General features: G+C 39.7%; 47 protein-coding genes, 8 tRNA genes and 1 other RNA gene. 42 read left to right on the top strand and 14 right to left on the bottom strand.

The window, feature by feature from the left end; translation table 11 throughout:
• On the bottom strand, positions 1-633 hold a 633-nt coding region (locus AB1721_02320; GenBank protein MEW5805532.1), incomplete at its 3' end, for a hypothetical protein.
• Between the two features lie 632 nt (positions 634-1,265).
• On the opposite strand from AB1721_02320, the gene AB1721_02315 reads away from it, so the two are divergent.
• The 12 genes from AB1721_02315 (at position 1,266) to AB1721_02260 (ending at position 14,126) form a co-directional block, all read left to right on the top strand.
• Positions 1,266-1,850 carry a hypothetical protein gene (locus AB1721_02315; protein MEW5805531.1) on the top strand — a complete coding sequence of 195 codons (585 nt, stop codon included), beginning with the start codon at positions 1,266-1,268 and terminating at the stop codon, positions 1,848-1,850.
• Between the two features lie 317 nt (positions 1,851-2,167).
• On the top strand, positions 2,168-2,623 hold the full coding sequence (locus tag AB1721_02310) for a PrgI family mobile element protein (protein MEW5805530.1): 456 nt from the start codon (positions 2,168-2,170) through the stop codon (positions 2,621-2,623).
• A gap of 117 nt (positions 2,624-2,740) precedes the next feature.
• Complete coding sequence (locus AB1721_02305; protein MEW5805529.1) at positions 2,741-3,379, top strand: hypothetical protein; 639 nt, start codon at positions 2,741-2,743, stop codon at positions 3,377-3,379.
• Positions 3,380-3,418: 39 nt separating this feature from the next.
• Positions 3,419-3,724 carry a four helix bundle protein gene (locus tag AB1721_02300; protein ID MEW5805528.1) on the top strand — a complete coding sequence of 102 codons (306 nt, stop codon included), beginning with the start codon at positions 3,419-3,421 and terminating at the stop codon, positions 3,722-3,724.
• Between the two features lie 128 nt (positions 3,725-3,852).
• Positions 3,853-5,661, top strand: coding sequence for a VirB4-like conjugal transfer ATPase, CD1110 family (locus AB1721_02295; GenBank protein ID MEW5805527.1), 1,809 nt, complete (start codon positions 3,853-3,855; stop codon positions 5,659-5,661).
• Between the two features lie 79 nt (positions 5,662-5,740).
• Positions 5,741-6,274 (top strand): hypothetical protein, encoded by a 534-nt coding sequence (locus AB1721_02290; GenBank protein ID MEW5805526.1) that lies wholly within the window; start codon positions 5,741-5,743, stop codon positions 6,272-6,274.
• A 103-nt stretch (positions 6,275-6,377) separates the two neighbouring features.
• Positions 6,378-7,112 carry a hypothetical protein gene (locus tag AB1721_02285; GenBank protein MEW5805525.1) on the top strand — a complete coding sequence of 245 codons (735 nt, stop codon included), beginning with the start codon at positions 6,378-6,380 and terminating at the stop codon, positions 7,110-7,112.
• Between the two features lie 3 nt (positions 7,113-7,115).
• Positions 7,116-8,822, top strand: a complete 1,707-nt coding sequence (locus AB1721_02280; protein MEW5805524.1) for a pilin — start codon at positions 7,116-7,118, stop codon at positions 8,820-8,822.
• Between the two features lie 7 nt (positions 8,823-8,829).
• Positions 8,830-9,873: a pilin gene (locus AB1721_02275; GenBank protein ID MEW5805523.1), complete on the top strand. Its 1,044-nt coding sequence runs from the start codon at positions 8,830-8,832 to the stop codon at positions 9,871-9,873.
• 4 nt (positions 9,874-9,877) lie between these two features.
• Positions 9,878-11,038, top strand: a complete 1,161-nt coding sequence (locus AB1721_02270; GenBank protein ID MEW5805522.1) for a hypothetical protein — start codon at positions 9,878-9,880, stop codon at positions 11,036-11,038.
• A 241-nt stretch (positions 11,039-11,279) separates the two neighbouring features.
• Positions 11,280-13,106, top strand: a complete 1,827-nt coding sequence (gene thrS / locus AB1721_02265; protein MEW5805521.1) for a threonine--tRNA ligase — start codon at positions 11,280-11,282, stop codon at positions 13,104-13,106.
• Between the two features lie 132 nt (positions 13,107-13,238).
• Positions 13,239-14,126, top strand: coding sequence for an ROK family protein (locus tag AB1721_02260; GenBank protein ID MEW5805520.1), 888 nt, complete (start codon positions 13,239-13,241; stop codon positions 14,124-14,126).
• A gap of 65 nt (positions 14,127-14,191) precedes the next feature.
• Here the strand turns inward: AB1721_02260 and AB1721_02255 are convergent.
• Positions 14,192-14,264, bottom strand: a tRNA-Lys gene (locus AB1721_02255).
• 62 nt (positions 14,265-14,326) lie between these two features.
• On the opposite strand from AB1721_02255, the gene AB1721_02250 reads away from it, so the two are divergent.
• A complete protein-coding gene (locus AB1721_02250; protein ID MEW5805519.1) occupies positions 14,327-14,845 on the top strand; it encodes a 50S ribosomal protein L11 methyltransferase in 519 nt (172 codons plus the stop codon).
• 204 nt (positions 14,846-15,049) lie between these two features.
• On the opposite strand, the gene AB1721_02245 is transcribed toward AB1721_02250, so the two are convergent.
• The 3 genes from AB1721_02245 to AB1721_02235 form a co-directional block, all read right to left on the bottom strand.
• Positions 15,050-15,134, bottom strand: a tRNA-Leu gene (locus AB1721_02245).
• 81 nt (positions 15,135-15,215) lie between these two features.
• Complete coding sequence (locus AB1721_02240) at positions 15,216-15,536, bottom strand: hypothetical protein (GenBank protein MEW5805518.1); 321 nt, start codon at positions 15,534-15,536, stop codon at positions 15,216-15,218.
• Between the two features lie 83 nt (positions 15,537-15,619).
• A tRNA-Val gene (locus AB1721_02235) sits at positions 15,620-15,691 on the bottom strand.
• Between the two features lie 271 nt (positions 15,692-15,962).
• Here AB1721_02235 and AB1721_02230 point away from each other — a divergent pair.
• Positions 15,963-16,625 carry a diadenylate cyclase gene (locus AB1721_02230; GenBank protein ID MEW5805517.1) on the top strand — a complete coding sequence of 221 codons (663 nt, stop codon included), beginning with the start codon at positions 15,963-15,965 and terminating at the stop codon, positions 16,623-16,625.
• 23 nt (positions 16,626-16,648) lie between these two features.
• Here AB1721_02230 and AB1721_02225 read toward each other — a convergent pair whose 3' ends face one another.
• Complete coding sequence (locus AB1721_02225; GenBank protein MEW5805516.1) at positions 16,649-18,217, bottom strand: glycosyltransferase family 2 protein; 1,569 nt, start codon at positions 18,215-18,217, stop codon at positions 16,649-16,651.
• Between the two features lie 6 nt (positions 18,218-18,223).
• Positions 18,224-18,298: transfer RNA gene (locus AB1721_02220), tRNA-Glu, on the bottom strand.
• 159 nt (positions 18,299-18,457) lie between these two features.
• On the opposite strand from AB1721_02220, the gene tsaD reads away from it, so the two are divergent.
• From tsaD to AB1721_02200, 4 genes are all read left to right on the top strand, one after another.
• Positions 18,458-19,525, top strand: a complete 1,068-nt coding sequence (tsaD, locus tag AB1721_02215) for a tRNA (adenosine(37)-N6)-threonylcarbamoyltransferase complex transferase subunit TsaD (protein MEW5805515.1) — start codon at positions 18,458-18,460, stop codon at positions 19,523-19,525.
• Positions 19,526-19,537: 12 nt separating this feature from the next.
• Complete coding sequence (locus AB1721_02210; protein MEW5805514.1) at positions 19,538-21,784, top strand: valine--tRNA ligase; 2,247 nt, start codon at positions 19,538-19,540, stop codon at positions 21,782-21,784.
• Between the two features lie 113 nt (positions 21,785-21,897).
• Entirely contained in the window at positions 21,898-22,695 is a 798-nt protein-coding gene (locus tag AB1721_02205; GenBank protein MEW5805513.1) for a PrsW family intramembrane metalloprotease, read from the top strand.
• 27 nt (positions 22,696-22,722) lie between these two features.
• A complete protein-coding gene (locus tag AB1721_02200; GenBank protein MEW5805512.1) occupies positions 22,723-23,148 on the top strand; it encodes an Hsp20/alpha crystallin family protein in 426 nt (141 codons plus the stop codon).
• A 38-nt stretch (positions 23,149-23,186) separates the two neighbouring features.
• Here the strand turns inward: AB1721_02200 and AB1721_02195 are convergent, their stop codons facing one another.
• Positions 23,187-23,447, bottom strand: a complete 261-nt coding sequence (locus AB1721_02195) for a hypothetical protein (protein ID MEW5805511.1) — start codon at positions 23,445-23,447, stop codon at positions 23,187-23,189.
• A tRNA-Arg gene (locus AB1721_02190) sits at positions 23,447-23,521 on the bottom strand. The genes AB1721_02195 and AB1721_02190 overlap by 1 nt, the downstream gene beginning before the upstream one ends.
• A gap of 60 nt (positions 23,522-23,581) precedes the next feature.
• Here AB1721_02190 and AB1721_02185 point away from each other — a divergent pair.
• Together AB1721_02185 and AB1721_02180 are read left to right on the top strand one after the other, a co-directional pair.
• Complete coding sequence (locus AB1721_02185) at positions 23,582-25,111, top strand: HD domain-containing protein (GenBank protein ID MEW5805510.1); 1,530 nt, start codon at positions 23,582-23,584, stop codon at positions 25,109-25,111.
• A gap of 97 nt (positions 25,112-25,208) precedes the next feature.
• A tRNA-Pro gene (locus AB1721_02180) sits at positions 25,209-25,279 on the top strand.
• Positions 25,280-25,518: 239 nt separating this feature from the next.
• Here AB1721_02180 and rplT read toward each other — a convergent pair.
• From rplT to infC, 3 genes are read right to left on the bottom strand one after another with little or no spacing between them, the layout of a single operon-like run.
• Complete coding sequence (gene rplT, locus AB1721_02175) at positions 25,519-25,866, bottom strand: 50S ribosomal protein L20 (protein ID MEW5805509.1); 348 nt, start codon at positions 25,864-25,866, stop codon at positions 25,519-25,521.
• Positions 25,867-25,883: 17 nt separating this feature from the next.
• Complete coding sequence (locus tag AB1721_02170) at positions 25,884-26,078, bottom strand: hypothetical protein (GenBank protein ID MEW5805508.1); 195 nt, start codon at positions 26,076-26,078, stop codon at positions 25,884-25,886.
• A 2-nt stretch (positions 26,079-26,080) separates the two neighbouring features.
• Complete coding sequence (infC, locus tag AB1721_02165; GenBank protein ID MEW5805507.1) at positions 26,081-26,617, bottom strand: translation initiation factor IF-3; 537 nt, start codon at positions 26,615-26,617, stop codon at positions 26,081-26,083.
• 201 nt (positions 26,618-26,818) lie between these two features.
• Here infC and smpB point away from each other — a divergent pair, with 201 nt between their 5' ends.
• The 7 genes from smpB to metG all read left to right on the top strand — a co-directional run bounded on the left by smpB (position 26,819) and on the right by metG (position 34,843).
• Positions 26,819-27,271, top strand: coding sequence for an SsrA-binding protein SmpB (gene smpB / locus AB1721_02160; protein ID MEW5805506.1), 453 nt, complete (start codon positions 26,819-26,821; stop codon positions 27,269-27,271).
• Between the two features lie 178 nt (positions 27,272-27,449).
• Positions 27,450-27,832: a transfer-messenger RNA gene (ssrA, locus tag AB1721_02155) on the top strand.
• A gap of 64 nt (positions 27,833-27,896) precedes the next feature.
• Positions 27,897-28,460 (top strand): YgjV family protein, encoded by a 564-nt coding sequence (locus AB1721_02150; protein MEW5805505.1) that lies wholly within the window; start codon positions 27,897-27,899, stop codon positions 28,458-28,460.
• A gap of 181 nt (positions 28,461-28,641) precedes the next feature.
• Positions 28,642-30,345: an arginine--tRNA ligase gene (gene argS / locus AB1721_02145; GenBank protein ID MEW5805504.1), complete on the top strand. Its 1,704-nt coding sequence runs from the start codon at positions 28,642-28,644 to the stop codon at positions 30,343-30,345.
• Between the two features lie 83 nt (positions 30,346-30,428).
• Positions 30,429-33,974, top strand: a complete 3,546-nt coding sequence (locus AB1721_02140) for a class I tRNA ligase family protein (protein ID MEW5805503.1) — start codon at positions 30,429-30,431, stop codon at positions 33,972-33,974.
• A 34-nt stretch (positions 33,975-34,008) separates the two neighbouring features.
• Positions 34,009-34,506 (top strand): YbaK/EbsC family protein, encoded by a 498-nt coding sequence (locus AB1721_02135; protein MEW5805502.1) that lies wholly within the window; start codon positions 34,009-34,011, stop codon positions 34,504-34,506.
• 4 nt (positions 34,507-34,510) lie between these two features.
• Positions 34,511-34,843: a methionine--tRNA ligase subunit beta gene (metG, locus tag AB1721_02130; GenBank protein MEW5805501.1), complete on the top strand. Its 333-nt coding sequence runs from the start codon at positions 34,511-34,513 to the stop codon at positions 34,841-34,843.
• On the opposite strand, the gene trpS is transcribed toward metG, so the two are convergent.
• Positions 34,840-35,823, bottom strand: coding sequence for a tryptophan--tRNA ligase (gene trpS / locus AB1721_02125; protein MEW5805500.1), 984 nt, complete (start codon positions 35,821-35,823; stop codon positions 34,840-34,842). The two genes, metG and trpS, sit on opposite strands and share 4 nt — an antisense overlap.
• A gap of 407 nt (positions 35,824-36,230) precedes the next feature.
• On the opposite strand from trpS, the gene AB1721_02120 reads away from it, so the two are divergent.
• The 6 genes from AB1721_02120 (at position 36,231) to AB1721_02095 (ending at position 41,555) form a co-directional block, all read left to right on the top strand.
• Complete coding sequence (locus AB1721_02120; GenBank protein MEW5805499.1) at positions 36,231-36,590, top strand: phage holin family protein; 360 nt, start codon at positions 36,231-36,233, stop codon at positions 36,588-36,590.
• A 91-nt stretch (positions 36,591-36,681) separates the two neighbouring features.
• On the top strand, positions 36,682-36,906 hold the full coding sequence (gene secG, locus AB1721_02115) for a preprotein translocase subunit SecG (protein ID MEW5805498.1): 225 nt from the start codon (positions 36,682-36,684) through the stop codon (positions 36,904-36,906).
• Positions 36,907-36,926: 20 nt separating this feature from the next.
• Complete coding sequence (locus tag AB1721_02110) at positions 36,927-38,669, top strand: ABC transporter substrate-binding protein (protein MEW5805497.1); 1,743 nt, start codon at positions 36,927-36,929, stop codon at positions 38,667-38,669.
• Positions 38,660-39,607 (top strand): SIS domain-containing protein, encoded by a 948-nt coding sequence (locus AB1721_02105; protein MEW5805496.1) that lies wholly within the window; start codon positions 38,660-38,662, stop codon positions 39,605-39,607. The genes AB1721_02110 and AB1721_02105 overlap by 10 nt, the downstream gene beginning before the upstream one ends.
• 66 nt (positions 39,608-39,673) lie before the next feature.
• Positions 39,674-39,756: transfer RNA gene (locus tag AB1721_02100), tRNA-Leu, on the top strand.
• A 71-nt stretch (positions 39,757-39,827) separates the two neighbouring features.
• Positions 39,828-41,555 (top strand): ribonuclease J, encoded by a 1,728-nt coding sequence (locus AB1721_02095; protein MEW5805495.1) that lies wholly within the window; start codon positions 39,828-39,830, stop codon positions 41,553-41,555.
• Between the two features lie 16 nt (positions 41,556-41,571).
• On the opposite strand, the gene gpmI is transcribed toward AB1721_02095, so the two are convergent.
• Positions 41,572-43,128, bottom strand: coding sequence for a 2,3-bisphosphoglycerate-independent phosphoglycerate mutase (gene gpmI, locus AB1721_02090; GenBank protein MEW5805494.1), 1,557 nt, complete (start codon positions 43,126-43,128; stop codon positions 41,572-41,574).
• A 100-nt stretch (positions 43,129-43,228) separates the two neighbouring features.
• Between gpmI and AB1721_02085 the strand changes: the two genes are divergently transcribed.
• The 9 genes from AB1721_02085 to AB1721_02045 all read left to right on the top strand — a co-directional run.
• On the top strand, positions 43,229-43,903 hold the full coding sequence (locus AB1721_02085; GenBank protein ID MEW5805493.1) for a hypothetical protein: 675 nt from the start codon (positions 43,229-43,231) through the stop codon (positions 43,901-43,903).
• Between the two features lie 10 nt (positions 43,904-43,913).
• Positions 43,914-43,990: transfer RNA gene (locus AB1721_02080), tRNA-Gly, on the top strand.
• Positions 43,991-43,992: 2 nt separating this feature from the next.
• Positions 43,993-44,367, top strand: a complete 375-nt coding sequence (locus AB1721_02075) for a VOC family protein (GenBank protein MEW5805492.1) — start codon at positions 43,993-43,995, stop codon at positions 44,365-44,367.
• A gap of 55 nt (positions 44,368-44,422) precedes the next feature.
• Positions 44,423-45,178 (top strand): DNA repair protein RecO C-terminal domain-containing protein, encoded by a 756-nt coding sequence (locus AB1721_02070; GenBank protein MEW5805491.1) that lies wholly within the window; start codon positions 44,423-44,425, stop codon positions 45,176-45,178.
• An 11-nt stretch (positions 45,179-45,189) separates the two neighbouring features.
• Positions 45,190-47,028: a hypothetical protein gene (locus tag AB1721_02065; protein ID MEW5805490.1), complete on the top strand. Its 1,839-nt coding sequence runs from the start codon at positions 45,190-45,192 to the stop codon at positions 47,026-47,028.
• A 123-nt stretch (positions 47,029-47,151) separates the two neighbouring features.
• A complete protein-coding gene (locus AB1721_02060) occupies positions 47,152-48,504 on the top strand; it encodes a glycine--tRNA ligase (protein MEW5805489.1) in 1,353 nt (450 codons plus the stop codon).
• A 57-nt stretch (positions 48,505-48,561) separates the two neighbouring features.
• A complete protein-coding gene (locus tag AB1721_02055) occupies positions 48,562-48,666 on the top strand; it encodes a class I tRNA ligase family protein (protein ID MEW5805488.1) in 105 nt (34 codons plus the stop codon).
• A 48-nt stretch (positions 48,667-48,714) separates the two neighbouring features.
• Positions 48,715-49,770, top strand: coding sequence for a Fic family protein (locus AB1721_02050; protein ID MEW5805487.1), 1,056 nt, complete (start codon positions 48,715-48,717; stop codon positions 49,768-49,770).
• Positions 49,727-49,943 (top strand): class I tRNA ligase family protein (locus AB1721_02045; protein MEW5805486.1); only part of this gene is annotated, 217 nt, incomplete at its 3' end. The genes AB1721_02050 and AB1721_02045, both read left to right, overlap by 44 nt.

Here is a 49,943-nt window from a genome sequence, read left to right as displayed (position 1 = left end):
ATACGGCGCCCAACCCCCTAGTTTTCCCGCGCCTACAACGTAGGCGAGGAAAACTGATGATTTTTGTTCGCGGGCCCCGTATGAATCCCGGGGTCCTGACCAACCAATCCAGCTCGAGATTTGCTCGAACTGAATCGGCTGGTCGAACAGAGCCAGCGGGCCAATGGTCAATTTTTTTTGATCCTTATCCCATGAAAATGGGATAAGAACCATGTCGTGCGCCCCGTCGGCTGGGCACACGACTTTCCACTCGTCGTCCGAAGACGACGGCGGGAAGACAGCGCAATCTTGGGCGTCTCCGCCCTCGATTGCAAAAACTTTAATGGGGGAAACGTTCTCCCCCACCATTGAGGCGCATGTGGCGCCTGAAGGCGCCACCACCTCAATGATAAATGGCGTTGGCCCATCGGCCAGGTAAACCTGGCCGATACCAAGGTTTTCCCCTGCCCCCACCGGCGTGCCGGCAGGGCAGGTGGTCGCGGGGGCCGTGGAGGGGATGACAGTGGCGGTCGGCACTGGCGTGCCGCCGCCTTTAACCGGGGCAGGTGCCCCGGTGGCGCCAGCTAGGCCGGCGCCAAAAACCAGAATGGCCGCAAGGACCATCCCGGTCACCAACGGAAAAAGCTTCTTCATTTTCTCTCCTTTTTTAAATTTCCCCCTTTCGGGGGTTTTTTGTTTTTCTGCGATGTTAGCTTCAGCGCGTTAAGGATAAATATATTGCTTTATTGTTTTATTGCTATATTGTTAAATTATTTATTTTTAACAATTAACAATGAAGCAATGCGGCAATTTAGCAATAATTTATCTGCTAACGTACTGAAGCTAACTAAAAAAAGGAGATTAACCCTCTGCCGGATGAACAGCGCTTAAAAGCGCTGCAGATTTTAAAAGAACAATTGCTTTATATTATAGCACACTGGTATCCTCCTGTCAATCTTGTTGAAAAGTCAATCTTATTATTTAGTTTAGTTTGTTATTTATAAATTACAGCTTTATTTTAAGACAACAAAACAAAAAACAATGCAGAAATGCAGTAATGGGGCAATTTAGATTTACCTCTTAGACATTTTTTCACTTTTTTGCTTAAAATACATCTATTCCCGTTCCTGTATTATTTATTTCTATCTAAATTCCGCGATCGCGGATTTTACATAGAAATAAAATGGGCTTATAATTGTAATAATAATAAAAGGCAATAAAATGAGCTTATAATTATTATAATTATTAAATGACTTGCGGAAAATAAATTCATAAATTTGGCGAGTATGACAAAACCCTCTCCTAAAATGAGGCTCCGAAAAAACACTCAAGAATGGCGGGTGTTGAAATTTTTGGACGAACTTACATTTTTAACTTTAGACACTGTGTTTCTTAAAGGTTATTCTCGAGCCCGATTGGGACGTTTGTTATTTGGTTTGGATAAGCCGAGAAGCGAAATGAACGAGAGTGATTATGAGAAATATAAAAGAATTTTTTCTGCCACATTAACAAGGCTAAAGCTGAAAGGATATGTTTCAAAAGAAGGGAGAACAAAAATGGCTGTCTGGAAAGTGAGTCAAGCCGGAGAAGCTCTTTTGAGGCGCGCCGCTGATGACTTGCCGCAAGAGGATGGGGTTTTAAGACTATTTATTTTTGACATTCCGGAAAACTTGAAGCAATATCGAGACTGGATAAGATTTGAATTGGTTTCTTCTGGATACCGACTTTTGCAAAAAAGTGTTTGGTTGGGAGAAAGGCCGCTATCCAAAGGGTTTTTACAAGAGCTTGTTGATAAGGATTTGTTTCAATTTATTCATTTTTTTGAGATAAAAGACGAAGGGACCCTTAAGAATTTAGAAAAAGCTGGCTGAGCTTGCGGATCTGAGCTTGTTGGTTTGAGTTTGCGGGCTTGGATTTGCGGGTCTGGATTTACAGATCTGAACTTGCGGACTCGGGTATTTCTATCTAAAATCCGCGATCGCGGATTTTAGATAGAAATAATATAAATAATATAATAATATAAAAGGAATATAAAAGTAGTGAAAAATTTTAGAGGCATTTTTTTGTTTATAAACATTTTTATAAAGAAGAGTTTTAAAGAGGCTTATTGCGGCTGCTGTTTGAAACTGGGCCCAAGAAATTGCTGTATTTGTTGTTTCTTTAATGATAAAATTTAATAACAAAGACTATGCAGTACGAACTTCCCCGCTACATTGAAGAAGAAGCCAAGATCTTAGGGCCGTTGAGCTTAAAGCAGTTTATGATTGCTTTTGCCGGGATTATTATTAGCGCTTTGTTTTTTTTCTTTTTTCAGGCTTGGCTGGCAATGACTTTGAGTCTGATTTTAATGTCCGGCATAGTTTTTTTAATGTTTGGCAAAATTGAGGGCCGGTCGGCAACAACCGTAGTTTTGGGAATGATTAAGTATGTTTGGCTGCCAAAAGTTTTTGTCTGGCAAAAGCCGGCTTTAAAATCAAAACAGATTTATGTTGAGACTTTAAGAAAACAGGAACCTAAGCCAACAGAACCAGAGCCAGAAGCGCCAAAGATTGTTTCAGAAGAAGAGATAAAAGAATTAGCCAGACAGCTGGATCAGCGCGAACCAGAACCCGAACTAGAACCTGAAATAAAAGACCAAACCTGATAAAATTATTCATAATTCATTCATTAGATTTTAGAGCATTATTTTTTCTGTAATTTATAATTTGCAATCTAAAATTCATCTTGATTCATTATTCACAATTCATAATTTACAAAATAAATGGCAGACTTAGGCGTTTCACAGCAAATTATCTCGGTTGATACAATCAGGGAGAATATTGTTGTTCTGAAAAACAAAAGTTTAAAAGCGATTATTGAAGCCGAAGGGCTTAATTTTGAGCTGAAATCTCCAGAAGAACAGCAGGGTTTGATTAGCGCTTTTCAGGAGTTTTTAGTCGGCTTGGATTTTCCGCTTCAGCTTTTTGTTTATTCCCGCCGGGTTAATATTGATGATTATCTAAAAAGAATTTTGTCTTTTCAGGAACAGGAAGAAAACGAGCTGATAAAAAATTACATTCCCGACTACACCGGATTTTTGGAGGGATTGTTGGAACAGTATAATATTATGACAAAGAAGTTTTTTTTGGTGGTTTCTTATTTTCCGGCCGCATCTGCTTCTGGTCTAGCCGGTGTTTTGCCGAACCAGGTTCTTTCTCGGCAGAGCCAAACTTCAGCTGGTTCGGATTCAGAAGAAGAGTTCTCCCGGGGCAAATCCCAGCTGGAAACCAGGATTAATTTGGTTGTCAATGGTTTGTCCAGAATGGGGATCCAAGCCAAAGTTTTAAATACCGAAGAGTTGGTGGATTTGTTTTACAACCTTTATAATCCAATGGAAAAAGAAGAGAAGAGATATCTTTAATTTCTAAATTTTCAATTTCAAATTTTCAATGAATTTTCAATGACAAAATCAACAAATAGCAAAAATTACGATTTAGAAGAAAGAACCGCCAGATTTGCAGAAAATATTATAGATTTTGTCAAAAGCATTAAGATTAATTCACTGAATAAGTCAATAATTGAACAGCTTGTTAAATCTGTCGGATCTGTAGGGGCGAATTATTGTGAAGCCAATGAAGCAGAGAGTAGAAAAGACTTTATTCATAAAATAGGGATCTGCCGGAAAGAATTAAGAGAAACGAAATACTGGTTAAGGTTTTTAATTAGAACTAATCCCGAAAAAAAAATATTATTAAAGATTTTTTAAGAGAATCGCACGAGCTTTTGTTAATTTTTTCAAAAATTAGCCGAACTGCAAAAGGTAAAAAAATTAGTAAATTAGAGAATTAAGAAATTGATTTTTCGTTGAAAATTGAAAATTGAGAATTGAGAATTATGTTTGAACTTCCTTTTTTAAAAAACAAACAACCGCAGACGGTCAGGACGATTGAAGAGATCAGCCAGGAAGAGCTGTATGAAAAAACCAAAGCCAGTTTGCGGGACTTGATTACTCCGGTGGGCCTGGAGATTAAACCATCGCTTTTAAAGTTCTCTGACAAAGTGGTTAAAACCCTGTTTATTCTTGGTTATCCTAAATTTTTGACGGTTGGCTGGCTTTCGCCAATAATCAATCTGAACAAATCTGTTAATGTTTCCATTTTTTTTCATCCGATGGAAACCGAAGAGGTGTTAAAAAACTTGCGGAAACGGGCAACCCAGTTAGAAGCCCAGCTTTTAGAGGAGCAGGAAAAAGGCTTAATCAGAAACCCGATGTTAGAAACCGCAATTCAGGACATTGAGGGCTTGCGCGATTCTTTAATCCAGGGACGGGACAAGATGTTTTATGTCAGTCTCTACCTGACTATTGTTGCCAATTCTGAAGAAGAGCTGAATAAAATTGAATCAGATTTAGTTGGTTTGATGGGACAGAAAATGATTGATGTTAAGCCGGCTGCTTTTCATCAGTTTGAAGCCTACGAAGCCAATATGCCTTTAGGCCAGGATAACTTAGATGTCCGGACACCGCTGAACATTGGACCAGCTTCAACTTTTTTCCCGTTTATTTCCTCAACTTTGCTCCAGCAAGAAGGCATTTTTTACGGCGTTAATATGCAGAATAACACCCCGGTAATCTTTGACCGATTTTCTCTGGAAAACTCTAATTGTGTGATTTTTGCTAAATCCGGCGCCGGCAAATCATACTTTACTAAACTGGACATTATTCGTTCGTTAATGACCGGCACCGATATTTTAGTAATTGACCCGGAAAACGAATACGAGCAGTTGGCCAAAGCTTTTGGCGGCAGTTTTTTCAAGATCTCAATTCAGAGCGATGATCATCTAAACCCTTTTGATATCACCACTATTGGCGAAGATGAAGACCCGTTAACTGCTTTTCGCCAGCACATTTTAGATTTAATTGGCTTAATCAAAGTGATGACCGGCGAGCTTAGCCCGGAACAAGAAGCGGTTTTGGATCAGGCAATTAAACAGACTTATGCTTCCCGGGATATTACCCCAGAAACCCCGTTCTTTGGCAAAGAACCGCCGATTTTAGAAGATTTGGAATCGGTTTTGCGAACCATGGAAGGTGGCAAGGAGCTGGCAGACAAGCTTTATAAATACACCAAAGGCACCTTTGCCGGATTTATTAACCAGTCAACCACAATTGATACTTCAAATCGCTTGTCCGTGTTTTCTATCCGCGATCTTGATGAAGAGTTAAGGCCAGTGGCAATGTATATTATTCTCGGTCATATCTGGAACTTAATCCGAAGAGACAAGAAAAGGCGGCTGCTGATTATTGATGAGGCCTGGTGGCTGATGAAAAACAATGATGGCGCCAATTTTTTGCTCTCAATGGCAAAGCGGGCAAGAAAGTATTTCTTGGGCGTGACCACAATCACTCAAGACGTGGATGACTTTTTAAAATCTCCTTATGGCAAGCCGATTATTACCAATTCCTCAATGCAGTTTTTAATGAAACAAGCCAGCGCGGCAATCAGTTCTTTGGCCCAGGCGTTTGTTTTGACTCCGGCAGAAGTTGATGTTTTAACCAATCTATCAGTTGGCGAGGGCCTGCTTTTTGCCGGGCCAAAGCACTTAATCTTAAGAGTAATGGCTTCTTATACCGAAGACCAGATTATCACCACCAATCCGGAACAGCTGGCAAAAATTAAGCAAGCAAAAGAACAAGGAAATTAATTTTCAATTACCAATTTCTAATTTCCAAGTTTTAAAAAATAATTAATAATTGGTAATTAGGCATTAGGAATTATCCTCTATGGTTTCTCCAGTAATAACCCAAACGCAAATCCCGTCTTCATCAACTCCCAGAATAAAAAGAGCAGTCAAGGTGCAGGAATCTCCTTCGCTTGCCAGGGTCAAAGAGCAGTTGCCCGGGTATTTAGAAGAAAGGCCTGAAAAGGGTATGAGTGTTTTAGCGGCGTTGGTTTTATTGGGTATTGCGATTTTGTTAGATTTAATTGATTTATTAGACCTGACCGGAGTTGGCGCGGTAATTACTGTGGTTGTTAGTCTTATTTTGGGCGCAGCGATGTTTATTGCTTTATATTTTTTGGATAAAGGCGATTATAACTTTGCCCGTCAGGTTATTGCTTGGTTAATAGAGGTTATTCCGGCTCTGGGTATTTTGCCGGTTAATAGCGCTGCAGTAGTTTTGTCTTATTTTATGTCTAAGCCAAAGGTTAAAGAAAAAGTTGGCCAAGCAATGCAAGCAACTGAAACCGGCAAGGCGGTAATGGAAACAGTGAAAAAAGCAGAAAGGGTTAGCAAAATCACTCGGGCTGGAAAATAATCATTTTTCAAGCTAAAATTTAACAAAGTAATCGCGAATAACACTAATTTACTAAAGTGATAACGCGAACCCACCTTGTATGTTAGATCATATGTTTCAAATTATGAACCATAAACGATTTTTCCGCGCCATTTTTTTGCTTTTTACTTTTTGCTATTCGCTATTTGCTAAGAATGTTTTTGCGGCTGATTTTCTTTTGGTTGACTGGCAGGCAAATAATTACGCGCCTGAAGAATATCGTTTGAATGCTAAAAATCCGGCCTTGCCCGGTTCAACAGTCAATTTGAGAGTTAATCTTTTTCAAGACAAAGGCAAAGGCGTTTATCAGCCGGTTGATTTAAGCGGCTATACAATTCGTTGGCTTAGCCAGGGCTATAAAATCAGCGAGCTTAAGGGGATTAACCGGTTAAGCTATACGATTAATAAGTTTACTAATGATTCATTTTTAAATTTAACTGCCCAGATTGTTGATCCTGTTCTTGGTTCAGTGGCCCAAAAGCAGGTTTTGGTGCCGATTTTCCAAGCCCCAGAAGCATTGTTGCACTTGGTCGAAAATGATCGGGTTTCTCCTTACAGCCAGGAAACTTTTTTCGGCTCGCCCGAACAAGAATTAGTTTTGGCAGTCAGGCCGTATTTTTTCAATGTCGCCAATGTTTTTGGGCTTAATCTTCAGTGGTATTATCGCTTGGATAAAATTGACAATTCGGAAAAAGACAAATTAACTTTTAGAGCTAAACTGCCGAAAAATCCGGTCAAAGATTTGTTTTCGGTTTTTGTCCAGAACTCAAAATCAGAGCTAGAGTTTGTTAAGCAGAATTTTTATTTAACTAACAAATAGCAAATGGCAAATAGCAAATGGCAGATAGCACCTAGCAGATGGTTTTTCTACTTTATTTTTTTTCTATTTGCTATTAGCAACTGGCTATTTGCTAGTTCTGCTCTTGCCGCTTTTGAATGGGAAGTGCCCTTGCCTCCAGCTCCGGGTGGAGCAACTTTAGACGAAACCAGCCTTGACTCTCTATTCACTTATATCTACAACTTTGGTTTAGGCTTAGGTGGCTTTTTTGCTTTTATCAGATTAATCATTGCCGGAATCAAATGGGGTTCAGAAGGAGCGGGTATTCCCCAGAAATCCGCTGCCTTAGATGATATTAAGAACACGATCTTTGGCCTTTTGCTTTTGCTCTTTTCTTGGGTAATCTTAAACACGATTAATCCCCAGATCTTAAATCTAAATCTTCAGATCTCTAAAGCAGAAACTAACCAAACCGAATCCAGCCAAGGTCTGGCTGGCGTATTTGATTCTTTGACCAGATCAGCCCAAAGAAAGAGTCTTGATGAGGTGCTTCAGAATGTCTCTAAGCAGTATTTAATTCAGGTCCAACCGGATAAAATTAGACAGTTGTCATTAGGTAACTACCAATTAGAACCAGTTAAGTTTTGCCCGCCGACTTCTAGTTCAGATTCTGTTTGCGCAATGGATTGCACTCAAGCCAACGACCCTTGTGATTTTTACCGTGACAAATGCGCTGGGAAAACTCCTGAAGGCTGGGATCCAGGATGCCCCTTGCCAGCAGATCCAGATTGTTCAGCTGGAGGAGTTGGCAGTGTCTGTGAGCTGGTTGGTGACTGGAAACCGGATTTTAAAAACAAAAATTGCGGCTATGACGAGTCTGGTTTGCCTCCGCCTCGTCGAGGCAGCGGCGGCTTTGGCGCGCCGGACGATTATCGGACTTATTTAGTTGAGGCGGCGAACTTTTTTGGGATTCCGCCAAAAGTTTTATTTGCGATTCAAGTGGCAGAAAGCGAAGGTTTGCTTTTTGACAGTTATGAAGGTATTACCCCAGAATACATTGCTGCGGCTGCTTCTCCTGGCGGCTATATTGGTTTAGCTAATCCCCAGAACCCAGAGCTAGCTAATAATGAAAATTGGTGTCTGCCAAACTCATCAGGCGCAGTTGGGCCCATGCAGCAGCCAATTAAATCCTGTGCTATTTCTGGAGCGGCTAAGACTCGCTGTATCTGGGATACCTATTGCAAATTTAGAAATGCAGCCAATCAGATTCGAAACAGTCGTGGCTATAAGCCCAATCCCTCTAATATTCGTGACGCTTATGCAATTGCAGCAAAAAGACTGAAGTTTTTAATGGATGACGGTAAAGGAGGGGAATTTGATGGTTGGTTGAACGATTTTCTTGGTTATGGTTATGGTTTTTCTGCTTGTCCGAAAAGAGGCGAGATGCTCAAATGGGATCCGCCAACGATTAATCCAATTGTTTTTTATGTGATGGGTCATTGGTATTATGGCGATTGCGTTTCACCTTATACTGGTATTGCCCGGTTAAGAAACGGCGAAGAGCTAACCATTAACACAAACAGCTATCTGCCCTGGGCAGCGCAAAATGCCGAAAAAATACGAAAGGTTAGAGATGTATTTGTGGCTTATGCCCAATCAGCTGGATTGTTGCCGGATAATTTTGAGATAGTTGAAGAAGTTACCACTCCGACTTATTGCGATTTTATTTGGTGGTATTATGACACACACTAAAATACAAATGGCAAATAGCAAATGGCAGATAGCACCTAGCAGATGGTTTTTCTACTTTATTTTTTTTCTATTTGCTATTAGCAACTGGCTATTTGCTAGTTCTGCTCTTGCCGCTTTTGAATGGGAAGTGCCCTTGCCTCCAGCTCCGGGTGGAGCAACTTTAGACGAAACCAGCCTTGACTCTCTATTCACTTATATCTACAACTTTGGTTTAGGCTTAGGTGGCTTTTTTGCTTTTATCAGATTAATCATTGCCGGAATCAAATGGGGTTCAGAAGGAGCGGGTATTCCCCAGAAATCCGCTGCCTTAGATGATATTAAGAACACGATCTTTGGCCTTTTGCTTTTGCTCTTTTCTTGGGTAATCTTAAACACGATTAATCCCCAGATCTTAAATCTAAATCTTCAGATCTCTAAAGCAGAAACTAACCAAACCGAATCCAGCCAAGGTCTGGCTGGCGTATTTGATTCTTTGACCAGATCAGCCCAAAGAAAGAGTCTTGATGAGGTGCTTCAGAATGTCTCTAAGCAGTATTTAGTTCAATCGAAATCAGTAGAAACAAGATTAATTCCTGATCCGCAGTTAAGCTATTTTTGGAGCATAGCCAAAATTACTCCGATGCCAGTCACCGGGCCTTGTCTTTCTGGGGACAAAAGGTCTTTAAATCAAGCCGGAATCATTTGTTATGAATCTCTTTCTAGCACTTTTAATTGCGACACTCCTTTATCTTGTGACTTAATTAATGATTTGCTTGATCTCCAACTTTATTTTGAGCCAATTGCCTTAACCGGTAGCAGTTATGGTTCGCACCAAGAACAGCGGGCTGTTGACCTTCTGCTTTATGACTCTGATCCGAATAATCTTGACCCCCGAGATCAGTTTATGATGGAATTTCTGAACTCTAAAAAGGATCAGTGCGGCGACGAGCTTTTTGCTCCAGCAAAGTTTGGCGATTTATGTTATTTTATGAGTAATAATCAAGCGACCTCCACTTGCGATTTTTATCCGGACCAAATTCATTATTCAGTTCTAAAAAACTGCCAGAAATAAAGCCATGAGAAAACAAACCCTAATTCTTTCAATTATTGTTTTGCTGGCGATTTTAATTATTGGCGGCTGGCTGTTTTTCTTTTTTAGGCAAAAAAGGCAAACATCAGAGCCAGGACTGACAATCGCCTTTTCTCCAGTGATTGCTGAAGCTTCCCCAACAGCAAGCCCCGGCTCAAGCCAGTTTGAGTTGGTTTCTGACCATCAAGTTCTTGCCCCGGTTTTTTCTGAAAAGATGATCTATCTTTTTGACCAGACTGAAAAAACCCTAATCTCAATTGTTCCGGTTCTGGACATTTATAAAGTCAAGAATCTTTCTGAAACCAAACTTGACAATGTTTTTTCTATTGTTTGGTCTTCTGACAGAAAGCAGGTTTTAATCGGGTTTTACCAAAACCAATTAGTGAGAAGATATGCGGTTTTTGATTTGGAACAAAACCTGACTTTTCTCTTGCCTGATTATGTCCAAGAAGCGGTTTGGTCGCCGGACGGCAAAAAACTGGCGGTTCAGCATTATTCTGCATCAAAAAAAGAAGCTTACCTTTCTTTGCTTAATTCTGACGGCACCAAAGAAGAAAAAATTCTCAACCTGAATCTGTCAGACCTGAAACTTTTCTGGCCGGGAAACAATTATTTGGTTTTTTATCAAAAGCCGGCGCCCTTCTACGCTTTGGAAACAATCTTTGCTTATGATTTTTCTAATAAGCAACTAAAAACAATTTCTTTGCCGATTCGGGAAAAATACCGGAAAGGATTTTATGGTTTTGATTTATTGCCTTCCCCGGACGGCAAAACAATAATCATTTCTTTAACTAATGAGTCTGGCGCCGGACTGGAAACTTATCTTTATTCTTTGGAAACCGGACAGCTGACCGATTTTCCGGTTAAAACTTTGGTTCAGAAATGCGCTTTTGCTCAAAGCAACGAAGCAGTTTATTGCGCTTATTCAAATCAAGTCGCCGGAGCTAACAATCTGCCGTTTTCTTATTGGCAGGGCAAAATCAGGCCGAACGACTCTTTTGCTAAGTTTAATTTTAAAACCGGCGAGCTTAAAGTTTATTCTGAAAACACGATTTTTGACGCCAAGGATTTAGCAGTTGCCCCGGAAGAAGATTATCTTTTGTTTATCAACCGAGCCGATAGCAAGCTTTATCGATTAAAACTTTAAGTCACCAATATACAAATAAGTACGAATTTACAAATTTAAATAGAACATTAAACTGCCAGAAAACTTGATTTTTTTGGGAACCGAGCTATTATATAAATATGAAAACTTTAATCACTACCACTACGGCTATTGTTTAATCCTTGGTTCAAGGCAGTGGTTTTAGTTTTCAAACCTAATAATAAGAACAACGCAATGCCCTGAACCGGGGCATTTTTAAATTAAGTATAGTAGAATAAAAATTATGGCAAACAAAAAACCAAACATAGAGCATATCCGCCATTCTTTGGCTCATCTTTTGGCAATGGCAGTTTTAGAAAAATGGCCCAAAGCTAGACTTGGAGTTGGGCCGGTAATTGAAAACGGGTTTTATTATGATTTTCTTTTGCCCAAGAACGCTAAGCCCGGTTTAGAAGATCTAAAAGAGCTGGAACAGAAAATGGTTAAGCTGATTAAGCAAAACCTTGACTTTAAGGGTAAAAGATTAAGTTTTGTTGAGGCGAAAAAGCTTTTTAAGGACCTGAATCAAGATTTTAAACTGGAACTTTTAGCTGATCTGAAAAAATACGGCACAACTGATGATTCGGCTATTAATAATCAGTTATCAGGAGCGGTTTCGAAAGGGAAAGCCAATCGTCAATCACCGATTGCTATCTCTGTTTATCAAACCGGGGATTTTGTTGATCTTTGCCGCGGCGGCCACGTAAAAAATACCCGGGAAATTAACCCTAAAGCTTTTCAGTTAACTAAGATCGCCGGGGCTTATTGGCGGGGCAACGAGAAAAATCCAATGCTGATTCGGTTTTACGGCGTGGCTTTTGAAACCGAGAAAGAATTAAAAGATTATTTAAAAAACTTAGAAGAAGCGGAAAAACGAGACCATCGAAAGATTAGCAAAGCGCAAGAGCTTTTTCTTTTGACCGAAGAGGTTGGCCCGGGATTAGCGCTTTGGCTGCCAAACGGTGCGGTGATTAGACGCGAGATAGAGAATTTTCAGATTCAAGAACAGATTAAGCTTGATTATCAGCATGTTTATAGCCCGCATATTGGCCAAAAATCTCTTTGGGTCAAAAGCGGGCACTGGGAGCTTTATCGGGACAAGATGTATTCTCCAATGGACGTTGAGGGAGAAGAATATTTAGTTAAACCGATGACCTGTCCAATGCATATCCAAAGCTACAAAATTCACCCTCGTTCTTATAAAGAACTGCCCTTGCGGATTGCTGAAGTCGCCGCGGTTTACCGTTACGAACAGTCAGGAGAGCTGAATGGCTTGCTTCGGGTCAGGGCTTTTACTCAAGATGATGCTCATATTTTTTGCACTCCGGACCAGGCAGTAGACGAGTTTTTAGGGGTTTTTCGTTTTATCCAAAAGCTTTATAAAACTTTTGGGTTTTCTGATTATCGAGTTAGGGCCGGATTCCGCTCGGCAAAAGAAAAATATCTGGGCCAAACTAAAGTTTGGAAAGAAGCAGAAAAAAAATTGGCCCAAGCGTTAGAGCAAAGCGGAGCAGATTTTTTTATTGCTAAAGGCGAAGCGGCCTTTTACGGGCCTAAAGCGGATTTTCTCATCAAAGACGCTTTGGGGAGGGAGTGGCAATGCGGCACAGTCCAGATTGATTTTATGCTGCCTGAACGTTTTGATTTAAGATATATTGACAGAGATGGCAAAGAAAAGGTGCCGGTAATGATTCATCGGGCGCCGCTCGGTTCTTTGGAGCGGTTCTTGGCAATCTTAATTGAACATTATGCCGGCGCTTTTCCTTTGTGGTTGGCGCCGGTTCAAGCAGTGGTAATGCCTTTGGGTTTAAAGCATTTAAGTTTTGCTAAAAAAGTTTTCCAGCAGTTAAAAGATCTAGAAATCCGGGTTGAGCTTTGGGATGAAGACACCATCTCAAAAAGAATTAGAAATGCGGAGCTGAAAAAAATTCCTTATGCTTTAGTAATTGGCGACAAAGAGGTTAAAGCCAAAGCGGTGGCAGTCCGCCAGCGGGGCAAAGGCGATTTGGGCGCGATCAAGATAGAGAAGTTTGTTAAACAAGTTCAAAAAGAGATAGAGAAGAAGAAATAAGTTAAATCCCGTCGCCCTCTATTTGACGACATCGCAAGTCGTAAATTTACGACTTGCGATGTCGTTAGAAGACGTGTTAAGCCCAAGAGATTTTGGTTTACGAAATCAGATTTTTGATTTAAGATAATAAGAATGAGAAAAAACTCAAAATCTAAAATTCAAAATCAAAAATCAGCTCTGGTTATCGGCGTTGACGCTGGCGGAACTAAAATTCGCGGGGTTTTAATGCAAAATAATAAAATTTTTAAAAAAGCTGAAGTTTTGCATGATGTAAAAAGGGTGACCCAAAAGGTTTTTCTTAATTCTTTATTTATAGTTCTTAATTCTTTATTCACGCCCGGAGTGCAAAAAATTGGCATTGGTGTACCCGGAATTGTTAAAAACAATAAGGTGATTAACGCCGGCGTAGTTAAGGATCTGGTTGATTTAGAGATTAAAAAAGCTGTTGAGCAAAAATATAAGGCCAAGACAATGCTTGACAATGATGTTAATGTGGCCCTGCGGGCCGAGATGAAAAATCTAAGTCGCGCCGAATCAGTTTTTATGCTAACTTTAGGCACTGATATTGGCGGCGCTTATTGGGAAAATGGCCGGATTGACCCAGGCGCTTTTGACACTGCTTATGAATTGAACCAGATGATTATTGATTACAAATCAAAAAAGAAGCTGAAAAATTTTTGCGCCAGCGAATTCTTTTTGGCCAAAGGATTTAAGCCGCTTGAGTCAGAAAACAAAGCCCGCCAGGGCAATAAAACACATCAAAAGCTTTGGCAGGAGTTCGGCAGTAATTTGGGGATTGCTTTGGCTAATGTAGTTAATTTGATTGAGCCGGATATTATTTTGATTGGCGGAGGTTTAGCTCATGCTTGGCCGTTATTCATTAAACAAGCCGGGAGGACAATGAAACATTTAATTTTGTCTCCTCTGGCAAGAAAAAAAATAAAAATTTTAAAAGCGAAAAACGTAAAGTGGTCCGGGGCGATTGGCGCCGCTTACCTAGCTCAAGAGATTGAAAGTTAAGTGGACTATCTTGTCCGTATTTTAAAAAGTTGGGCAAGAGAGAATGTAAGATGGTTTATATATTGTCCCCCCACCAGGGCTCGAACCTGGAACCGTTTGCTTAAGAGGCAACTGCTCTGCCAATTGAGCTATGGGGGGAATAAAGTTATAATTTTTCAAATAATACCGCTTACCCCTAACTTAGTCAATTGAATTGATTTATGTTCATAGTTTTTCTTAATCTCGTTTTTTCTTTAATTGCCATTCTTATTCTTATTGGCGTGATTATTTTTTTAATTCCAGCAGTTAGATGGCTGCCTTTTGTTCCGTCTGAAAAAGATAGAGTTGGGACAATGGTTGAATTAGCCCGGATTAAGCCCGGAGAAAAAGCAGTTGACCTTGGTTCTGGAGACGGCAGAATTGTGATTGCTTTGGCTCAGACTGGAGCCGAGGCTCATGGTTATGAGATTAACCCTCTGTTGGTTTGGTGGAGCCGTTACCGAATAAAAAGAGCCGGCTTAACTGACAAAGCTTTTATTCATCAAAAAGATTTTTGGCAAGAGGATTTATCCCAATATCAATTGGTGGTTATTTACGGAATTAGTTTTATTATGTCCCGACTGGAGAAAAAATTGACAAAAGAACTGAAGTCCGGCGCCAGAGTTGTTATTAATGACGCTGTTTTCCCTAACTTAAAATATTCTCAAAAGCAAGATAAGGTTTATCTTTACCGGATTTAGTTGCGATTGGTGGGCAGGGCGGGATTTGTCATGCCAGAGGCAGATCCGCCTTTGGCGGAAACTCGCGCCTCTTACGGTATTTCGTAAAATTTTGGTGTATCTTTACACCAACAATAAAACTTTCTGATTTTTGAGGGGTCATTTCATTGGTGGCGCATAACGCCGCCCACAATTCGGTCTCCGAAAAACCTTTGAGTTCTATTCTGGTGCCCCTGGCAGGATTTGAACCTGCACCTCTTTAGAGACAGCGGCCTAAACGCTGCGCGTCTGCCAATTCCGCCACAGGGGCGCCATAAAGATGATTTTAGCACAAAATAAACTAATCCTGGCTTTGGCCAGGATTAGTTTTCTATAACTTATAACCTGTAATCTACTGTAGAATATTGGCCACCACAGTTGGAATTGCTTTAGCAAAGATAGCGATTAATACGCCAACCGCGGCATAAATAATCATTTTGTTGGCTTTATCTGTTTTGTCCTTATCTCCCGCAGCAGTAACATAAGTAAATCCGGCATAAAGAATAAAACCAACAGCAAAAATAATTAAAATGGTAAAAACTACATCCATTACCCGGTAAATTTTTTCAATCAGTTGGTCAATGGTGCTGACGCCTGGGTCAGGCAGGGGCTGGAGAGCAAAAACCGGTAGAGCCAAAACGCTTAAAAGCGCAAAAACAATGATTTTTTTCATAATTTTTTATTTTAAATTACCTTTATTTAATTTTAGCCATTATTACAATCTTGTCAAGATAAACAATTTGTCGAGAAAATCCGTGGGCACTGGAGGGATTGAACCCCCGACCTACTGTGTGTAAAACAGTTGCTCTGCCACTGAGCTAAGTGCCCAGCTTCATTGCTATATCCTACCAATTGGTAAATTGGTAGGATATAGCATAAGAATGATTGGTAGATATTAGTAATGATTGGTAAATTAGTAGACCCCTATTGGAAATTGAACTAATTTTGAGTATGTTATACTTTTAAAAGTTTGACGTCTATTATAACATGAAAAACCACGCTAAAGTTGGCAATAAACCGGGTCGGCCAACTTACCGAACCCAGGATAGCTTTAAGTTTAGAAAATATTTGAAAATTAAAGTCTTCAAATCAAGATCTAATGTTAAAAACAGGTTATCAGACAATAAAAAAGGTCTTTAAACTGCCCCAAATCTTAAATTTCTTTGGCCATTGGCTTTCGGACAGGGAAAAACAGGAAATAATCAAAATCTTTAAAAAATCTGACGCTAATGACCAAGAGCTTTATTTAAAACTAAAGATTTATTCGCTTCTAAAAGCTCTGCAAAAGCGCCGCCGCAAAGAATTTGGCTTTTTGGTTGTATTTGGCTGGGAAAAGCAATGGCTTGAAGATTATGCCTCTTTCCCCGATGCCAGCCAAAACTTGTTTTCAGAAAAGCAGGTTTCTTTAATTAAGCTTTCTTTTGATAAGGCTTTGGAAATTTTTTCTAAACTGTCTTATTTTGACGGTGCGGTGCTGATTGGCAGAAAGGGCAATCTTGTTGCCAGCGGGGTTTATCTGGAGAATATGCAGCCCAAAGCAGTGGCAGAAAAAATGAAGCTGAAAAAAACCATTGACCTTTCCCAGGCTTTTGGTTTTGCCAAAAAAGTTCACACCCGGCATCTGGCCGGAATTGCTTGTTCTTACAAACTGCCCAAGACCACTGTTTTTGTTGTTTCGGAAGAGAGTAAGGTTTTGAGAATTTTTGAAAAAGGAAAAATTGTTTTTTCTTCTTTAAGGCAGGAATCGGCGACTGAAGATTAGTTAAAATGCCCGGCACCAGAAACTTAAGTTTTGTTTCTGGATTTAAGAGTAACATGAAAACCCATATATTTACCCAACATTAATCGGGTGACAGCGTCAATTGCCGGCAGAGTTGAGAGAAAGATTGACACCGGGCCTAAAAGCCACTGGAAAAAGAGCCAGATTTTCTCAGCTCTTGAGATCGAGCCGGGCTTTTTGGGCATTAAAACCATGGCAAAATAAGCGGTTAAGAACAAACCAATCATAGAAAACCTCATAAAAAATCCGGCAATCTGGGGCAGGTTATAAGACAAAATCGTGAATTTAAAGTTGTGTGAGCCGAGCCAAAGAGGCAGCCAGCCAAGGAAAAATAAAATAACCGAGTGGGTAGTCCAAGAATGGAATCCTTCAATAATAATAAAAGCGTGCTTGATTTTTTCTTTAAGAGAAATTTTTTTATTTTTTCTGTAGCCGTATAAAAGATAAGGAATGTTTTCTGCCCCGTAAGCCCAGCGCCGTTGTTGGACATAAAGCCGCTTAATTGTTTGCCAAAAACTGCTGCCAAAATTAGCGTCCATTCTGACCGAAAAATATAAAGGCACTACTTGCCAATCGCCATCAAAATGAAGAAAACACTGGTAAAAGATTCTTGAATCTTCAGAGATTAGATTTTCCTGCCAAAAGCCGATCTCTGTTATTGGTTTAAATCCAATTGACTGGGAAGAATAGGTGACCATTGCCTCGGGTCGGGCTTGCTGGATCATCTGCCAGAAAGTGGTTGAAAAAGCTAAGATTCTTGAAAAAACCGGCGCCTGCCAAATATTATTGGTGTACAAAGGAATTGGTTGGAAGCTGGACCGGAGCGGTTTCTGGCAGGTCAGGTAGTGATAACTTAGACAGTCAAAATATCCCGGATCAACTTGGGTGTCAGCGTCTAAAACCGTAGTAATGATGTTTTCTAAAGGAATTTTTGCCGGGTTAATGACTTTTTCTAAAACTTGCTTGCCAGTATAGGCTTCATTAGCGCCTTTACCCGCTAATTCGCCGGGCTGGTCGGGGTGAAAAGTGATTAGAAAATGGCCAAAAATAGTTTGGTATTCTTGGCGGATTTTTTCCGCGATTGGTTCAGCTTGTTTTTGTTCCCGTTTTTCAAAACCAACGACAACAATCATCTGTGAGACTGGGTAGCCGGAGTTTTTTAATGCTTCAAGCGAATCTCTTAGAACCGGATAAGGCTCTTTATAGGTTGGCAAAATCACTAATTGCCAGAGCTGGTTTAATGATTTTAGGTTTGGCAGGGTTAGTCGAGGGAAAGATAGGGATTCTATCTTTTTTCTCCAGCTTATTTTTTGGTTCGTTTTTGTCTTTCTGAATCCAGAGAAAAGCAGAAAAGTGAAATAAATTGTTCTTAAAAACCAGAACAAAACAAAAATAATCAGAAAAAAAGAGGTTTGTTCTGGAAAAAATTTGGCGCTAAGGATAAACAGAATTAGCGTCCCCCAGGCAAGCAGACCAGGCAGCATTTCGTAAAATCGGAAAATTCGCCTTTCTTTTTTGTCTTTAAGCTCAAAAGGCCTGGCTAAACGTAAATAAGATTTTTCTTCTACTGTCATTTTCAGCAGCCCCAACGGGATTCGAACCCGTGTTTTCGCCGTGAAAGGGCGATGTCCTAGGCCAGGCTAGACGATAGGGCCAGATGATAAATTACTAATTCCTAATTTCTAATTACCAATTCTTAAAATTAGATTTTAGATTACAGAATAATTTGCAATTTACAATTATCAATTTTCAGAGAATAACCATAGCCTGCGGTTATTTTATCAGAAATTCAGATGATTTGCTATAATCTATCTATGATTATTTTGGGAATTGAGACAAGTTGTGATGAAACTTCAGTCGCTTTTTTACAGGCAAAACAAAAACAGGATAAAGTTGAATTTGAGGTCCTGTCTAATACAATTTCCTCCCAGGTGGAGTTTCATGCTAAGTTCGGCGGCGTGGTACCGAGTCTGGCTGCCAGAAAACACTCGGAAAATATTGACAAGGTTTTTCAGCTTGCTTTCAAACAGGCAGGAATTAAGAAAAAACCGGATTTAATTGCGGTAACTAAAGGCCCGGGTTTGGCTCCGGCATTACTGGTCGGGGTTAATTTTGCCAAAGCTTTGGCTTATTTTTTAAATAAGCCATTGGTTGGGGTGAACCATTTAGAAGGGCATATTCTCTCTAACTGGCTTAAACCGATTGGAAAGAACTCCCAATTCTCGATCCCTAATTCTCAATCTTTCCCAGCTGTAGTCTTGCTTATTTCTGGCGGACATACCGAGCTGGTTTTAATGAAAGGTTTTGGCAAATATTGTCTTTTGGGCCAAACTTTAGATGATGCCGCGGGAGAGTGCTTTGACAAGGTTGCTCGTTTACTTGGCTTGGGTTATCCTGGCGGTCCGGCAATTGATAAATTAGCCAAATTGGGCAACCCCCGGGCTTTTAACTTTCCTTCTCCGTTAATTCATTCAAAAAACTATAACTTCAGCTTCTCCGGTTTAAAAACCGCGATGCTTTATTTTTTAAAGGATAATCGGTTTGATTTTTCTAACAGAAAAATAAACAGAAAGACAAAAAAAATCCAGCAAGACATTACTGCTTCATTTCAGGAAGCCGTGACCAAGGTTTTAATCAAAAAAACCCTGAAAGCAGCAGAAGAGTTTAAAGCAAAGCAGATTTTTGTTTGCGGCGGCGTCGCGGCCAATACTTATTTAAAAGCCAGTTTTTTGGAAAAATCAGAAAAAGTCCCGGTTAAGTTTCCGGAAAAGGATTACATTACCGACAATGCGGCCATGATCGCTGCGGCTGGTTTTTTTCATCCTCAACCAGCGAAAAATCCGCTTGAACTCGAAGTTGAAGCCAATCTACGGCTGGGTTAAAATAAAAAAACCATGACTAAAAAAGAGTTAGCGAAAAGATTTGATTTTCAAACTGAAGAAGAAAAGCTTTATCAGCTTTGGGAAAGCAGGCAAGTTTTTATTCCGGCAACTGACAAAACAAAAAAACCGTTTACGATTATCTTGCCTCTGCCCAATGCCAATGATTCAATGCATATCGGCCACGCGATGTTTGTAATCCAGGACATTTTGACGAGATACCATATAATGAGGGGTGATCCGACTCTCTGGCTGCCTGGCGCGGATCATGCGGGAATGGAAACCCAGTTTGTTTTTGAAAAAAAATTAGCCGAGCAAGGGAAAAGCCGGTTTGATTATGACCGAGAAACACTTTTCCAGTTGCTCCATGATTTTGTTGAAAAGAACCGGTTGGTTAATAAAGACCAGTTAAAGCGGCTTGGCTTTGCTCTGGATTGGTCTCGTTATCATTACAGCCTGGAGCCGGAGATCGTTGAGATGGTTTTAGAGACATTTAGAAAGCTCCACCATGACAACTTGGTTTATCGGGGCGAGAGAATTGTTCATTATTGCCCAAAATGCGGCACTTCTTTTTCTGATTTGGAAGTTAACTACCAAGAGCAAAAAGACGAGCTTTATTATTTAGATTATGGCCCGGTAATGATTGCCACCACCCGGCCGGAAACTATTTTTGCTGATGTGGCCGTGGCAATCCATCCTAAACATAAAGACAAAAAATCTTTGCTGGAGCAAAAGGCGGTTATCCCGATTATTAATAAAGAAATTCCGATTATAGAAGACGAGCTGGTTGATCCTGAATTCGGCACCGGCGCTTTAAAAATAACTCCGGGCCATGATCCGGTTGATTTTGAGATTGGCCGAAAGCATAACCTTAAGACTATTTCAGTGATAGACAGGAACGGCAAGATGATTAATGTTCCGGGAAAATACCTGTCTTTGGTTGCAATCCAGGCAAGAGAGGCAGTGGTCAAAGACCTGGAACAGTCCGGAAAATTAATCAAAAAAGAGCCCTTAATTCATTCGGTCGGGTTTTGCTACCGCTGCGGCACGATAATTGAGCCGGCAGTTTTTCCCCAGTGGTTTGTTAAGACCAAGCCCTTGGCAGAAAAAGCGATTCAGGCGGTTAAAACCGGGCAGACAAAGATTTTTCCGAAAAAGCGTTTTGAAAAAATGTACTTTGACTGGATGGAAAATATTAGGGATTGGAATATCTCCCGCCAGGTTGTCTGGGGGCCAAGAATTCCGGCTTGGTATTGTTTAGACTGCAATGGTTCAATTGAGCTTAATTTTTTGAGTCGGGACAAAAAAAGGATTTTTGGCTTTTATCAAAACTTGAAAAAAGATTTTTCTTTTGAGGAGATTGTTGCTGGTTTGCAGTCTTTAACCGCGCCCCCCAATGTCAGTTATCAGTTAGAAATCGGAGTTTGTCAAACCTGCGGCGGCAAACATTTAATTCAAGAGACCGATACTTTTGACACCTGGTTTTTAAGCGGCCAATGGCCGGTCAGCACCCTAAAATCAAAACCGGGAGACTTGGAATATTTTTATCCAACCAGTGTTTTAGATACGCTTTGGGATATTTTGTTTTTTTGGGTTGGGAGAATGATGATGCTCTGTATTTATCTAACCGGAAAAGTTCCTTTTGAGCTTGTTCATCTCCATGCTCGGGTAGTTGATAAGTTTGGCAAAAAAATGAGCAAAAGCAAGGGCAATGTGATTGATCCTCTGGTAATGGTTAACCAATACGGCGCTGACGCTTTGCGCTTAGCTTTAGTTTTGGGCGTTGGTCCGGCCAGCGATGTTTCTTTGAGTGACGAAAAAGTTAAAGGAATGAGGAATTTTGCCACTAAACTTTGGAATATCGGCAGGTTCATTTTGATGGGTTTGGCAGATAGCTCGCCGGCTGATTTTAGCGGAGAAATTAAAAATTTAAAACAAGAAGACAAGAAAATTATTACCTCTTTAGACAATTTGGTTAAGCAAACAACAAGAAATCTTGATGCTTTCAGGTTCGGCCAAGCTGCCGAGAATTTGTACCAGTTTGTTTGGCACGAATTTGCCGATGTTTATGTTGAACAGGCCAAGCCGAGAATAAAGTCCGGGGACAAAACTGTTATTTCGGTTCTTTTGCGGGTTTACTCAACCTGCCTTAAGCTGCTGCATCCGTTTATGCCGTTTGTTACTGAAGCAATCTGGCAATCAATTTTTGCTGAAAAAGATTCAGTCTTAACCAAAGAAAAATGGCCAAGCGCCAAGGTATAAAACTTAACGCAGAATAATGAATTTTGAATTAAGAATTATGTTAAACTTTACTAGTTAGCGCTTTTTGTTTATTATGCTTTATTCATAATTCATTATTCTTTATTCGCCTTACCGTGTTTGCTTTTTTAATCATTGGTCTAAGCGTTTTGCCGAATTTTATCTGGCTTTTATTTTATTTGAAGCAAGATCCCCATCCAGAGCCGCGGCCGCTTTTGCTTTTAGCTTTTTTCTTGGGCATTTTTTCTACCGTTTTTGCCTTAGGCGCCGGAGTTTTATTGCTGCGGCTTTTTGAGTTTAGCGGCATGGAAAAGCAGGCAGTTCAAAATTCATTTTGGTTTATGTTTTTAGGCGTTGCTTTAGTTGAAGAGCTGTTTAAGTTTTTAATGGCTTATTTGTTTTTACGCCGGAATCCGGTTTTTGATGAGCCGGTTGATGCGGTTATTTATTTGGTGGTAATTGCCTTGGGGTTTGCTTTTGTTGAGAATATAATTTATTTGGTTTCTGTTTTTAACCAATACAGCGGCAGTTTTTCCCAAGTAGTTTATTTTCTGACCTTGCGCTTTGTTGGAGCCAATTTTCTTCATTCTTTAGCTTCCGGCTTGGTTGGTTATTTTTGGGCGATCGGAATTATCAAGCACCGGCCGAAAAAATTTATCTTTTTAGGAATAGGTTTGGCCAGCTTAATCCACGCTTTGTTTAATTTTTTAGTGATTAAATTCGGCATGCCTTTTTATGCCGGCGCAGTTTTTCTGTTATTTATTTTGGCTTTATTTTTGCTTCGAGACGCTGAAACCTTGCGTCAGCTGGGCCGGCCAGCCACTTTGGTGGTTTATTCGCCTGATTATTTAGCTAAAGAATCGCGAAGTCGGGATCAGGATCAAAACCAAAACAAGAATGAAACTATGCTATAATAAACTAAATTAATTAATCTTTTAATTATGTTTGGTAAGCGCAAAAAACAAACAAATCAAGATACTGCTTTAGAACCGCAAGAAGAAAATAATTTTTTAACTGATTCGGATTCAATTGGCGAATTGACAATAGATGTTTATCAGACTCCGGATGAAATTGTGATTGAATCGCCGATTGCCGGGGTTAAATCCGATGATATTGATGTCCATATTGAAAACGATATGATTACGATTCGGGGCAAGAGAGAAAAGCAAGAAAAGATTGAGGAGAAAGATTATTTTTATCAAGAGTGTTATTGGGGCAGTTTTTCCCGAACCGTTGCTTTACCGACTAATGAAGTTGATATTGACAAAGCCCAAGCAGACATGGAAGACGGCGTTTTGAAAATCAGGATTCCTAAGATAGAGCGGAAAAAGTCAAAAAAGCTTAAAATTGCTTCAAAAGAGGAGTAGTTTAATTTAAAAGCCGCCCAATTAAAACGGGGCGGCTTTTAACAAGAAAGCGCCTGCTTTGGCTTAATCTTGTTTTTTGTCAATGCTTTTAAGGCGATTAAAATCCAGATCAGCTGCAAGAAGACTATTGGCCAAGCGTTTTTAGAAAACGCATTCAAACCAACAAACAAAGCGCCAAAAATATTAAGCAATTGGTACTTTTTGTTAGTTTCTTCTATTTTGTCAGTTTGGAGCAGATAATAAGCGAAAATAATCAAACCTGAACCAACCCAGCCGATAATTTCTATTAAAATTTCCATGGTGCCCCCGTCAGGATTCGAACCCGAAATTCTTGATCCGAAGTCAAGCGTGATTTCCGTTTCACCACGAGGGCGGAGCGGTGTCCATTTTCTTTTCGGTTTAGGATTTAAAGTTTATATTATATAATCATTTTATGGGAAAAACATTAAAAATTCCATCAGAAATAATCAGTCTTGCAGAGAAGCTGAATCAAGCCGGTTTTTCTGTTTACTTAGTTGGTGGTTGCGTTCGGGATTTGCTTTTAAAACGCGAACCGAAAGATTGGGATATTGCCACCAACGCTTTGCCAGCGCAGATTCAGAAAATCTTTCCTGATAGCGTTTATGAAAATCAGTTTGGTACGGTTGGAATTAAGACTAAATCAGGGAACTTTTCTTTGAAAATAATTGAGATTACTACTTTTCGGATTGAAGGTAAATATTCTGATAAGCGCCATCCGGATAAGATAAAGTTTAGTCAGACAATTGAACAGGACCTGGCCCGGCGCGACTTTACTATCAACGCGATTGCGTTAAACCTTGCCGAGCTTAAGGAATTAGAAATTGGAAATTCTCTGGCTGCGCCAGATTTCGCGCAGCGAGAGAAATTGGAAATTAATCTTGTTGATCCATATAATGGTCAAGAAGATTTGAAAAATAAAATTATCAAGGCGGTTGGCGACCCCAATCAAAGATTTCAAGAAGACGCTTTGCGCTTAATTCGGGCAGTCAGGTTTGCGGTTGAGATAGGTTTTACAATTGAAAAGCAAACTGAACAGGCAATCAAAAAAAATGCCGGATTGTTAAAAATAATTGCCAAAGAAAGAATCCGGGACGAACTGGTCAAGATTTTAATGATTAGAGAGGCTAAAACCGGAATTGAGCTTTTAGAAAAAATGAATTTGCTTGAATCAATTATGCCTGAACTGCGCCAAGGCATTGGCATAAGCCAGAATCTTCATCATATTTATTCGGTTTGGGAGCATAATCTTTTATCTTTAGATTATGCGGCGAAAAAAGATTTTTCTTTAGAGCTAAGATTAGCGGCTTTGCTGCATGATGTTGGCAAACCGAAAACAAAAAGGGGTCAGGGTAAATACGCGACTTTTCATGGCCATGAAGCGGTTGGGGCAAAAATGGCAAAGATAATTTTAACTAGATTGTGTTTTCCCAAAGAATTGATTAACAAAGTCGTCCACCTGGTTCGTTATCATCTGTTTTATTATAATGTCGGTGAAGTAACTGAAGCCGGAGTGAGAAGATTTATCAGCCGGGTTGGGATTGAAAATATTGATGATTTGATTAAACTTAGGCAAGCAGACCGGATTGGTTCAGGCGTACCCAAAGCAGTGCCATACAAGCTCCGGCACCTGCTGTTTATGATTGAGAAAGTCAGGCGCGATCCGGTTTCAGCCAAGATGTTGAAAATTGACGGCAACCAGATAATTGAGATTTTAAAAATTCCGCCCGGGCCCAAAATCGGCTGGATCTTGGCTATTTTACTTGATGAAGCAATGGAAGACCCGAAAAAAAATACTGGAAATTATCTTGAAGAAAGAGTAAAACAATTAGGAGAGTTAACCGATAAAGAGCTGGAGAAAATGGCTCAATCAGCTCGGGAACGGAAAGAAGAGTTTGAATCAGGCGTAGAAGCAAAAATGAAATCTAAATTTTATGTAAAATAGGCTCAAGATTGTTTCCGGAGTTTAAAGAATAAATTGAGCGCAACGCAGTTTGCCTTGCTGTGGCGGGACGAAACAGGCTGTCTCGCGCTGGATAAAACGGGGTATGGGGTAATGGCAGCCCGCAGCTTTCGGGTAGCTGTAGTCCCAGTTCGAATCTGGGTACTCCGACTGGTAAACAAATAAGCCGGGTGCCCGGCTTATTTGTTTGTTGTAATTGGCTTAGTTTATACTTTAAAATAGAACAACAGAAAAACGCGACCCGGGAAGCGTTAAAAAAATCTCAAAACAACTATTTTGAGGGATTGAGAAAAAAACCCTTCAGGAAAAAGAGAGCTTTTTTCTTCCATGGAGTTTTGGCAATTAAAAATCCAGCTGTTTTAAGCAGGATTTTTAATTTTTAACAAAGTTTAACCCTCTAGTTGGTCAATGATTTTTTTGAAAACTTCTGGCTGGGTTTCAGCAATTTCAGCCAAGACCTTTCTGTCAATTTCTATCTGCTGTTTTTTTAACAAATTAATGAATTTTGAATAAGTTAAACCCAGTTCTTTGACTGCGGCATTGAGTTTGACCTGCCAGATTCGGCGATTAACTCGCTTTTTCTTTTTTCTGTCCTGATAAGCATGGGTCCAGGCATGAAGCAGGGCTTCGCGGGCCGCCCGCTCTTTTGATTTTCTGCCCGAATAAAAGCCCCTAGTGTATTTTAGAAGTTTTTTCCGTTTTTTCGTGGCGACTTTGCCCCGTTTAACTCTGGTCATAATTGTTTTAAATTAAATTAAAGTTTGCCAGTATATTCTTTAACTGCTCTTTTGATTGTTGGGCTCTGGGATTTTTTGTTTTTCCTTTTTTTTCTTCTCGTATTGGGATCATCTTTGGATTTGAAATGCCCTAACTGGGCCTTGCGATGAAGGACCTTTTTCTTTTTGGTTATCCTGATTCTTTTATTGATTAATTTGCTGGTTTTTTCCATTTTTATATTTTGATTAGAACTGCTTGGGGACCGCGCGGACCCTGTCCTTGTTGAATGGTCTTGGTTTGAATTTCAAGAGATTGGATAAATTCTTTTAATTTTTTTTCTGCCTCTGTTCTCCTGCTTCGTTCTCTGCCCCTTAGAAAAATCTCAATCTGAACCCGGTAGCCTTGATCTAAAAATTTTTTCACCTGTTTGGCTTTAGTTTCCAAATCATGGGCCTGGGTCGCCAATTTTAATCTGACGGTTTTAGAAGCGTCTTTTCTTTGTTTTTCCCTTTGTTTTTTTTCTGATTTCTGCTGCTGGTATAAATATTTTCCCAGATCAGCGATCTTGGCAATCGTTTCTTTCGGAGTTTCGGCAACCTGGATTAGGCTTAACCCTTTTTCTTTTGCCAGAGCAATTGCTTTTTCAGTTTGAACAATGCCTAGATTTTCTCCGGTTTCGCCAATTAGCCTTACTTTTGGGGATTTAATTAGCTCGTTAGTAATTGCTTTTGGCTGGGGTTTTCTCGGTGGCTTTCTGAATCTTTTTACCAATGTTTTTTAGTCAATTATATGAAGATATTATCAGACCTTGGACTTTAATTCAAGCACTTAAGCAAGGTTAGAATCATGAACCATCTAAGGAAGTGAGACTTCTTTAGATTTTTCTGAATTAAACCTAATTTTAGGATTGTTTGATTAGGTTAAATCTCCTGAAGCAAGACAATTGCTTTGGTTTGGGTTAAAATAGTCTTGATGTCAGTGTTTGCAGAAAACAAAAAAGCATTTTTTGATTATGAGATTCTGGATAAGTTTGAATCCGGCATTGTTTTGTTTGGTTTTGAGGTCAAAGCCGCTAGGGCCGGCCGGGCAGACTTAACTGAAAGTTATATAAAAATTAGGTCTGACAATAGAGCGGTTTTAATCAATGCCAAGATTTATCCGCTCCAGCCTTTAAATGTTTATCAGGATTACAAAATTAATCGGACCAGACAACTACTTTTGGCTAAAAAAGAAATTAAAAATCTTTTAGGCAAGATTCAGGAAAAGAGATTGACAGCAGTGCCATTAAAATTGTATAATAAGAAGAATCTGATTAAGCTGGAGTTCGGTTTAGCCAAAAGCAAACGCCGGTTTGAAAAGCGCGAGCAGTTAAGGAAAAAAGCAGTTGAGCGGGAGATTGAAAGAACCTTAACAAGCAAACCCTAATTTCTCCGCCAGGGGCGGATCCGCCTTGGGCGGACAATTTCTAATTTCTAAATAATAGCGAAATTCAAAGTTCTAAACTTTTGATTTTGAGTTTAGGGATTGGAATTTATTTAGGATTTTCCCACAAAGGCGGATCAGCCTCTGGCTGAAGAATTTTGGATTTAGGATTTTTATTTTTGGGGATGCCGGGCTTTGACATTGGTTTTGCTGAAGTCTGGGCAGGCCGGGGAATTCTGTCTCCCCCGTTAAACAACCGGAAAACAAAAATAAATGCCAATTTCGGCGTTCCTGCAATGGCAGTTGCTTAAACTTGCCTAGCAGATTTCTTCTTATTTAAGAGGACGTCTTCTCCGCTGATTCTCAATAAGCGGAGACAGGCGTAAAAATATTGAGATAGGAAACAATTTTGCTTGAAGATTCGTTTCTGAAATTCAGTCAAGCTCGTAAAAACAAGGTTGGTTTGCTTTCCTGTTTTTACCAAAATAAAAGCAAGACTACGCCTGTAGAACAGTTTTGGTAAAAAGCCAATGGACGTGGGTTCAACTCCCACCATCTCCACTCGACTCGTTTTTAGAGGAAGAGGGCGTAACCTTTCGGGTTTGTTATTAAGAGAAGATTAAAGGACTTGACGAGTTTAAAAGAGGTTATTGGCAATTTTTGGCCAACACAGATTTTGGGCGTTATCGCCCTTCTTTTTGTTGGATTTGCGCTTCAAAGTAAAGAACGCAAACAGATATTGCGGCGCCAAAGCCTTGGATCTTTTATTTTTGCGGTTCACTATTGGCTGCTTTCAGCTTATACCGGCGCGATTATGAGTTTGGTTGTCGCGTTTAGGAATCTAGTTTTTGATAAAAAATCTGAAAAGCAGTGGGCCAGGAATCGTTTTTGGCTGTATTCTTTTATGGCTTTTTCGGTTATGACGCTGTTGTTTTCGTGGCGCGGCCCAGAAAGCGTTTTTCCTGTATTAGGCGTGATTATTGGTACATCTGCGGTTTGGCAAACCAAGCCGGTCAATATTCGGTTTTATATGTTGCTTGCTGCCTTAGCCTGGATTCCATACACACTTATTGTTCATTCTTATTCGGGCTTTTTTGCCCAGATTTTGGGAATCGGTTTTATTGTTTTTGGCGTCTGGCGTTTTGATACAAGAAAAGAAGCCAAGACTAAAGAGCCCTTGTCGTTTTTGTGAAGTATGATAAAATAATGTTAATTATGTTTTCTCCTCGGATTATTTCAAGAATTAGAATTATTGCCGAATTAGCGGGGAGTTTTTGATTTTATTTAATTATTTTAGTTAACAGTAAAAACTCTCCAATTCGGAGAGTTTTTTGGTAGAATTAAACTTAATGCTTTATACTTAATACTTGTTTATGTTAGCTTCCGAATTTTTAAAATCTGAATTAGAAAAACTGGTTAAAAAAAACTTGCCTGAAGCAAAGTTGGGGGATTTTTCTGTGTCTGTTTCGGAGCGGCCGGAGTTTGGCGACTATACTACGAATTTAGCTTTTGTTTTGGCTAAACAAACAAAACAATCGCCGTTTTTGGTTGCAGAGGATACCAAGAAAGATTTAGCCAATTTGGATAAATATTTTTCTAAAATAGAAGTAAAAAACGGCTATATTAATTTTTTCTTAAGCCCTGATTTTCTTCTTAAAATCTTAGAAACAAGCCCGGAAAAGTTATTAAAAGCCAAAAAGAAAAAAAGGGTCATTATTGATTATTCCAGTCCCAATATTGGTAAACAGCTTTCCATTGCCCATATTCGGTCAACGATTATCGGCGACGCTTTGGCCAGGATCTATGGATTTTTGGGCTGGCAGGTAATCTCTGACAATCATTTAGGCGACTGGGGCATGCTGGCCGGCAGACTAATTGCTGCTTACAAAAAATATTCAAAAACTTCTTTAGCAAAACTGACAATTGAACAGATGAATCAGCTTTATGTTAAGTTCACCGGTTCAGAAAAAGACAATCCCGAGTTGACCGAATCGGCTAAGCAAGAGACTGTTAAGCTTCAAAATCAAGACAAAGAAAATTTAGCCATCTGGAAAGCGCTTTTAAAAAATAGCATTAAAGAGTTTGAAAAACATTATCAGCTTTTAGGAATTCGGAAGTTTGATTATTACCACGGCGAGAGCTTTTATCAGAAGATTGCGGAAAAACTGGTTAATGATTTTCAAAAAAAAGGTTGGGCTGAATCAAGCCAGGGTGCAGTGATCATTGATTTAGCGGATAAGAGTCTGCCAGCGCTGATGATTCAGAAATCAGACCAAGCGTTTTTATACGCGACCAACGATCTGGCAACAATTATTTATCGGGAAAAACAGTTTAAGCCGGATTTAGTTTTATACGTGGTGGCTAATGAACAGGCGCTTTATTTTGAGCAGCTTTTTACTGCAGTAAAAAAGTTTAATCTGGCGCCAAAAACCAAGTTGGTTCATGTTAAGTTTGGCATGCTGTTGGGCCAAGATAAAAAAAAGCTTTCGACTCGAAGCGGCCGGTCAATTCTTTTAGAAGAAGTTCTTGGTCAGGCAATCTCTCGGGCAAAAAAAATCGCCAAGCATAAAAATCCTGAACTGTCGGAAAAAAGATTAAATAAAATCGCCCGAATCGTCGGGATTAATGCGGCCAAATATAATGATCTCTGTCAGAACCGGAACACCGATATTGTTTTTGATTGGGACAAAATGCTCTCTCTTGAAGGCAACAGCGGGCCTTACCTCCAGTATACTTATGTCCGGCTTTCAAATATTTTAAGAAGAGCCCGGTTCAGAAAAATAAAACTGGCGAAAAAAGACTTAACTCTTTTTTCCGAAGACGAAACAGCAATCTTAAGAAAACTGGTTCAGTTTCCTGAAGCGGTTAAGCAATCAGCTGAAGAGTATCTGCCCAACCTGATTGCCAGCTATGTTTTTGAGTTAGCTAATCTGGCGAATTCTTTTTACGAGAAATATCCGGTTTTGAAAGCAGAAAGAAAGTTAAGAAAAGCCAGGCTAATCTTGGTTTTTAAAGTTGCCGAAACGATCAAAACTTGCTTATCTTTATTTGGCATCGAGGTTTTGGACAGGATATGAGAATAGCGCCATCGGATGTTTTTAATAAGCGATTATAAACATACGAATTTAGAATTAAAAAATTAAACACTAAATAAACACCAATGGGAAAACCAGATTTATCTCAACCTAAGAAAACCGTTAATCAAAACCTGTCCCGGATTGAAGAAGAAATTTTAACATTCTGGGAAAAGGAAAGGATTTTTGTCAAACTCCAGAACTCAAAAAGAAAGAAAAAATTCATTTTTTATGAAGGTCCGCCCACTGCTAATGCCGGACCCGGGTTTCATCATGTGATTGCTCGGGTTTTTAAGGATGTTATCTGCCGCTACCGGGAATTAAAAGGCGATTTGGTTTTAAGAAAAGCCGGCTGGGATACTCATGGCTTGCCGGTAGAGCTGCAAGTGGAAAAGCAGATTGGCACCAAAACAAAATCCGACATAGAGAATTTTGGCGTGGCTAAGTTTAATCAGCTTTGCCAGAAATCAGTTTGGGAGTTTAAACAGCTTTGGGATAAATTCACTAAAAGAATTGGTTATTGGCTTGACTTAGACAATCCTTATATCACTTATGACCCAAAATATATAGAAACTTGCTGGTGGATTTTAAAAAAGATCTGGCAAAAAAACTTGCTTGATCAAGATTATAAAGTGGTTCCTTATTGCGCTCGCTGCGGCACCGCCTTGGCTTCGCATGAAGTGGCTTTAGGATATCAAGATGTTGAAGAAATGTCTGTCTATCTGAAGTTTAGAGTTCAGAATTTGGATGTCGGACGTTTGACAGCTGGTATCCGAAATCCAGTTTTTCTTTTAGCCTGGACAACAACCCCATGGACTTTGCCGGGTAACGTGGCTTTAGCAGTGCATCCGGAGCTGGATTATGTTTTTGTTAAAACCGAAACCGGCGAGGTTTATATTTTAGCCAAGAATCGTCTTAGTGTTTTGGAAGCGGGGAGTAAAGTTTTAAAAGGGGTCAAAGGAAAGGATCTAGTTGGTTTGCGCTATGAGCCGATGTTTAATTATCTTGTTAAGGCAAATCCGAAAAACATTGAAAATGCCTTTAAAGTTTACCCAGCAGAGTTTGCTACTGATGAAGACGGCACCGGCATTGTCCACACCGCAGTGATGTACGGTGAAGATGATTTTAATCTGGGCAAAGAATTTAATCTGCCATTTATTCATACGGTTGAATCAGACGGCAGATTCTCCAATTTGGTTTCTGATTGGTCTGGCATCTGGGTTAAACAAGCCGATCCATTGATTCGGGAAAAATTGAAGCAGGAAAACAAGCTTTTTAAAGAAGAAAAAATCACTCATACTTATCCATTTTGCTGGCGTTGTCAGACACCATTGCTTTATTACGCTCGGGATTCTTGGTTTATTAAGACAAGCGAGATAAAAGACCGGTTGATTGCTAACAACGACAAAATTCATTGGGAACCAGAGTATTTAAAGCAGGGCCGGTTTGGCGAGTGGTTAAGGGAAAATAAGGATTGGGCTTTATCCAGGGAGCGATACTGGGGCACGCCTTTGCCAATCTGGGTTTGTGAAAGCAATCCCGAACATCTTTTTGTTGCCGGTTCGTTAAAAGATTTAACCGATCAGGCAATTTTAAAAAACAATTACTGGCTAATGCGTCATGGCCAAGCAGAGTCAAATCAAAAAAATATTCATATTGATTTTTCTGCTGATAAAAAAGAACCAGCCCATCTGACAAAATTGGGCAGGGGAGGGGTTGAAAGGGCGGCAGAGAAATTCTCGGGCCAGAATTTTGATTTAATCTTTGCTTCTGATTTAACCCGGATAAAAGAAACAATAGCGATTCTTAAAAAATTCTTTCCCCAAACAAAGGTAATCTATGACAAACGTTTAAGAGAAATAAATGCCGGGTTTTTGAACGGCCAGGATTATGATAAGTTTTATGGCTTTTATGGCGGCAAAGACTGGTTTAAGAAAAAACCGGAAAACGGCGAAAGCTTTGAAGAAGTTTATCAGCGGGCCGGAGAAGCTTTTCTGGAGCTGGAAAAAAAATACTCCGGCAAAAATATCTTAGTCGTGGCTCATGGCGCGGTTTTAAAGATGCTCAACGCTTGGTTGGCTAATCTTGAACCCAAGTCAGAAGCTTTAAAAGAATTTAGCTTAGCTGAATTCAGGCAATTTAATTCTTCAGCTTTACCAAAAAACGAGCAGGGCGAGACAGATCTGCATCGGCCTTATGTTGATGAGATTTGTTTAAGGTGTCGAGACTGTAACGGAAAAATGTCCCGGGTTAAAGAGGTGATTGATGTTTGGTTTGATTCCGGAGCAATGCCTTTGGCCCAGTTCCATTTTCCTTTTGACCAGATTAAGCCGAACCAGGATCCGAATAAAGTGAATTACCGCTCTCTAATTAAAAAAAATTATCCTTATCCAGCTGATTATATTTCCGAGGCAATTGATCAGACTCGGGGCTGGTTTTACACTTTGTTAGCAATCTCAACCCTGTTAGATCTGGGGCCGTCTTATCTGAATGTGGTTTCAATTGCCCATGTTCTTGATGCTCAAGGCGAAAAGATGTCCAAATCAAAAGGCAATACGGTTGATCCCTGGGAGATGTTTGACAGATACGGCGCTGATGCTTTGCGCTGGTACTTTTATACGGTTAACTCTCCGGGTGAGTACAAAAAGTTTTCTGAACAGGGTTTAAAAATCTCGGCCCAAGAACTGATGATAGTTCTGAATGTCTTAAGATTTTTCGAGTTTTACGCCCCAGAGAATCTTAAGCCAAATTTAAAGCCGCAGGATTTTTTGGACGAGTGGATTTTAGAAAAATTGGCTTTGCTTGCTAAACAGGTTGACCGGTATCTGTCTGAATATAGAATCTTTGAGGCCGCTCGTTCGGTTCAGGGTTTTATTGACGATCTGTCCCGCTGGTATCTGCGCCGGTCAAGAAAAAAATTCCAAAAACCGGATTCGGAAAAAGATTTAATCCAAACATCCGAGTTTTTTGGCTCATTGCTTTTGGAGTTTGCCAAAATTTTAGCGCCGTTCACTCCGTTTTTGGCTGATTATCTCTGGCAAAGAGTTAGCGCCAGATTCCAAGGAGTTTATTCTTTAAGCGTTCATTTGGACCTTTGGCCAAAAATAAAGCAAATGGCAAGTAGCAAATCGCTAATTGAGGAAATGGCGCAGGTAAGAAAAATTGCTGAGCAAGGATTAGCTTTACGCGCCAAAGCCGGAATTAAAGTTAGGCAGCCATTATCAGCTCTTGAAATTTTGAAAACGAAAATCTCTGAAGAGGGAAAAAGCATTTTAATGGAGGAGTTAAATGTTAAAGAAGTAAAAAATGTTGAAGTTTTTTCATCAGGGATTGTTTCTGAAGAAAATGTTGGTTTGAACACGCAGATAACTGAAGAATTGAAACAGGAGGGTTGGCAAAGGGAGTTGTTGCGTTTGATTCAAGAAGCCCGCCAGCAAGCTGGCCTGATGCCTCAAGACCAAATCAGTCTTTATCTGGATCTGCCACCAGAGCTTGGTTTTATTAAAGACAATGTTAGTAAATTCCAGCAGGAAGTTGGCGCAGTTAAATTAGAGTTTTCTCGCCAACCAACTGATTTTGAAAAACAGGCTGAGATTGAAAGCAATCAGGTTTGGATCGGAATCAAGAAATAAGTCAAAAAGTCAAAATTAAAATTAAAAATTTAAGATGGTTAATCCGCAGAAACAATATGTAAAATTGATAAAGTTGCTTGATGACAACAGTGTTGAGTATAAGCTTTTTGAACACCGAGTAGCCTTAACTTATGAAGATCTGGCCGTGGTTCAAAAAGAGACCGGATTCTTTGGCACCGAGGGGAAATGCATGGTCTTAAAAACAGACAATGATTTTATTGTTTATATAACTCTGCAGGGCAAGAGAATAAATATGGATGTCGTTAAAAAAGTTCTAGATGTTTCTAAAATAAGATTAGCCATCCCAGAAGAATTAAAAGAAACTTTCGGTACAGAACCCGGCTGTGCTTATCCATTTGGGTTTGACGAAGACATTAAAATTTTCATCGATCCTGATATCTACAAACAAGAGTGGTTTTTATTTAGTCCGGTTTTGCCGACAAGAACAGTTCAAGTAAGGGGTGTTGATTTAAAAAAAGTCTTTGATAACTTAAAAAATTCTGTACAAGAAGTAACAGATTGGAACCAATAATTTTATGCCTTATATACCATTGAATGATTTTGAAAAATTAGACCTTCGGGTGGCAAAGATTATTGCCGCAGAAAAACTGGAAAATACCGATAATCTGCTCCGGTTAGAGCTGGATTTAGGCAATAAGGAATGGCGCCAGATCGTCTCTGGAATTGCTAAGGATTATTCGCCCGAAGAACTGGTTGGCAAGGAAATTATCTTGGTTGCCAATCTTGAATCAAAAACAATCAAGGGAATTGAATCCCAAGGCATGCTTTTGGCAGTAGAAGATAAAGATAAGGGGATTGTTTTGCTTGTCCCAGACAAAGGAGTTGAGCCTGGGTTGAAAATCAGCTAAATCCGAAACCCCATTTTCTCTTTAACTTCAGCCAAAGTTGCCGCCGCAGTTTTTCTGACCCCCTCTGAATCTTGACTTAACTGGCTGGTTAACTGGTTGGTGTTTTTGATTAGCTCAAAATATTTTTTCTGGACTGGTTCAAGTTTTTGGACCAATAACTCCGCTAATTTAGTTTTGAATTCAGCATAAGAGCTTTGGCTGAATTTTTTTTCTAAGGCTTTTATGTTTTCCCCGGAAAATTCAGCAAAGACGGTTAAAAGATTGGCAATAGCCGGTTTTTTTATTGGGTCAAACCTGATATCTTTGTCTGAATCAGTCATTGCTTTTTTGATTTTTCTGGTTATTTCTTTAGCTGGGTCAAGCAGAAGGATTGAGCCGTCCGGGTCCGCGTCTGATTTAGACATTTTTTTATTGGGATTTTGTAAAGATTTAATTCGGGCCGAATTCTTTCCTAACACCAAGGCCTTGGGCAAGGGAAAGGTTCGGCCGAATTTTTTATTAAACTTGTCAGCAATAAATCTGGTTAACTCAACATGTTGGACTTGGTCTTCACCAACCGGCACTGCTTCAACTTTATAAAGCAGAATGTCTGCTGCCATTAGCACTGGGTACAAAAGCAACCCGGCATTGGCTGGCGCGCCTTCTTGCCGCTTCTCTTTATACTGGGTCATTCGTTCCAGCTCGCCCATTGGCGTGATTGTTTCCAACAGCCAAGCCAATTCTGAATGCTCTGGGATTTTTGATTGGAGAAAAATTTTTGCTTTCTTATTGTCTAATCCCAAAGCTAAGTAAATGGCGTAAGCGCTTAAAACTGATTGGGAAAATTTTTTCGGCTCGTAAGGCGTAGTAATTCCGTGCAGGTCAGCAATGAAAAAATAGCATTCATTGTTTTCCTGAAGCCGGATAAACTGTTTTATGGCGCCGATATAATTGGCAATTGTTAGTTCGCCTGACGGCCTGATTCCGGAAACGATTTTCATATCATTTGTTCTTAATTTAATTTTACTTCTTAATTTGGTTAATGGCAATGTTTTTGAGAGGATGCGATGACGTTAACGCTATTCGCATATACTAAAAAACTCCTCTGGCGAGGAGTCGGGGACTATAAACAAAATAAGCTCTAACGCCAGAGTTTTTGAATCCTTGCTTGTCGCCAATTTCTTATTAACATAACTGATACTAATATACTAATGGCACGAATGATACTAATTGGTTCATTGATTCATTAGTATTTTTAATTGATTATCTTTATAGATTTTAGCATAAAAAATCCTAAATTAGTATGATTCTATTAGAAATTAAAAATTGGGAATTGGGAATTATATTGCTTACTACTTAATGCTTGGGCTTGCCATTTGCTACTTGCCATGTTAAGATTAGCTTTGAAATGGTTGCTTTAGCCAGAATTCTTCTTCGTTTGATTGCCAATTTTGTTGGCTTGCAACTGGCAATAAATTATATTGCCGGAGTCTTTTTTGGCGGCAGTTTTATGGATTTAGCCAAAGCCGCGACAATCATTACTTTGTTAAATCTGTTAGTCAAGCCGTTTTTAGAGTTTATCTTAGCGCCGTTTGTGTTTATTACTTTGGGGCTGTTTGGCTTGGTGATTAACGCTTTAATGCTTTGGCTAACCACTTATTGGGCGCCCCAATTGACTTTTTCCGGTTATGGCGCTTTACTCTGGACAACTTTGATTATTACTTTTATTAACTATCTATTTGATATTGTTGAAAAAGCCAAAGAATAAACTTGTCCTAAGGCTAGAATAGTATCAAGGTATCATATTGGCGCCATTAGTAAAATTTGTATATTAGCATCTTTAATGATTAGCAGTTCTTATGGAAATTAAGCAAATTTTAAGTGTTATTCAGATTGTTCTTTCCGCTTTAACTGTGGTTTTTATTTTGCTTCAGAATCGGGGCGAAGGCCTATCCGGAGTTTTCGGCGGCTTGGGCGAATTTTACGCTACTCGCCGGGGGCTGGAAAAAGGAATTTTCATCGCCACGATTATCTCGGTAATTTTACTCGCTTTAAGCATTATTTTAGGATTATTTCTGGCTTAGTTTAAGCTTTATCACAGACAATGCGCATTTTTTCTTGGTTAAAAGAAAAACCCTCTTTTTTTAAAAGTTGGGCAAGTTTTTTTTCTTTTAAACGTTTTTTCGGTTCTGTTTTTGCCCTTTCTAAAAAAGAAAAAATTATTTTTGTTTTTCTGTTTGGCTTAGGCAGTTTGGGTTTGGTTTGGTTTGGCTATAAATTTTATCTTAACCGGACCAAGTTGATTCCCCGGATCGGCGGCGTTTACGCCGAAGGCGTTGTCGGGGCGCCAAGATATATTAATCCGGCGATTACCGATTTATCTCCGGCCGAAGAACTGATTGAGTCGATTGTTTTTTCTTCTTTGTTAAGGCCGGATAACCAAGGCGGAGTTGAGACCGATTTGGCTGAGTCGGTCGAGAGGTTTGAAAACGGAAAGGTTTATTTGGTTACTTTGAAAAAGGATTTATATTGGCAAGACAACGAACGTTTAACTGCTAATGATGTCGCTTTTAGTTTAGAGTTGCTGAAAAACCCGGAATTGAAAAATCCTAATGCTGAATTTTGGCGGGAGGTTCAGGTAGAAATTTTGTCTGATATCACTTTGAGATTTACCCTAAGTCGGCCTTATTATTTTTTCCCTTATTATTTGACTTTTAAAGTTTTGCCCAGGCATCTTTGGTCGGAAATTCAGGCCAATGCTTTTGTTTTTTCTGACTTGAATTTGAAACCAATTGGCTCCGGGCCGTATAAATTCAAACGCATGCTCCAAAACAAGGATGGTTTAATTAGTCAGATGAGCTTTGTCAGATTTGACAAATATTATTTAGAGGGCCCATATTTAGAGACAATCAACTTAAGATTTTTTTCCAACCAAACAGAAGCGGAAACCGCTTTACGGAAAAAAGAGATTGACAGCTTAGTTGGTTTTGCCAGCGAAGGAAAAGACTTTAACAGCTTTGAGGTTAAAACAATTCCCTATCTAAGGATTTTCGGTTTGTTTTTTAATACTGAAAACGAAATTTTATCCGATAGAAAATTAAGACAAGCGATTGATTTGGCGATTAATAAACAAGAGATAATTGATCGGGTTTTTGCCGGTCAAGCAAAAACTGCCAGCAGCCCGATAATTAAAACCGAGTTTATTGATCAGGGCGGAAGTCTTTTTGATCCGGATTCGGCCCGGCAGAATTTAAGCCAATTGGGTTGGCAGGATAAAGACGAAGACGGGATTTTAGAGAAAAGACTTTCAAGCAAAGATAAACTGCCGACCAAACTGGAGCTTTCTTTGCTTTTGCAGGATCTGCCGGAATTGATGTCTGTTGGTCAAATTATTAAAGAAAATCTTTCCAAGCTTGGTATCAGCGTTATTTTAAAACCAATGAGTCTTAATGAATTCAGTTCTCGGCTGCAGGCCCGCTCTTACCAAATGGTTTTAGTCGGTCAGGCAAATGTTTCCGGCAACCAGCCCGACCCATATCCTTTTTGGCACTCCAGCCAGACCAGCGCTCCGGGTTTGAACTTTAGTTTTTACCAAAATCAGGAAGCAGACAGGATTTTAGATCAGCTAAGGTTGAATTTTCAAGAGCAAGAACGCCAAGAGCTTTATCAGGATCTGGACCAATTAATTCGCCAGAATCAGCCGGCATCGTTCCTGTATTCGCCTCGGTTTGTTTGGGTGGTTAACCAATCTTTTATTTTGCCCGAGATTAAACAGTTGAATAATTTGGGTGATAAGTTTTCAAGAATTAACCTTTGGCATCTGTACCAAAAAAGAGTATGGGATTAACCGAGTTAGTTTTAAGAACGCCAAAAAGTTTTGCCTCTGGTTTGCAAGCTGGAGAGAAAATTTCTTGGTCAAACCGGGAAACCACTGTTGCGGCTGGTATGGGCGGTTCAATCTTGGCAGCCAAGCTGTCGGCTGATTTTTTGAACCTTGAAAAAAATCAGGATTTTGAGCTTATCGTTTGGCAGGATTATTTTTTGCCCAAGATTAAAAGCAAAGACCAGACTCAAGTTTTTTGTTTCTCTTATTCTGGCAACACTGAAGAAACCCTCTCTGCTTTTAGTCGGGCCAAAGAGCTCGGTCTGCCCGTTCTTAGTTTTGGCCGAGGCGGGCAGCTGGAAAAATTAGCCCAGAAAGAATACCTTAGCTTGCCTGATTTTTTTGCGCCAAGATTCGCTGTGCCGTATTTTTTGGGGTTGCTTTTCGGGGTTTTGTTCAAAGGAAGCTTTTCTGTTAAAAAAGAATTTGATTTTTCAGCTTTAGAAAATCAAGCGATCGAGTTGGCCAAAGCTTTGCTTGGGAAAATGGTTTTGGTTTACGGGCCAAACAGCTTAAGCTCTTTAATCAGTTTTTGGGAGATTAACCTTGATGAGACTGCCAAAGTTCCGGCTTTCCCCGGCGAAATTCCCGACCTTGATCATCACGATCTGGCTGGGTTTAGCCAGTTGGCTCAAAAAGATCAGTTTGTGGCGGTTTTTTTGAAAAACCCGGAAAGTCCGGCAGTTTTGAATAAAAGAATTGATTTGACTGCTGATTTTTTTGACAGGCATCTAAAGATTAAATCTCTGGTTTTAACGCTTCAGGGAAAAGATTATTTTGAGAAAATGATTAATCAGTTGGTTCTTGCTTATTTATGTTCTTTAAAGATTGCCGAATTAAAAAAGGCAGACCCTTTAGAAAATTTGATTCAAGAACGGTTAAAAAAAGGCCTGGCTAAATAATTTTATTAAAATTTGGAATAGGAGCAATAAAGGAATGTTCGGGCAGATTTGCCCCATATAACCGGCGGGCGTGTGGCGGAATTGGTATACGCGTACGGTTCAGGATCGTATGGGCTTGTCCCTTGAGGGTTCGAGTCCCTCCACGCCCACAGATAGTTATTACCTAACCTTGTTTTGGTTTTAAACCAATTAAGCAATTAAAAATAAAATTAAAAAATATATGACACCAAGAAAAACAATAAAAAAAGCCCCTGATTCAAATCTGTCTTTAAAAGTAATTCCTTTGGGCGGTTTGGATGAGGTCGGCCGGAATATGACTCTTTTAGAGTATGATAAGAACATTATTATTATTGATATGGGCTTGCGTTTTCCGGAAGAAGATATGCTGGGGATTGATTTTATTATCCCCAATATTGAGTATCTAAAAGATAAAAAAGATTGGGTTAAGGCGGTGTTTATTACCCATGCCCATTACGACCATATTGGCGCGATCCCTTATCTGGTTGAAAAATTGGGCTATCCGGCTATTTACACAACCTTGCTCTCTAAAGCAATTATTCTAAAGCGCCAAGAAGATTTCCCCCGGATGAAAAAACTCCATATTGAAGTGATAGACAAAGATAACCCCAAAACTATTGAGGTGGGCCCGTTTAAAGTTGACCCATTTCATGTTAACCACAATATTCCTGATGCGATTGGCTTGGCGATTCAGACTCCGGTTGGGCAAGTAATTCACACCTGCGATTTTAAGTTTGATTTCCAGCCAGTGGCAGATAAACCGGCGGATTTAGCCAGAATTGTTCAGTTGGCGTCCCGAGGAACTCTGTTGTTGCTTTCTGATTCAACCGGAGCGGAAAACCCGGGCCATTCAATGTCAGAACGGGTGATTATGGACAACCTGGACGAGGTTTTTGAGAATGCCAAAGGCAGGATTATTGTTTCTACTTTTGCTTCTTTGATCGGTCGGGTTCAGCAGGTAATTTGGCTGGCAGAAAAATATGGCCGGAAAGTAGCAGTTGAAGGATATAGTATGAAATCCAATGTGGCGATTGCCCGGGAACTGAAATATATTGAGACCCAAAAAGGAACCTTAATCAAGCCAGAAGACGCCTTAGATCTGCCTGACGACAAGGTCGTTGTTGTCTGTACCGGCGCTCAAGGCGAAGACCGGGCGGTCTTGATGCGGATTGTTAATAAAGAACACCGTTATTTTAAGATTAAACCCGGGGATACGGTAATTTTTTCTTCTTCAATTGTTCCTGGCAACGAGCGGGCAGTTCAGAATCTTAAAGATGGTTTGTACCGCCAAGGCGCGCATGTGTTTCATTACAAAATGATGGATATTCACGCTTCGGGCCATGCTTATGCTGAAGACTTGAAGCTGATGCTGAATTTGGTCCAACCTAAATTTTTAGTGCCGATTCACGGCCAGTATTTTATGCTTCGGGCTCACGCTGAATTGGCTCAATCTGTGGGTTTGTCGAAAGAAAATATTGTTATTGCTAGCAACGGCAGCATAATTGAAGTGCGGGCAGACAAGGTAGAGTTGACCGGCCAGCGGGTGCCAACTGACTACGTGATGATTGACGGTTCTGGCGTTGGCGATGTTGGCGAGGTGGTTTTAAGAGACAGGCAGATAATGTCTCAAGACGGGATTATGGTAGCGGTTGTTCTTTTAGACAAAAAAACTAATAAGGTTAAGCTTGAACCGGACATTATTTCCCGAGGCTTTGTTTATATGAGGGAATCAAGAGATTTGATTAAAGAAGTCAAGCGAAGGACCCGGGAAGCAGTTGAGCGGTATGCGAAAAAAGAAGCCAGCCGACGCCGAACAGGCAATAGCAATGATAATTTTTTAAAAAATATTGTCAGGGACGAACTGAACAACTTTCTTTTTTACAAAACCCAGCGCCGGCCGATGGTTATTCCGGTGATTATCCGGATTTAACCGGGTTTAAACATCTTTATCGGCAGAACGGAATCAAGCTTTGGCCAGTCATCTGCTCCGGCTTGTTTATACCCAATAACTCTAAAACAGTTGGGGCAATATCAGCTAAACTGCCCTGAGGATTTTTTTCATTGTTTTTGATCTCTGATTCAGTTCTTGGCCGGTAAAATCTTTGGTCAATCAAGAAAAAGGGTACCGGATTATCATTGTGTTTTGTGTCCGGTTGGCCGGTGATTGGGTTAAACATCTCTTCTAAATTCCCGTGGTCTGAAGTAATAATCAGGGGGGTTTTCAATTTCAGAGCCGCTCCGGAAATTTGGTTAAGAGTTTTATCCAAATAGCCAACTACTTTTTTCCCAATCTCAAAATCAGTTTGGTGTCCAGCTAAATCAGGATTGGCAAAGTTAGCCACAATCAAAGAGTAGATTCCTTCTTCTAGCGCCTGCAAAAGCCGGCTGGTTAGAGTTTCTGTCTGAAGCTGATAGTTTTTCTTTAAATCAATGGTCTTGCCAGAGGGGATAATTACTCGGAACTCGTTTTCATAAGGTTTTTCCTGCTGGCCGTTAAAATAATAAGTGATTAATTTGTCTTTGACTGATTCAGCTAATTTCAGCTGCCTTAAATTGTTTTTGCTGATAACCTCGCTTAGGTGATTTTCTGTTTTAGCTAAGCGAAAAATGGCCTTAATTCCCAATTCCTTGCTGTATTCGGTTAAACTGAAGATAAGCAGATTGTTTGGCCGGTTGAGATTAAAATGATTAAAATCCGGTTGGGCTAGGGCCTTAGCCGTTTGGATCATGCCTTCGCCGCGGAAATTAAAAAACAAAATCGCGTCATTTTCTCGAAGGATTAGGTCTTTTTTATCTTCTTCTGTGCCAATCAATTGAGGTTCAATAAATTCATCAGACAGGTTTTTTGCGTAAGTTTGGTTCAAAATGGTTTCATAACCTGAATGGGTTCTTGCCCGGCCCAAAAGCATGGCTAAATATTTTTCTGTTCTTTCCCAGTATTCGTTTGTGTCCATAGCATAATACCGGCCGGCCAAACTGGCGATTTTCCCGATGCCGATTTTTTTGATTTTTTCAATTGTTTGTTTCGCTTGTTGAGGCAGGGTTTCTTTACCATCAGTAATTAAATGAAACCGGGTTTTGTTTTCTAAACCCTGATCTTTGATGAATTTCAGAATTGCTTCCAAATGTTCCAAATCCGAATTAGTCACTGCTTCAGAGACTAAACCAATTAGATGGAGCTTTGAATCATAACCGGTTATCTGGTTTTTTATCTCAAAAAGCAGAGAGTTGTTAAAAAACGAACCGTTTCTGATTGATTGGGTTATTAGGGGCCGGTTTTGGTAAACAATTCTGCCGGCGCCAAGGGTTAAATGCCCGACTTCGGACGAGCCGGGCTCGCCCCAAGGCAAGCCAACCGCAATGCCCGAGGCCTGCAAGGCTAAATAAGGAAAATTGGTTTTGAACCAGTCAAATGTTGGCGTTGGGATCTGGCTGATTGGATTGCCTTGAGTTTTTTTGCCAATACCCCAGCCGTCTAAGATTAAAAGGGCTATAGTGTTCATAAGTTAATTTTACTTTATTTGAGAAACAATTTAAATATATTGTACCAGCGTCATATTATTATATAATATATTATTGTTAGTTCAGTTAAAATAGGGATTTATGAGAAATCTTAAAGAAAAGACAGGAGCGTTTAGACTAAGGAGGCTGGGCAAAAGTTATGGCTTTATCTCTCAACAACTGCAAATCCCCAAAAGCACACTTTCAAGTTGGTTTGCCGAGTTGAATTGGTCGCAGAGAATAAGAAGTCAGCTTATAGAGAACCGGAAAGAAAAAGCTAAAAAGCAAATTCAACTGATGAATGCGGCGAGAAAGAAAAGATTGGAAAATTATTATCTTCAAGCGGAGCGGGAAGCAGAGAAAGAATTTTACTTTTTAAAAAAGAACCGGCTTTTTATAGCCGGAGTAATGATTTATTGGGGGGAAGGCGATAAACTTCTAAAAAATGGGCAGCTTAGAATTAGCAATATTGATCCGATGATGATTAATATTTTCGTGCAATTTCTAAAGAATATTTTTAAGATTAATTCCGGGAAAATTAGAATTTGGCTTTTATTATATCCCGATTTAAGAAAGGACCGTTGTGTTCGCTATTGGCTAAGAAAGACTGGACTGCCGAAAACTTGCTTTACGAAGCCGGTCGTTATTAAAAGACGCGGTTTGAAAAAAAAGTTAAGTTACGGGGTTTGCAATGTTGGGATTACCAATAAGTATTTAAAAACAAAATTACTCAAGTGGATTGACTTATTAGTCAATGAAATTGTATATTGTAAATAAGAGACAATATGCGGGTGTGGTGGAATTGGTTAACACGTTGCCTTGCCAAGGCAAAGATTGCCGGTTCAAGCCCGGTCACCCGCTCCAAGATGCAAAAACTCGGCCATATCTCATTAATTGCCAAAGATATTGAAAAGCTGAAAAAATTTTATCAGGAACTTTTCGGTTTTGTTTTGGAGTTTGAAACCGAAGATAAACTTTACGTTCAGTATTCTGTTAATGATACAGATAATAAATTTGATTTAGAGCATATTTCTTTGCTCCAGACAGACCTTCCTAATTCAGCTTATCAGGGGTTTTTATTGCGGTTTGAAACCGATGATTTAGATAAAATTGCTAAACAATGTTTTAAATACGGCGGCAGAATTATTCGTGAGCCAATTAAGCAGGATTATGGCAGCATTGAGATGTACTTGGAAGACCCGGAAGGAAATTTGATTCAGATTTATCAACTTTTAAATTAAGATAGTCAAAGACGAAAATTGATAATTGGTAATTGGAAATTGGGAATTCTTATTAATGTTTTCTACTCAAGCTTTTATTTTGGACTATAAGGATATCGGCGAGTATGACCGGCAGTACTTTCTTTTGACTAAAGAAGCAGGCAAAATCCCGGCAATCTGTAAAAGCGTTTTAAAGCCAAAATCAAAATTAGCCGGCCATCTCGAGCCGCCTAATTTTTCCTGGCTGGAGTTGGTTGAATCAGTCCGGGGCTGGCAGATTACTCAAGCGCTGGAGCGAAACTCTTTCCCGGGGCTAAGAAAAGATCCGGTTGCTTTAAAATCAACTTTAAAAGCAGCTAGATTTTTGAATGATTTTTTACTCGGCGACGATTTAACAGAAGGCAAAAGCCAAGCCTTTGGTTTAGCTGTTTCTGATGATAAAACTGCTGCCCGGGTTTTTTCTCTTTGGCAGGATTTTCTTAATCATTTAGAAGTTTATGCCGGTTCAGACAGCAAAACTGATTTTGAGCTTGTTTACTCCCAGTTTATTTTGCGGGCGCTGGACCTTTTTGGCTTCTTGCCTGATATTTTTTCCTGTTCTGAATGCGGTAAGCAATTTGACGCCGACGGCGCCTTGCATTTTCAGGCAAGTTTTTTTTGTTTTGCTTGCGCCAGAAAAAAATCTTTATCCGGTCAGGTCATTTCAAATCAAATCTTGTTTTTAATCAAACAAATTTTAAGTTCAGTTTGGTTTGCCCGGGCAGATTCTGCTCAAGAAATTAAAATTTTAGCTAATCGTTTTTTGATTCAGGCTTATAACTTTGTGTTATAATTTGAAAAACTATGCCAGAAAACCAGGAGTTAAAACCTAAAACAGAATGGGTTGAGCCAGAGTTAGAAATAGAAAAAAAAGAGTTGCCAAAAATTCAGCTGCCCAAGTTTGAGTTTGGCTCGGAAAAAATAAAAAAACTTGGCTTTTTAGCCGGGCTGGTTTTAATCTCTGGCTTGGGAATTTTTTTGGTCTTTTCTTATTTAATTAACTTGAGTCAGCCAGAAACCTTGGGTTTGTCTATCTACGGCCAGGATTCAGTTAATCCCGGAGAAAAAGTTTTGTTTGAGTTGATTGTTTCTAATCGGAGCAAAAAACAAACTTTAACAGACATTACTATAACAATCCGAGCTGATAGCGGGACGATCTTGGCTGATGCTCCTAATTTGGCTTTATTTCAAAAACCGCTTCCCGATTTAGGGCCGGAAACAGATTATAAAGAGTTAATTCCGGTGATTTTCTGGGGCCAAGCGCAGGAAACCAGGCAGGTGGAGGTTATGGTCCGGTATCAGTCCGAAGGCGTTTCTACCAAGCTGGAAAAACAGATTGTTTGGGAACCAAGAATCAGCCGGGCCGGAGCTGAATTGAATTTTTCTTTGCCCCAAGAGGTTTTGAGCGGCGAAGATTTTGCCGGTTATTTTACTTATAAAAATATAACCAACAAATTAATCCCTGATTTCGATTTGGTTTTAGAAACGCCAAAAGATTTTTCTGTCTCTTTTGCTGACCCCGAGAAATTTAGAGAAGATTTGGCCAATGAATCAAAAAAGTTAGCCTGGGAGAGCAGTAATTTGGAGGCTCAAAAAGAGCAGCGGGTTAGTTTTCGGGGCAACGTTTCTGGCGGAGATTATCAGGGCAAGATTTTTAAAGCCCAACTGACTGTGCCGGTCAGGAACAGCCAGATTGTTTTGGCTGAAATTCAGGAAGATTTAGTGATTGTTGCTAACCCCTTGGCTTTAGGGATTATGATTCACGACCAGTCAGATTACCGCGCCAGCTTAAAAGACAATCTGCGCTACCAGATCAGTTTTAAAAACAATTACAATGTCAGTCTAAAAGATATAGTTATTACCGCTGACATTTCTGACCCCTGGTTTAACTTGAATAAGATTAAAACCGAGACCGGGTTTTTCTCTTCCCGGGACAAGAAAATTATCTGGAACGGCGGCAACACGCCCCAGTTGTTGGCGCTGGCTTCGGGCGAGTCGGGCCAAGTCCAGTTCTACATTGATTTAAAAGATTATTATCTTAATCAAGGGACGAATAATTCAGTTAAATTAAGGGTTGAGATTTCAGCGGCTAACAAGCCGGGCCAGATCGGTACCGAGGTTTTGGCAAAATCAGAGTTGGTTACGAAGATTAACGGTCAGTTGGTTTTAACGCCCAAGCTGGTTTTTCAAGATAATCCAGAAACCGGTTTTGTCAATTCTGGTTCATCAACACCAAAAGTTAACCAGGTGACTCAATACACGCTTTACCTGAATTTAAAAAGTCAAGCCAATGAGTTTAAAAATGTTTTGGTCAAGACTGTTTTCCCAACCAATGTCAGCTATGACGGCAAAATCAAAGGCGATTTAGATGGCACTAACTTTACTTTTAATCCCCGGACTGGCGAGCTTAACTGGCGGCTTGATTATCTACCCGCTTACGCGGAAAAGCAGATTGCGATTCAGCTTGGTTTGGTGCCGTCAATGGATCAAGTTGGCCGGTTGGTTTCAATTGTTAATCCGATTGAGACTATTGGCCAGGATTTGTTTACTGGCAATGATTTTTCTGTCCAGACCGGCAATATTTATTCAGACCTGCCGGATGACAATATTGTTGACCAGAATTCGGGAAGAGTGGTGCCGTAGGGCTTAATTTCCAATTCCCAATTTCTAATTTCTAATGAATTTTCAATGAATTAATGATTTAATGTTTGTAAATTTTAATTTGAAAATTTATTGAAAATTGATAACTGAAAATTGAAGATTTTTATGAGTAAAGTGGACAACAATTTAATGGACAAGATAGTATCTTTTTGCAAGAGGCGGGGATTTGTGTTTCCGGGTTCAGAGATTTACGGGGGTTTGGCTAATTCTTGGGATTATGGGCCCTTGGGGGTGGAGCTGAAAAATAAGATTAAAAATCTTTGGTGGCAGAAATTTGTTTTGTCCCGGGATGATATGGTGGGCATGGACGGCGCGATAATTATGAATCCGAGAGTCTGGGAGGCATCCGGGCATTTAGCTACTTTTAATGATTTGCTGGTTGAATGTTTATCGTGCCATCAAAGGTTTGACCAGGAAAAAATTGAAAACGGAAAATGCCCTAACTGCGGCAAAAACAAGTTTACTGAACCGAAAAAATTCAACACTATGTTCAAAACTTTTATTGGCACGGTTGAAGACTCTAAATCAACCGCCTATCTTCGGCCGGAAACTGCCCAGGCAATGTTTGTAAATTTTAAAAACATCTTAGATACCAGTAGAAAAACTTTGCCTTTTGGTATTGCTCAGATTGGCAAGGCTTTTAGAAATGAGATTACTCCGGGAAATTTTATTTTTAGGACTCGGGAGTTCGAGCAGATGGAGATTGAGTATTTTATTCCTGAACCAAAAACAGATGAAGACTGGCAAAAGTATTTTGAGTATTGGCAGAAGCAGATGCGAGATTGGATGAAGTTTATTGGTTTAGACTCAAACAAAGTTGAAGATTATGAGGTGCCGGATAATGAACGAGCTCATTATTCCAAGCGGACGATTGATTTTATGTACGATTTTCCGTTCGGCAAAAAAGAGCTTTATGGTTTGGCGTATCGGACTGATTTTGATTTGAAAAACCACCAGAAGTTTTCCGGTCAAAATTTGAAATATCGCGATATTGAAACTGGTAAAGAATTCTGGCCCCATGTGATTGAACCAAGTTTGGGCGTAGAGAGAACAGTTTTAGCAATATTGTGTGAAGCTTATGACGATTCTGATAAAGACCGCGTAGTTTTACATTTGAAGCCTTATTTAGCGCCTTTTCAAGTTGCAGTTTTCCCGCTTTTAGCCAATAAGCCTGATTTAGTTGCTAAAGCCCGTGAAGTTTACCAAATGCTTAAAAACCATAATTCATCATTCTTAATTCATAATTCATTTAACATTGCTTGGGACGATCGGGGGAATATTGGCAAGCGCTATTATTCTCAAGACGAGATTGGCACGCCGTTCTGTGCTACGATTGATTTTGAGACTTTAGAAAATAATACGGTGACAGTTCGAGATCGGGATACGACTGAACAAGAAAGGGTAAAGATAGACGAGTTGAAATCATATTTAATAAAGAAACTGACGATGCCTCAATAGGCCGTGGTAGAGTTCTCTTTTTTAAAGATTCTGGTTATAATTAAGCATATTTTTAATATGCCAGAAAAATTTTTTATTACCACCGCGATTCCTTATACTAACGCTGAACCGCATATCGGCCATTTGTTGGAGTTTGTTTGCTTATCCTGTTCCCTGGTTTGATAAAATCGTATCATTATGATACGATTATTTAACATAATAGATACGAATATGTTAAAACTAACCCAAAGAGAACAGGAAATACTTTTAATTTTTATAAAAAATAACAAGCTTCAATCTTCAGAGGTGCGTTCAGAGATGCTTAAGACCGGGAATTCGGTTGCTTTAGTTACTGTAAAAAGAACGCTTTCTAAAATGGCAAAAAACGGTTTTTTGTCTGTTTCCGGAGCCGGACGATCAGTTAGTTATGCTGTGAGCGCGTTAGGCAGGTTAGCTACTCAGGTGGATGCGAAAGAGTATTGTTCAGTTGAGCCGGACAAAAGATATGGCTTATCAGGATATAATTTTGAGTTATTTCCTTTTTTCCCAAAAGAAATTTTTTCTGATACTGAACTCGGGGTTTTAACAACTGCTACCAAAGAGTACAAACAAAAACTAAAACACTCAACTGTTTACATCAGAAAAAAAGAGCTGGAACGGCTGATTATCGAGCTTTCTTGGAAATCTTCAAAAATAGAAGGCAATACTTATACATTGCTGGATACAGAAAAATTAATTTTAGGGAACAAAAAGGCTGCCGGGCATGACGAGAAAGAGACTCGAATGATTCTCAACCATAAAGACGCTTTTAAGTTTATTTATGAACACCCTTCGTTTTTCAAGGAATTAACTAGAAAGAATTTGGAAGAACTCCATAAGATTTTAATTAAAAGATTAGGAGTGAATCCGGGTTTCAGAAAAGCGGGGGTCGGAGTTGTTGGTTCAAAATACCGCCCGCCAGATAATATTTACCAAATAGAGGAAGCGATTGAGTCGCTTATTAAGGCAGTTTCTAGAATGAAAACTGCTTATGCTAAAGCCTTGGTAGCTTTGCTTGGGGTTAGCTATATTCAGCCGTTTGAAGATGGCAATAAAAGAACGAGCCGACTGATAGCCAATGCTGTTTTGTTCGCCCATAACCTAGCGCCTTTATCTTATCGCAGCGTCGATGAAAACGATTATCGCGAAGCAACGTTGGTTTTCTACGAAATAAATTCGCTGGCGCCGTTTAAAAAGATCTTTATTGAGCAATATAATTTTGCCGCGCGCCATTATCTTGTCGGCTGATTTTTGGAGTTTGGGATTTGTATTTGCTAAAATACTGAATATGCCAGAAAAATTTTTTATTACCACCGCGATTCCTTATACTAACGCTGAACCGCATATCGGCCATTTGTTGGAGTTTATCCAAGCCGATGTAATTGCCCGGTTTAAAAAGCTTCAAGGCAAAGAAGTGTTTT

This window comes from Patescibacteria group bacterium (assembly GCA_040753135.1).
Taxonomy (GTDB): Bacteria; Patescibacteriota; Minisyncoccia; order UBA6257; family Brennerbacteraceae; genus JBFMGR01.
This window is presented reverse-complemented; position numbering and strand designations above follow the sequence as displayed.

Coding starts and splice junctions, on each gene's coding strand:
- AB1721_02315 (MEW5805531.1), top strand. CDS start 1,266: ATGACAAAACCCTCTCCTAAAATGAGGCTCCGAAAAAACACTCAAGAA.
- AB1721_02310 (MEW5805530.1), top strand. CDS start 2,168: ATGCAGTACGAACTTCCCCGCTACATTGAAGAAGAAGCCAAGATCTTA.
- AB1721_02305 (MEW5805529.1), top strand. CDS start 2,741: ATGGCAGACTTAGGCGTTTCACAGCAAATTATCTCGGTTGATACAATC.
- AB1721_02300 (MEW5805528.1), top strand. CDS start 3,419: ATGACAAAATCAACAAATAGCAAAAATTACGATTTAGAAGAAAGAACC.
- AB1721_02295 (MEW5805527.1), top strand. CDS start 3,853: ATGTTTGAACTTCCTTTTTTAAAAAACAAACAACCGCAGACGGTCAGG.
- AB1721_02290 (MEW5805526.1), top strand. CDS start 5,741: ATGGTTTCTCCAGTAATAACCCAAACGCAAATCCCGTCTTCATCAACT.
- AB1721_02285 (MEW5805525.1), top strand. CDS start 6,378: ATGAACCATAAACGATTTTTCCGCGCCATTTTTTTGCTTTTTACTTTT.
- AB1721_02280 (MEW5805524.1), top strand. CDS start 7,116: ATGGCAAATAGCAAATGGCAGATAGCACCTAGCAGATGGTTTTTCTAC.
- AB1721_02275 (MEW5805523.1), top strand. CDS start 8,830: ATGGCAAATAGCAAATGGCAGATAGCACCTAGCAGATGGTTTTTCTAC.
- AB1721_02270 (MEW5805522.1), top strand. CDS start 9,878: ATGAGAAAACAAACCCTAATTCTTTCAATTATTGTTTTGCTGGCGATT.
- thrS (MEW5805521.1), top strand. CDS start 11,280: ATGGCAAACAAAAAACCAAACATAGAGCATATCCGCCATTCTTTGGCT.
- AB1721_02260 (MEW5805520.1), top strand. CDS start 13,239: ATGAGAAAAAACTCAAAATCTAAAATTCAAAATCAAAAATCAGCTCTG.
- AB1721_02250 (MEW5805519.1), top strand. CDS start 14,327: ATGTTCATAGTTTTTCTTAATCTCGTTTTTTCTTTAATTGCCATTCTT.
- AB1721_02240 (MEW5805518.1), bottom strand. CDS start 15,536: ATGAAAAAAATCATTGTTTTTGCGCTTTTAAGCGTTTTGGCTCTACCG.
- AB1721_02230 (MEW5805517.1), top strand. CDS start 15,963: ATGTTAAAAACAGGTTATCAGACAATAAAAAAGGTCTTTAAACTGCCC.
- AB1721_02225 (MEW5805516.1), bottom strand. CDS start 18,217: ATGACAGTAGAAGAAAAATCTTATTTACGTTTAGCCAGGCCTTTTGAG.
- tsaD (MEW5805515.1), top strand. CDS start 18,458: ATGATTATTTTGGGAATTGAGACAAGTTGTGATGAAACTTCAGTCGCT.
- AB1721_02210 (MEW5805514.1), top strand. CDS start 19,538: ATGACTAAAAAAGAGTTAGCGAAAAGATTTGATTTTCAAACTGAAGAA.
- AB1721_02200 (MEW5805512.1), top strand. CDS start 22,723: ATGTTTGGTAAGCGCAAAAAACAAACAAATCAAGATACTGCTTTAGAA.
- AB1721_02195 (MEW5805511.1), bottom strand. CDS start 23,447: ATGGAAATTTTAATAGAAATTATCGGCTGGGTTGGTTCAGGTTTGATT.
- AB1721_02185 (MEW5805510.1), top strand. CDS start 23,582: ATGGGAAAAACATTAAAAATTCCATCAGAAATAATCAGTCTTGCAGAG.
- rplT (MEW5805509.1), bottom strand. CDS start 25,866: ATGACCAGAGTTAAACGGGGCAAAGTCGCCACGAAAAAACGGAAAAAA.
- AB1721_02170 (MEW5805508.1), bottom strand. CDS start 26,078: ATGGAAAAAACCAGCAAATTAATCAATAAAAGAATCAGGATAACCAAA.
- smpB (MEW5805506.1), top strand. CDS start 26,819: ATGTCAGTGTTTGCAGAAAACAAAAAAGCATTTTTTGATTATGAGATT.
- argS (MEW5805504.1), top strand. CDS start 28,642: ATGTTAGCTTCCGAATTTTTAAAATCTGAATTAGAAAAACTGGTTAAA.
- AB1721_02140 (MEW5805503.1), top strand. CDS start 30,429: ATGGGAAAACCAGATTTATCTCAACCTAAGAAAACCGTTAATCAAAAC.
- AB1721_02135 (MEW5805502.1), top strand. CDS start 34,009: ATGGTTAATCCGCAGAAACAATATGTAAAATTGATAAAGTTGCTTGAT.
- metG (MEW5805501.1), top strand. CDS start 34,511: ATGCCTTATATACCATTGAATGATTTTGAAAAATTAGACCTTCGGGTG.
- trpS (MEW5805500.1), bottom strand. CDS start 35,823: ATGAAAATCGTTTCCGGAATCAGGCCGTCAGGCGAACTAACAATTGCC.
- AB1721_02120 (MEW5805499.1), top strand. CDS start 36,231: ATGGTTGCTTTAGCCAGAATTCTTCTTCGTTTGATTGCCAATTTTGTT.
- secG (MEW5805498.1), top strand. CDS start 36,682: ATGGAAATTAAGCAAATTTTAAGTGTTATTCAGATTGTTCTTTCCGCT.
- AB1721_02110 (MEW5805497.1), top strand. CDS start 36,927: ATGCGCATTTTTTCTTGGTTAAAAGAAAAACCCTCTTTTTTTAAAAGT.
- AB1721_02105 (MEW5805496.1), top strand. CDS start 38,660: ATGGGATTAACCGAGTTAGTTTTAAGAACGCCAAAAAGTTTTGCCTCT.
- AB1721_02095 (MEW5805495.1), top strand. CDS start 39,828: ATGACACCAAGAAAAACAATAAAAAAAGCCCCTGATTCAAATCTGTCT.
- gpmI (MEW5805494.1), bottom strand. CDS start 43,128: ATGAACACTATAGCCCTTTTAATCTTAGACGGCTGGGGTATTGGCAAA.
- AB1721_02085 (MEW5805493.1), top strand. CDS start 43,229: ATGAGAAATCTTAAAGAAAAGACAGGAGCGTTTAGACTAAGGAGGCTG.
- AB1721_02075 (MEW5805492.1), top strand. CDS start 43,993: ATGCAAAAACTCGGCCATATCTCATTAATTGCCAAAGATATTGAAAAG.
- AB1721_02070 (MEW5805491.1), top strand. CDS start 44,423: ATGTTTTCTACTCAAGCTTTTATTTTGGACTATAAGGATATCGGCGAG.
- AB1721_02065 (MEW5805490.1), top strand. CDS start 45,190: ATGCCAGAAAACCAGGAGTTAAAACCTAAAACAGAATGGGTTGAGCCA.
- AB1721_02060 (MEW5805489.1), top strand. CDS start 47,152: ATGAGTAAAGTGGACAACAATTTAATGGACAAGATAGTATCTTTTTGC.
- AB1721_02055 (MEW5805488.1), top strand. CDS start 48,562: ATGCCAGAAAAATTTTTTATTACCACCGCGATTCCTTATACTAACGCT.
- AB1721_02050 (MEW5805487.1), top strand. CDS start 48,715: ATGTTAAAACTAACCCAAAGAGAACAGGAAATACTTTTAATTTTTATA.